Origin of the sequence: Pseudomonas sp. MWU12-2345, from assembly GCF_023242385.1 — a bacterium.
GTDB classification, from domain to species: domain Bacteria; phylum Pseudomonadota; class Gammaproteobacteria; order Pseudomonadales; family Pseudomonadaceae; genus Aquipseudomonas; species Aquipseudomonas gingeri_D.
The window spans coordinates 1,375,127-1,432,390 of the sequence record NZ_JALLJA010000001.1; the positions used below are offsets into that span (position 1 = coordinate 1,375,127).

At 63.3% G+C, this 57,264-nt stretch carries 49 protein-coding genes and 1 pseudogene (2 of these 50 only partly in view); 16 read left to right on the top strand and 34 right to left on the bottom strand.

Annotated features, from left to right (window positions below; all coding sequences use genetic code 11):
* The 5 genes from M5C71_RS05775 to M5C71_RS05795 all read right to left on the bottom strand — a co-directional run.
* Positions 1-283: the 5' portion of a MaoC/PaaZ C-terminal domain-containing protein gene (locus tag M5C71_RS05775; RefSeq protein WP_248767490.1), read on the bottom strand. Its footprint begins 611 nt before the window's first position; the window shows 283 of its 894 coding nt (coding positions 1-283); it begins with the start codon at positions 281-283; its stop codon lies off the left edge, out of view.
* A gap of 3 nt (positions 284-286) precedes the next feature.
* Complete coding sequence (locus M5C71_RS05780; protein WP_248767425.1) at positions 287-1,639, bottom strand: 3-oxoacyl-ACP reductase; 1,353 nt, start codon at positions 1,637-1,639, stop codon at positions 287-289.
* 33 nt (positions 1,640-1,672) lie between these two features.
* Entirely contained in the window at positions 1,673-4,198 is a 2,526-nt protein-coding gene (locus M5C71_RS05785; RefSeq protein WP_248767426.1) for an acyl-CoA dehydrogenase, read from the bottom strand.
* 259 nt (positions 4,199-4,457) lie between these two features.
* On the bottom strand, positions 4,458-5,477 hold the full coding sequence (locus M5C71_RS05790) for a branched-chain amino acid aminotransferase (protein ID WP_152739597.1): 1,020 nt from the start codon (positions 5,475-5,477) through the stop codon (positions 4,458-4,460).
* Positions 5,478-5,644: 167 nt separating this feature from the next.
* Positions 5,645-6,712 carry a sensor domain-containing diguanylate cyclase gene (locus tag M5C71_RS05795; RefSeq protein WP_248767427.1) on the bottom strand — a complete coding sequence of 356 codons (1,068 nt, stop codon included), beginning with the start codon at positions 6,710-6,712 and terminating at the stop codon, positions 5,645-5,647.
* A 302-nt stretch (positions 6,713-7,014) separates the two neighbouring features.
* On the opposite strand from M5C71_RS05795, the gene M5C71_RS05800 reads away from it, so the two are divergent.
* Both M5C71_RS05800 and M5C71_RS05805 read left to right on the top strand, forming a co-directional pair.
* Positions 7,015-7,356 (top strand): FKBP-type peptidyl-prolyl cis-trans isomerase, encoded by a 342-nt coding sequence (locus M5C71_RS05800; RefSeq protein WP_152739549.1) that lies wholly within the window; start codon positions 7,015-7,017, stop codon positions 7,354-7,356.
* Between the two features lie 92 nt (positions 7,357-7,448).
* Complete coding sequence (locus M5C71_RS05805) at positions 7,449-8,288, top strand: NAD-dependent protein deacetylase (RefSeq protein ID WP_152739550.1); 840 nt, start codon at positions 7,449-7,451, stop codon at positions 8,286-8,288.
* Here M5C71_RS05805 and M5C71_RS05810 read toward each other — a convergent pair whose 3' ends face one another.
* Positions 8,289-8,876 carry a hydrolase gene (locus M5C71_RS05810; RefSeq protein WP_177098828.1) on the bottom strand — a complete coding sequence of 196 codons (588 nt, stop codon included), beginning with the start codon at positions 8,874-8,876 and terminating at the stop codon, positions 8,289-8,291. It lies immediately after the preceding gene.
* Positions 8,877-8,979: 103 nt separating this feature from the next.
* Between M5C71_RS05810 and M5C71_RS05815 the strand changes: the two genes are divergently transcribed.
* Positions 8,980-9,594 carry a TetR/AcrR family transcriptional regulator gene (locus M5C71_RS05815; RefSeq protein ID WP_177098829.1) on the top strand — a complete coding sequence of 205 codons (615 nt, stop codon included), beginning with the start codon at positions 8,980-8,982 and terminating at the stop codon, positions 9,592-9,594.
* Positions 9,595-9,658: 64 nt separating this feature from the next.
* Here M5C71_RS05815 and M5C71_RS05820 read toward each other — a convergent pair whose 3' ends face one another.
* Positions 9,659-10,360: a glutathione S-transferase N-terminal domain-containing protein gene (locus M5C71_RS05820; RefSeq protein WP_248747403.1), complete on the bottom strand. Its 702-nt coding sequence runs from the start codon at positions 10,358-10,360 to the stop codon at positions 9,659-9,661.
* A gap of 159 nt (positions 10,361-10,519) precedes the next feature.
* Between M5C71_RS05820 and M5C71_RS05825 the strand changes: the two genes are divergently transcribed.
* The gene (locus tag M5C71_RS05825) at positions 10,520-10,744 is read left to right on the top strand and encodes a YgdI/YgdR family lipoprotein (protein WP_103497220.1); all 225 of its coding nucleotides are present in this window, start codon (positions 10,520-10,522) and stop codon (positions 10,742-10,744) included.
* A 10-nt stretch (positions 10,745-10,754) separates the two neighbouring features.
* Here the strand turns inward: M5C71_RS05825 and M5C71_RS05830 are convergent, their stop codons facing one another.
* Genes M5C71_RS05830 through lexA form a run of 4 tightly spaced genes read right to left on the bottom strand, consistent with a single transcriptional unit; the run spans position 10,755 to position 16,507 of the window.
* Positions 10,755-13,835, bottom strand: coding sequence for an error-prone DNA polymerase (locus M5C71_RS05830; RefSeq protein ID WP_248767428.1), 3,081 nt, complete (start codon positions 13,833-13,835; stop codon positions 10,755-10,757).
* Positions 13,832-15,250 (bottom strand): DNA polymerase Y family protein, encoded by a 1,419-nt coding sequence (locus tag M5C71_RS05835; RefSeq protein ID WP_248767429.1) that lies wholly within the window; start codon positions 15,248-15,250, stop codon positions 13,832-13,834. Before M5C71_RS05835 ends, M5C71_RS05830 begins: the two co-directional genes overlap by 4 nt.
* A gap of 7 nt (positions 15,251-15,257) precedes the next feature.
* The gene (gene imuA, locus M5C71_RS05840) at positions 15,258-15,890 is read right to left on the bottom strand and encodes a translesion DNA synthesis-associated protein ImuA (protein WP_177098832.1); all 633 of its coding nucleotides are present in this window, start codon (positions 15,888-15,890) and stop codon (positions 15,258-15,260) included.
* Positions 15,887-16,507, bottom strand: coding sequence for a transcriptional repressor LexA (gene lexA / locus M5C71_RS05845; RefSeq protein ID WP_103497216.1), 621 nt, complete (start codon positions 16,505-16,507; stop codon positions 15,887-15,889). Before lexA ends, imuA begins: the two co-directional genes overlap by 4 nt.
* Before the next feature lie 346 nt (positions 16,508-16,853).
* On the opposite strand from lexA, the gene M5C71_RS05850 reads away from it, so the two are divergent.
* Entirely contained in the window at positions 16,854-17,111 is a 258-nt protein-coding gene (locus M5C71_RS05850; RefSeq protein WP_177098833.1) for an Os1348 family NHLP clan protein, read from the top strand.
* A gap of 203 nt (positions 17,112-17,314) precedes the next feature.
* Positions 17,315-18,463 (top strand): HEXXH motif-containing putative peptide modification protein, encoded by a 1,149-nt coding sequence (locus tag M5C71_RS05855; RefSeq protein WP_248767430.1) that lies wholly within the window; start codon positions 17,315-17,317, stop codon positions 18,461-18,463.
* A 20-nt stretch (positions 18,464-18,483) separates the two neighbouring features.
* On the opposite strand, the gene M5C71_RS05860 is transcribed toward M5C71_RS05855, so the two are convergent.
* Positions 18,484-19,500 (bottom strand): succinylglutamate desuccinylase/aspartoacylase family protein, encoded by a 1,017-nt coding sequence (locus M5C71_RS05860; RefSeq protein WP_248767431.1) that lies wholly within the window; start codon positions 19,498-19,500, stop codon positions 18,484-18,486.
* 115 nt (positions 19,501-19,615) lie between these two features.
* On the opposite strand from M5C71_RS05860, the pseudogene M5C71_RS05865 reads away from it, so the two are divergent.
* A pseudogene (locus M5C71_RS05865) lies at positions 19,616-20,155 on the top strand (TetR family transcriptional regulator C-terminal domain-containing protein); the annotation flags it as partial.
* Here the strand turns inward: M5C71_RS05865 and M5C71_RS05870 are convergent.
* The 7 genes from M5C71_RS05870 to M5C71_RS05905 all read right to left on the bottom strand — a co-directional run bounded on the left by M5C71_RS05870 (position 20,111) and on the right by M5C71_RS05905 (position 28,913).
* Complete coding sequence (locus tag M5C71_RS05870; protein WP_103497211.1) at positions 20,111-21,118, bottom strand: DMT family transporter; 1,008 nt, start codon at positions 21,116-21,118, stop codon at positions 20,111-20,113. The pseudogene M5C71_RS05865 and the gene M5C71_RS05870 overlap by 45 nt on opposite strands.
* Positions 21,118-21,816 carry an ABC transporter permease subunit gene (locus tag M5C71_RS05875; RefSeq protein ID WP_103497232.1) on the bottom strand — a complete coding sequence of 233 codons (699 nt, stop codon included), beginning with the start codon at positions 21,814-21,816 and terminating at the stop codon, positions 21,118-21,120. Before M5C71_RS05875 ends, M5C71_RS05870 begins: the two co-directional genes overlap by 1 nt.
* 5 nt (positions 21,817-21,821) lie before the next feature.
* Positions 21,822-22,526, bottom strand: a complete 705-nt coding sequence (locus M5C71_RS05880; RefSeq protein WP_103497210.1) for an ABC transporter permease subunit — start codon at positions 22,524-22,526, stop codon at positions 21,822-21,824.
* Between the two features lie 173 nt (positions 22,527-22,699).
* Positions 22,700-23,482 (bottom strand): transporter substrate-binding domain-containing protein, encoded by a 783-nt coding sequence (locus M5C71_RS05885; protein ID WP_103497209.1) that lies wholly within the window; start codon positions 23,480-23,482, stop codon positions 22,700-22,702.
* Between the two features lie 27 nt (positions 23,483-23,509).
* Positions 23,510-25,513 carry an aminotransferase class I/II-fold pyridoxal phosphate-dependent enzyme gene (locus M5C71_RS33640; RefSeq protein WP_283093915.1) on the bottom strand — a complete coding sequence of 668 codons (2,004 nt, stop codon included), beginning with the start codon at positions 25,511-25,513 and terminating at the stop codon, positions 23,510-23,512.
* Between the two features lie 152 nt (positions 25,514-25,665).
* Entirely contained in the window at positions 25,666-27,084 is a 1,419-nt protein-coding gene (locus tag M5C71_RS05900; protein WP_248767432.1) for an aldehyde dehydrogenase family protein, read from the bottom strand.
* A 197-nt stretch (positions 27,085-27,281) separates the two neighbouring features.
* Positions 27,282-28,913, bottom strand: a complete 1,632-nt coding sequence (locus M5C71_RS05905; RefSeq protein ID WP_248767433.1) for a 5-guanidino-2-oxopentanoate decarboxylase — start codon at positions 28,911-28,913, stop codon at positions 27,282-27,284.
* A 275-nt stretch (positions 28,914-29,188) separates the two neighbouring features.
* Between M5C71_RS05905 and M5C71_RS05910 the strand changes: the two genes are divergently transcribed.
* Positions 29,189-34,801, top strand: coding sequence for a membrane-targeted effector domain-containing toxin (locus M5C71_RS05910; RefSeq protein ID WP_248767434.1), 5,613 nt, complete (start codon positions 29,189-29,191; stop codon positions 34,799-34,801).
* A gap of 1 nt (position 34,802) precedes the next feature.
* Here M5C71_RS05910 and M5C71_RS05915 read toward each other — a convergent pair whose 3' ends face one another.
* The 10 genes from M5C71_RS05915 to M5C71_RS05960 form a co-directional block, all read right to left on the bottom strand.
* Positions 34,803-35,522, bottom strand: a complete 720-nt coding sequence (locus M5C71_RS05915) for a response regulator transcription factor (RefSeq protein WP_349294009.1) — start codon at positions 35,520-35,522, stop codon at positions 34,803-34,805.
* Between the two features lie 120 nt (positions 35,523-35,642).
* Positions 35,643-36,275 carry a TetR family transcriptional regulator C-terminal domain-containing protein gene (locus M5C71_RS05920; RefSeq protein WP_100943607.1) on the bottom strand — a complete coding sequence of 211 codons (633 nt, stop codon included), beginning with the start codon at positions 36,273-36,275 and terminating at the stop codon, positions 35,643-35,645.
* A gap of 39 nt (positions 36,276-36,314) precedes the next feature.
* On the bottom strand, positions 36,315-37,016 hold the full coding sequence (locus tag M5C71_RS05925) for an NAD(P)H-dependent oxidoreductase (RefSeq protein ID WP_248767436.1): 702 nt from the start codon (positions 37,014-37,016) through the stop codon (positions 36,315-36,317).
* 132 nt (positions 37,017-37,148) lie between these two features.
* Entirely contained in the window at positions 37,149-38,807 is a 1,659-nt protein-coding gene (locus M5C71_RS05930; protein ID WP_248767437.1) for an ABC transporter ATP-binding protein, read from the bottom strand.
* The gene (locus tag M5C71_RS05935) at positions 38,801-39,631 is read right to left on the bottom strand and encodes an ABC transporter permease (protein ID WP_103498733.1); all 831 of its coding nucleotides are present in this window, start codon (positions 39,629-39,631) and stop codon (positions 38,801-38,803) included. The genes M5C71_RS05930 and M5C71_RS05935 overlap by 7 nt, the downstream gene beginning before the upstream one ends.
* 3 nt (positions 39,632-39,634) lie before the next feature.
* Positions 39,635-40,594, bottom strand: a complete 960-nt coding sequence (locus M5C71_RS05940; RefSeq protein ID WP_103498734.1) for an ABC transporter permease — start codon at positions 40,592-40,594, stop codon at positions 39,635-39,637.
* Between the two features lie 13 nt (positions 40,595-40,607).
* Complete coding sequence (locus tag M5C71_RS05945; protein ID WP_248767438.1) at positions 40,608-42,209, bottom strand: ABC transporter substrate-binding protein; 1,602 nt, start codon at positions 42,207-42,209, stop codon at positions 40,608-40,610.
* Positions 42,210-42,259: 50 nt separating this feature from the next.
* On the bottom strand, positions 42,260-44,347 hold the full coding sequence (locus tag M5C71_RS05950; RefSeq protein ID WP_248767439.1) for an acetate--CoA ligase family protein: 2,088 nt from the start codon (positions 44,345-44,347) through the stop codon (positions 42,260-42,262).
* An 18-nt stretch (positions 44,348-44,365) separates the two neighbouring features.
* Positions 44,366-45,526 carry an acyl-CoA dehydrogenase family protein gene (locus tag M5C71_RS05955; protein ID WP_103498737.1) on the bottom strand — a complete coding sequence of 387 codons (1,161 nt, stop codon included), beginning with the start codon at positions 45,524-45,526 and terminating at the stop codon, positions 44,366-44,368.
* Positions 45,527-45,544: 18 nt separating this feature from the next.
* On the bottom strand, positions 45,545-46,336 hold the full coding sequence (locus M5C71_RS05960) for an enoyl-CoA hydratase-related protein (protein ID WP_103498738.1): 792 nt from the start codon (positions 46,334-46,336) through the stop codon (positions 45,545-45,547).
* A 312-nt stretch (positions 46,337-46,648) separates the two neighbouring features.
* Between M5C71_RS05960 and M5C71_RS05965 the strand changes: the two genes are divergently transcribed.
* Together M5C71_RS05965 and M5C71_RS05970 are read left to right on the top strand one after the other, a co-directional pair.
* Positions 46,649-47,845 (top strand): MFS transporter, encoded by a 1,197-nt coding sequence (locus tag M5C71_RS05965; RefSeq protein ID WP_248767440.1) that lies wholly within the window; start codon positions 46,649-46,651, stop codon positions 47,843-47,845.
* Positions 47,846-48,033: 188 nt separating this feature from the next.
* Positions 48,034-48,630 (top strand): NUDIX domain-containing protein, encoded by a 597-nt coding sequence (locus tag M5C71_RS05970; protein ID WP_152739576.1) that lies wholly within the window; start codon positions 48,034-48,036, stop codon positions 48,628-48,630.
* Positions 48,631-48,637: 7 nt separating this feature from the next.
* Here M5C71_RS05970 and nadE read toward each other — a convergent pair whose 3' ends face one another.
* The 3 genes from nadE to M5C71_RS05985 are packed head-to-tail and all read right to left on the bottom strand — an operon-like array spanning position 48,638 to position 51,353.
* The gene (gene nadE / locus M5C71_RS05975) at positions 48,638-49,465 is read right to left on the bottom strand and encodes an ammonia-dependent NAD(+) synthetase (protein ID WP_103498741.1); all 828 of its coding nucleotides are present in this window, start codon (positions 49,463-49,465) and stop codon (positions 48,638-48,640) included.
* 1 nt (position 49,466) lies between these two features.
* Entirely contained in the window at positions 49,467-50,696 is a 1,230-nt protein-coding gene (pncB, locus tag M5C71_RS05980) for a nicotinate phosphoribosyltransferase (protein WP_248767441.1), read from the bottom strand.
* 3 nt (positions 50,697-50,699) lie between these two features.
* Complete coding sequence (locus M5C71_RS05985; protein WP_248767442.1) at positions 50,700-51,353, bottom strand: isochorismatase family protein; 654 nt, start codon at positions 51,351-51,353, stop codon at positions 50,700-50,702.
* Between the two features lie 168 nt (positions 51,354-51,521).
* On the opposite strand from M5C71_RS05985, the gene M5C71_RS05990 reads away from it, so the two are divergent.
* From M5C71_RS05990 to M5C71_RS06000, 3 genes are read left to right on the top strand one after another with little or no spacing between them, the layout of a single operon-like run.
* Positions 51,522-52,067 carry an adenylyltransferase/cytidyltransferase family protein gene (locus M5C71_RS05990; RefSeq protein WP_103498744.1) on the top strand — a complete coding sequence of 182 codons (546 nt, stop codon included), beginning with the start codon at positions 51,522-51,524 and terminating at the stop codon, positions 52,065-52,067.
* A gap of 1 nt (position 52,068) precedes the next feature.
* Positions 52,069-52,785 carry an NUDIX hydrolase gene (locus M5C71_RS05995; RefSeq protein WP_103498745.1) on the top strand — a complete coding sequence of 239 codons (717 nt, stop codon included), beginning with the start codon at positions 52,069-52,071 and terminating at the stop codon, positions 52,783-52,785.
* Between the two features lie 8 nt (positions 52,786-52,793).
* A complete protein-coding gene (locus M5C71_RS06000) occupies positions 52,794-53,297 on the top strand; it encodes an NUDIX hydrolase (RefSeq protein ID WP_248767443.1) in 504 nt (167 codons plus the stop codon).
* Here the strand turns inward: M5C71_RS06000 and M5C71_RS06005 are convergent.
* The gene (locus M5C71_RS06005) at positions 53,292-54,134 is read right to left on the bottom strand and encodes a PhzF family phenazine biosynthesis protein (protein ID WP_248767444.1); all 843 of its coding nucleotides are present in this window, start codon (positions 54,132-54,134) and stop codon (positions 53,292-53,294) included. The genes M5C71_RS06000 and M5C71_RS06005 overlap by 6 nt on opposite strands.
* Positions 54,135-54,358: 224 nt before the next feature.
* Between M5C71_RS06005 and M5C71_RS06010 the strand changes: the two genes are divergently transcribed.
* Positions 54,359-54,739 (top strand): hypothetical protein, encoded by a 381-nt coding sequence (locus tag M5C71_RS06010; protein WP_248767445.1) that lies wholly within the window; start codon positions 54,359-54,361, stop codon positions 54,737-54,739.
* Positions 54,740-54,811: 72 nt separating this feature from the next.
* Here the strand turns inward: M5C71_RS06010 and hemB are convergent, their stop codons facing one another.
* Positions 54,812-55,786, bottom strand: a complete 975-nt coding sequence (gene hemB, locus M5C71_RS06015; protein WP_103499260.1) for a porphobilinogen synthase — start codon at positions 55,784-55,786, stop codon at positions 54,812-54,814.
* A 697-nt stretch (positions 55,787-56,483) separates the two neighbouring features.
* On the opposite strand from hemB, the gene M5C71_RS06020 reads away from it, so the two are divergent.
* Both M5C71_RS06020 and M5C71_RS06025 read left to right on the top strand, forming a co-directional pair.
* Entirely contained in the window at positions 56,484-56,795 is a 312-nt protein-coding gene (locus tag M5C71_RS06020; protein ID WP_248767446.1) for a hypothetical protein, read from the top strand.
* A gap of 210 nt (positions 56,796-57,005) precedes the next feature.
* Positions 57,006-57,264, top strand: the 5' portion of a protein-coding gene (locus tag M5C71_RS06025; RefSeq protein ID WP_248767447.1) for a fumarylacetoacetate hydrolase family protein. 437 nt of this gene lie beyond the right edge of the window; 259 of the gene's 696 nt are visible here — the first part of the coding sequence; it begins with the start codon at positions 57,006-57,008; its stop codon lies off the right edge, out of view.

The window sequence follows — 57,264 nt, forward strand, 5'->3', positions numbered from 1 at the left end:
GCCAGGGAAAGGCCGGACTGGTCAGCAACAGCAGGTGCAGAGGCAAGGCCAGGTTATGGGGAAACGACAGCGGCACCCCGTGCTCGGGACGAAAACCGCAGGCCCGGGCGTAACGGACGATGTCCGCCTCCAACAGCTCCACCGCCGGCCGCACCAGTTGCTCGTCGGGCAAGCGTGGTAGGCCTTCGAGCTTGGGCTTGCGCAAGCTACGCAGGCCGAGCCAGAGCAAACGGACGCCGGAAGGCGGCGGGTCGATAAGACGAATGGAGGAATCGGCTTTCATCATTCAGGCCCCCAGCAGGCTTTGCCCGCAGACGCGGACCACCTGTCCATTGATCCCGCCGGAAGCCGGATGCACCAGCCAGGCAATGGCCTGGGCGACGTCCTCGGGCTGTCCGCCCTGAGAGAGTGAGTTCATCCGTCGCCCCGCTTCACGGATCAGCAACGGAATCTTCGCGGTCATCTGCGTCTCGATAAACCCCGGTGCCACCGCGTTGACCGTGACCTGCTGGCGCGCCGCCAACGGTGCCAGGCCTTGCACCAGGCCGATCACACCAGCCTTGGACGTGGCGTAGTTGCTTTGCCCCAGGTTGCCGGCGATACCGGAAATCGACGACACCCCGATAATACGCCCGCCGGGATTGATCGCCTGGCCCTCCAGTAAAGCCGTGCTCAACCGCAACGGTGCCTCCAGGTTCACCGCCAGGACCTTGCGCCAGGCGGCTTCGGTCATTTTCGCCAGGGTCTTGTCCTGGGTGATGCCGGCGTTGTGCACGACGATATCGAACGCACCTTGCTCGCCGGCGAATGCCAGCAGTTGTTCGGCCGCCTGGGGCGCGGTGATGTCCAGGGCCAGCGCGGTGCCCCCGAGGGAGGCCGCCACCCCCTGCAACTCGGCTTCCACGGCAGGGATATCCAGGCAGACGACCTGGGCGCCCTCACCCGCCAACACCTGGGCGATAGACAGGCCGATACCGCGACACGCCCCGGTGACCAGGGCACGGCGCCCGGTCAGCGGTTTGTCCCAGAGGATATCCCTGGGCACGTCCACCGGTTCGGCGATCCGCACCACCTGGCCAGAGACAAAGGCGGAACGCCGGGACAGGAAGAAACGCAGGCTGCTGTCCATTTCCGCTTCGGCCCCCGGCTCGACATACAGCAGTTGCGCGGTGATCGCTCGCCGCAGCTCCTTGCCCAGGGAGCGCACGAAGCCCTCCAGGGCCCGCTGCGCCACCGTCTGGCCGAGCGACGTGCAGTGTTCCGGCGGCGTGCCGAGGACCAGCACCCGGCCGTGGGCACTCAGGCGCCGGACATTGGCGTGGAAGAAGCGGTACAACTCGTCCAGCTGCTGCACATCAGCCAGGCCGCTGGCATCGAACACCAGCCCCCGGACCTTGACCGTCGACGGCGCATCGAGGCTCGCGGGGAGCGCCGCCACAGTCTCGGTGGCCGCAAAGTTCCGTTGCAGCTCGCCCAACAAGCGGCCCTGGGGCCCGGCGGCCAGCACCACCGGATTGAGCAGGTTGCCCGCTTGCCCTGGGCGATAACGTTGCAACGGCAGCGGTTGCGGCAGGCCCAGGGTCCGGGCCAGCCAGTGGCCCCAGGGGGTATTGACGAATGAAAGGTAACCGTCAGCCATGAATAGATTCCGATAAAAACCCGAGAAACATCATTAAACCGGGTTGCCCGCGGCCACCCGACGCTTGCCCAGGCTCTTGTCCGCCTGATCGATATGCGCCTGGCGCCGCTGCAACGCCTCCAACAGACCAAAGTCCTGGGGAAAATCATCCACCTGGATTGCATGGTCGGCATATTCAACATAGCGCCCGAGCAGCTCACCCTCCTCGCCGCTGATCAGTTGCGCGGCCAGGGCCTGGGTCCGCCAGGGCGCAAATGCCTCGCGGGAAATCGGCAACGGCGCGAGCAGCCCTTGGCGCACGGCCGGTTTCAGGCGTGCTTCGATCAGATCCACCTGGGGCTGCAGCCGGAATGCCAGTTCACCGTAGGCCAGCTTGTCGATATCCGGCTGCGGCATATAGGAGTCGGCCAACAGCCGGTCGCGGCTCTCGCCGGGGGTTTGCACCAGCTCGGCGACTTCCGCCAGCAACCGGTCGGAAGGTTTGCGCAGGACAATGCCGAACGGAAACGCCAGGCCGCGAATCACTCGGCTGGCGGCTTTCGAAGGATAGTTGTCGAGGGTTTCACTCAAGGCTTCATGGGCCCGCCACAGGGCATCCTGGGCCGCCCAGTGCACCAGGGGCAGGTCCGCCCGGGGCCGGCCATCGTCCTCGAAGCGCTTGAGGACGCAGGACAGGATGTACAGTTGCGAGAGAATATCGCCGAGCCGCCCGGTGATGCTTTCCTTGCGTTTCAGCGCCCCGCCCAGCACGCCCATGGAAATATCCGAAACCAGCGCCAGCACCACCGACAGGCGTTCGATCTGCCGGTAGTAAGGGGCCAGGGCCGGATCGGTTTTCACCGGGGCCTTGAGCAACCGCCCCGCCGTCAACCCGTGCACCGCGGCCCGGACGGTGTTGGCCAGGACAAAGCCGATATGCCCGAACATCGCCCTGTCGAAAGCTTCCAGCCCTTCAGGCCCCTGGCGCCGCGCCGCCTCCATTTCACGCAACACGTAGGGATGGCAGCGAATCAGCCCCTGGCCGTAGATGATCAGGCAGCGAGTCATGATATTCGCGCCCTCCACCGTGATGGCAATCGGGCTTTGCTGGTAGGCCCGGGCCAGGAAATTGTTCGGCCCCATGCAGATGCCCTTGCCGGCGGCGATGTCCATGCCGTCGTTGACAATGGCCCGGGCCCGCTCGGTCACGTGGTACTTGGCGATAGCGGAGATCACCGAGGGTTTCTCGCCGGCATCCAGGGCCGCCACCGACACCTTGCGCACCGCATCACAGGCATACAGATGCCCGGCCATGCGCGCCAGTGGCGCCTGCACGCCTTCGAACTTGCCGATGGGCAGGCCGAACTGTTTACGCATCGCGGCATAGGCCGTGGTCCCGCGCACGGCGACCTTGCCCAGGCCGACATTCGCCGAGGGCAACGAAATCGCCCGGCCGGCGGCCAGGCACTCCATCAGCATGCGCCAGCCATTGCCGACCTGCTCACGACCGCCGATCACCCACTCCAGCGGAATAAAGACATCCTTGCCCTGGGTCGGCCCGTTCTGGAACACCGCGTTGAGCGGCCAGTGCCGGCGACCGTGCTGTACCCCCGGATGGGACGTGGGGATCAGCGCGCAGGTAATCCCCAGACTGCCCGGACTGCCCAGCAGGCCATCCGGGTCTTCGGCGCGGAACGCCAGGCCGAGCACCGTGGCAATCGGCCCCAGGGTGATATAGCGCTTGTCCCAGGTCACGCTGAAACCCAGCACTTCCTGGCCTTCGAAAGTGCCCTTGCAGACCACCCCGAGATCGGGAATCGCCCCGGCGTCGGAACCGGCGTAGGGACTGGTGAGGGCGAAACAGGGAATGTCCTCGCCCCGGGCCAGGCGCGGCAGATAGTACTGGCGCTGGGCCTCGGTGCCGTAATGCAGGAGCAGTTCGGCCGGGCCCAGGGAATTGGGCACCATCACCGAGATCGCCGCCGCCGAGCAGCGGGTCGAGAGCTTCATCACCACCTGGGAGTGCGCGTAGTGGGAGAAGCCTTTGCCGCCGTATTGGCGGGGAATGATCATGCCGAGAAAGCCGGCCTCCCTGGTGTACTGCCAGGCCTGGGGCGACAGGTCCTGCCAGACCTGGGTGGTTTCCCAGTCGTTGGCCATGTCGCAGAGGGTTTCCACCTCGTTGTCGAGGAAGGCTTGCTCCTGCGCGCTCAAACGTGCCGGCGCGGCGCCCAGCAGGCGCTGCCAACGGGGTTTGCCGCTGAACAGCTCTGCGTCCCACCAGACGGTCCCGGACTCGATCGCCGCGCGTTCGGTGTCGGACATGGCCGGCATGATCTGGCGGAACAGGACCAGGGCCCGGCGCGAGAGCAAGGCCCGGCGCAAGGGCCTGACCGCCAGCACCATGGCCGGGACCAGGAGCAACAGAGCACCGATGGCGGTGCCCAGTGGCCCGACCACGCCGAACAGATAACCACCGGCCAGCCAGACCAGCACGCCCGCCAACCACAAGCGCGCGGACGCCTGCCGATACCCCAGGGCCAAGGCCCCCGCCACAGCCAGCAACAACCAGAAAGTCATGAGCACACCTCTTTGAACAGTCAGGGGAAACCACGGGCACCGATCGTAAATGGCACCTTGGGCCAGTCATCGCCACGACGACCCATTGGCTCTACCTTACAAAGAATAGGCATTATTTAAAATTATTTTTTAAAATAAATATTTAATCATTCTGAATGAACAGGGCACGGTGGCAAGACGACACATACAAAAAAAAGCCCGACCTGATTGCTCAGGTCGGGCTCTTCAGAAGACTGCCCGGATCAGGCCGCCATACGCATCAGACCTTGACGATCCAACCCGCCGGGGCTTCGACGTCACCGGTCTGCACGCCGGTCAGTTCGTTGTACAGGCGCTGGGTCACCGGACCGACTTCAGTCTCGCTGTGGAACACGTGCAGCTTGCCGTTGTACTCGATGCCACCGATCGGCGTGATCACCGCGGCGGTACCGCAGGCACCGGCTTCCTTGAAGTCGGCGATCTTGTCGATCAGCACATCGCCTTCGATGACCTTCAGGCCCAGGCGCGATTCGGCCAGTTCGATCAGCGACAGACGGGTGATACCCGGCAAGACCGAAGGCGACTTCGGCGTGACGAACTCGTTGTTGCGGGTGATGCCGAAGAAGTTGGCCGAACCGACTTCCTCGATCTTCGAGTGGGTCAGCGGGTCCAGGTAGATGCTGTCGGCGAAGCCGCGCTTCTTGGCCTCGGCGCCCGGCATCAGGCTGGCGGCATAGTTGCCACCGACCTTGGCCGCGCCGGTGCCTTGCGGAGCGGCACGGTCATAGCTGGAGATCACGAAGTTGTGCGGCTTCATGCCGCCCTTGAAGTAGGCGCCGACCGGAATGCAGAAGATCGAGAAGATGAACTCGGGCGCGGTACGCACGCCGATGTTGTCGCCCACGCCGATCACGAACGGGCGCAGGTACAGCGCGCCGCCGGTGCCGTAAGGCGGGATGAAACGTTCGTTGGCGCGGACCACCTGCTTGCAGGCTTCGATAAACACATCGGTCGGTACGTGCGGCATCAGCAGGCGCGAGCAGCTGCGTTGCATGCGCGCGGCGTTCTGGTCAGGACGGAACAGGTTGATCGAACCGTCCTTGCAACGGTAAGCCTTCATGCCTTCGAAGCACTGCTGGCCGTAGTGCAGCGCGGTCGAACCTTCGCTGATATGCAGGACGTTGTCTTCGGTCAGCGCACCCTTGTCCCACTCACCGTTACGGTAGTACGACAGGTAGCGCTTGTCGGTCTTGACGTAATCGAAACCCAGCTTGTCCCAGTTAATGCTTTCCTGACCCATGGCACCCTCAATCATCTGATAACCGCCTGAATCGCTCAGGCTTATGACATTTTTTTCGCAGGCAACCACAATACTCTATTCAGACAGGAAATCGCAGCCTGGACGACGTGCATGTCCCACATGCGTTTATGCCCGGTCCTTCCACGCCGCACGCCGGCGGGAGACCTTCAGTCGGCATGCACGGCCTGGCGTCCGAAGCGGTATTGGTTGTTGCCGCTGCGCTTGGCTTCGTACATCGCCAGGTCGGCGGTATGGATCAGCGTATCCATGCTCGGCGCATGATCCGGGAATACCCCCACCCCCAGGCTGCAGCCGATCTGCACCGGTTGAGCGCCGAGAGTAATCGGCATCGATAACTCGACGAGGATTTTCTCGCACAGCAGGTGAACCTCCTCCAACCTGCCGTTGCCCTGCTGGGCCAGCCCTTCGAGGACCAACACGAACTCATCGCCACCGATGCGCGCCACCGTATCCGAGGTCCGCATCAGGTTTTTCAGGCGGGTTGCCGTGGTGACCAGGATCCGATCACCGGCCGCATGCCCGTGTACATCGTTGATGTCCTTGAAACCGTTGAGGTCGAGGAACACCAGGATCACCCGGGAGGCCTGGGTACGGGCACGTTCCAGAGCCCTGGACAAACGCTCCTCCAGCACCAGCCGATTGGGCAGCCCGGTCAGTGCGTCGTGGTGGGCCAGGGTATGCAACTGGCTGGCCCAGGCCTTTTCCTCGGTGATATCACGCACCACCCCCATCATCTTGATCGCCGAGTCATGGATGTTCTTCACCACATTGCCGGTCTCGCGCAACCAGTGGACGCTGCCGTCCGGCCAGATCACCCGGTATTCCTCGTCGTGGTTCTCGCCGGTCTCGATGCAACGCGCCTCCCCGGCCCGCACCCTGGCCCGGTCTTCGGGGTGCACGCTGGCGCAGAACAGTTCGTAGGACGGGATCACCTCGCCCACCTTGTAGCCGAACATGCCGTAGATGGCCTCCGACCAGTAGAGCTTCTCGGTATCGACGTCCCAGTCCCAGGTGCCGATGCGGGCAAAGTACTGGCTGCGCTTGAAACGTTCGACATCGTCGGCGGCTTCGACCCGTCGGTGACATTCGTTCACCTGCTGCAACAGTGCCCGGCATTCGGCCAGTTCCCGACGAGCCTTGCGCTCACGACGAAACAGCACCGCGATCAAGGCGATCACGGGCACGACGACAACGACCTCAAGCCATGGGGTCATGATTGAAAACCAAGGGATTTGAACATGGACACACGACGACTAAATGGCCAGTGGCTATCTTAATCCACACTGAACGTGCGCCCATGTTTTTTTAGTGGGCCGCCGTTTCGGCCATCAACAACTGATGAACGCCGAAACCGGCCATGACTCCGGCCGCCGCTCAAACGCACCGCCTCAAGCACCGTGCTACCCCAACGCTCCTGCAGGCCGGGAATTGCCGACAACTCATTGCTAAATCAGCCTTATTCTGAGAAAACGCCTGCCAGACAGGGCCCCTGCGCCAATTAACGGGAGAGGAACCAATGAATAACGAATTACAGATCACCGACGTCCGCCCAGGCGACGGCAAGGCCGTGGTCAAGGGCGCGCTGATCACCACGCATTATCGCGGTACGCTCGAAGATGGCAGCGAGTTCGACTCGTCCCACAGCCGTGGCAAGCCGTTCCAGTGCGTGATCGGCACAGGACGAGTGATAAAGGGCTGGGATATCGGCCTGATGGGCATGAAAGTCGGCGGCAAACGCCGATTGTTCGTGCCGGCGCACCTGGCCTACGGAGAACGCGGCATGGGCTCACTCGTCGCACCAGGTGCCGACCTGACCTTTGAAATCGAGTTGCTGGAAGTGCTGACACGGGACGATTGAGCACACCTGCGTCTATCCTTGAGCTTCGATCACGACGACATGCACGGCCCCATCACCGCCGTGTCAGCCGCTCGATAACCGGAGATGTCCCCATGCCCGATCCGCAAGTCAGCGCGGCCCTGGAAACGCTCTTGCCACTGATGGCCGAGCAGCCCTTTCTGGTGCTCACCGGCGCCGGTATCAGCACCTCTTCCGGCATCCCGGATTACCGCGACAGCGACGGCGTGCGCAGGGGTAAACCGCCGATGATGATTCAGGAATTCCTCGGCTCGCCCCAGGCCCGGCGCCGCTACTGGGCCAGGGCCATGCTCGGCTGGCCGCGGGTGCGCATGGCCCGGCCGAACGCCGCCCACCGGGCGCTGGCCAGCCTGCAGGCGCAACACCGCCTCAGCGGCCTGATCACCCAGAACGTCGATACCCTGCATGAGCAGGCCGGCAGTCACGATGTCATCGAGCTGCATGGCAGCCTGCACAAGGTCCTGTGCCTGGATTGCGGCGCTCGCCTGGAGCGTGACGCCGTCCAGCTTATGCTGGAGGCGCAGAACCCCTATCTCACGGGGATCGAGGCGGTCCAGGCGCCCGACGGCGACACCCTGCTGGACGCCGCCTTCGAGTCGCGCTTCCAAGTACCCCACTGCCCGCAGTGCGATGGCGATCGCTTGAAACCCGACGTAGTGTTCTTCGGCGAAAACGTCGCCCCGCTCACCGCTGCCAGGGCCCTGGCCAGCGCCGAGCAGGCGGCGGGGTTGCTGGTGATCGGCTCGTCGCTGATGGCCTACTCGGCCTTTCGCCTGTGCAAGCTGATGGCCGAGCGCGGCAAGCCACTGATCGCCATCAACCTGGGCAAGACCCGCGCCGATGAGTTGCTGAACTTCAAGTTCGAAGCCTCGTGCGAACAGTTGCTGCCGCTGCTGGCCGAGCGCCTGGGCTGATCAGCAACGGATGGGCAACGCCTCGATCAGCGCCTGGGTCGAACGGACCCGGGCAATGCGCGGCATGACCTTCTCCATGGAGAAACGATGGGTGTCTTCGCCGAGGCCCGCGCAGGCGTCTTCGGCCACCACCACGGCGTAGTTGTGGTGCCAGGCATCCCGAGCGGTGGATTCGACCCCGGAGTTACTGGCGATACCACAGACAATCACAGTGGTAATCCCGCGACGACGCAATTGCAGATCCAGTTCGGTGCCGTAGAAGGCACTCCAGTTATGCTTGGTGATCTGCACCGGGGCGTTCAAGGCAGCGATCACAGGGGTCAGCAGCGCCCAGTCTTCCGGCAGGCCGCCCGGCGGCACGGCCATCGGCATATCCACCGGCTGGTTGAGCTTGTCGGCGTAGTCGCTGGCGAAACCCACACGCACCGCAACCACCAAACCACCCGCCTGGGTCAGGTGTTTACCGAGCCGCGCGGCCCGTTCGGCGACCGCCTCCGAGGTATGGGGGGCAACCGGCATGGCCATGATCCCCTGCTGCAGGTCGATGATCACAAGGGCACAGGTACGAGGATCGAGGGTAAGCGACATGATGATCTCCTGATCGACGGACGTCGACTTGCGCAACCAGGCAAGCGCGAACGGCGAAGCTGCGGTTAGAATATGAGGATAGCCTCACAATCAGGATATGAGGATGCCCTCACAAACTTCAAGTAAAAAAAATGTCAGCATCCACACGCCGCGCCTGGAACGCGGCAAGCAGCGCGTGGCCGAGCTGATGGCCGCCGCTGCCCGGGTCTTTGCCGAACAAGGTTATGACGCGGCGACCATGACCGAAGTGGCCGCCCTGGCCCAGGCGTCGATTGGTTCGCTGTACCAGTACTTTCCCACCAAGGCGCTGCTGGCCCAGGCCCTGCACAGCGCGCAACTGGAGATGCTCCGAGGCCGGCTCGAAAGCCTGGCGCCACAGGCACCCAACCTGAGCCCACGACAGATAGCCGAGCGGATACTGGAGGAGTTGTCGCTGTTTCTGGAGGAGAATCCGGCGTTTATCGCCCTGGCTGAGCGGCGCGATATCGACAAGAAAGCCAAGGCCGCCACGCGCTCAGGCTTGCTGTCGCTGCTGACCGGGCTGCTGGCCCAGGCACAACCGCCGCTGCCGGCCGAGCGCCATGCACTGACGGCGGTGATGCTGCTGGAACTGATGAAAATCGCCGTATCGCTCAAGGCCCGTGAGCCCGCCGAGATCGCCGAAGACGTCCTCCAGACGTTCAAGAGCATGTTGGGCCAGCATCTGGACTCACTGTAGAAACTGCCGAAGGCCCTTCGGCAGTTCCCCTGTGCTCCCTGGGTGACAGTGCCGCGCGATCTTTTTATGCCGACGGAATGGTCAGGCCCTTGATCACCGCCGGGCGCGCCACGAACTGCTCCAGGGCGCGGAGCACATGGGGGAAGTCCTGGATGCCCACCAGGTCGCCGGCCTCGTAGAAACCGATCAGGTTGCGAATCCACGGGAAGGTGGCGATATCGGCGATGCTGTAGTCGTCGCCCATGATCCAGCGGCGGCTTTCCAGGCGCTGGTCCAGCACCCCCAGCAGGCGCTTGCTCTCGGCCACGTAACGGTCGCGCGGGCGCTTGTCCTCGTAGTCCTTGCCGGCGAATTTATTGAAGAAACCGAGCTGGCCGAACATCGGTCCGATACCGCCCATCTGAAACATCACCCACTGGATGGTTTCATAGCGCCGCGTCAGGTCCTTGGACATGAAGCGCCCGGTTTTCTCGGCGAGGTAGATCAGGATCGCCCCGGACTCGAACAACGGCAGCGGCTGGCCGTCGGGACCGTTGGGGTCGATGATGGCCGGGATCTTGTTGTTGGGGTTCAACGCCATGAATTCCGGCGTCAGCTGGTCATTGGTGGCGAAACTGACCAGGTGCGCTTCATAGGGCAGGCCCAGCTCTTCGAGCAGGATCGAAACCTTGACGCCGTTGGGCGTAGGCAACGAATAGAGCTGGAGGCGGTCTGGATGTTGTGCAGGCCATTTATGCGTGATGGTGAACTCGGAAAGATCAGTCATGGAAAGCTTCCAGCAAGCGGTAGGGAATGCGGCAACGGGTCAGGACCTTCCACCCGTCCGGGCGCTGATTATAGGCACAGCCGGTGGCCGTGCCTGTAGCGCCGGGCATGAGATTTTTCTGCGCCATGGACCGTCAATCACTGAAACAGAGAGGGCATCATGTATCTGAAAATTCTCAGTCTGCCATTGCTGGCAGCAACATTCCTGAGCGTGGCGGGCTGTTCGACGCCTACGGTGGTGACCTTGCAGAACGGCACCGAGTACATCACCAGGGATACACCCCAAACCCACTCCGCCGATGGTTTCTATGAGTTCAAGGATATTTCCGGCAAAGAGGTGCGGGTCAAGGCGTCCGATGTGGCGACGGTCAAACCGAAGGATTGATATCCAGACCTCAGCGAAAATCCCGGCTGCGCACGGTGATATCCGCCAGCAGTGAACCCAGGTCGCCCAGGCGTCCGGCAATCACATGCCGGACGTCGCCCTCGGATTCCAGGCGCCCGTCGACTTTCAGCAACTGCGCGCCCACCAGCACTTGCCGTTGCCGCTCGGCCAGGTCGCGCCAGACCACCACATTGACGTTGCCGAATTCGTCCTCCAGGGTGACAAAGGTCACCCCGCTGGCCGTGCCCGGTCGCTGGCGTCCGGTGACCAGGCCGACAATGCTCACCGGCCGCCCGTGTTCGACCTCCAGCAGTTCCCGCGAACTGCGACAGCGCATGGCTTGCAATTGCCCGCGCAACAACGCCAGCGGATGCGGCCCCAAGGTCGTGCCGAGACTGGCGTAATCCGCTTGCAGGTCCTCGCCGACACTCGGGCGCGGCAAGGCCACCGGGGTTTCGGTTTGCCTCGACAACCCGGCAAACAGCCCAAGCTGCGCCTCGACCCCAGCCACTTCCCAGCGCGCCTGATAACGGTCGCCCGCCAACCCCTGCAAGGCACCGGCATCGGCCAGCAGTTCCTGAGCCCGGGTATCCAGTCGCGCCCGCTCACCCAGGTCGGCGATATCCTCGAAGCCCCCTGCCTTGCGTGCCACCTCGATCCGCCGCGCGTCCTCCTCGCGAAACCCGCGAATCATACGTAAACCCAGGCGCAACGCCGGCTGCAGGCCATCGGCAGGCTCCAGGCTGCACTCCCAATCGCTGGCCCGCACATCCACCGGACGGATCTGCAACTGATGCCGCCGGGCATCCTGGAGGATCTGATCCGGGCTGTAGAAGCCCATCGGCCAGCTGTTGATCAGCGCACAAGCGAACGCCGCCGGCTCATGGCACTTCAACCAGCAACTGGCGTAGGTCAGCAAGGCAAAGCTGGCGGCATGGGACTCGGGGAAACCGTAGCTGCCAAAACCCTTGATCTGCTCGAAAATCTGCGCGGCAAATTCCGGCGCATAACCGTTCTTCGCCATGCCCTCGGCCAGTCGCAGACGGTGCGGCTCAAGCCCGCCATGGCGTTTCCAGGCGGCCATGGAGCGGCGCAACTGATCGGCCTCGCCCGGGGTGTAGTCCGCCGCCACCACCGCGATCTGCATGACCTGTTCCTGAAACAGCGGCACCCCCAGGGTGCGTTTCAGGACCTCTTCCAGCTCCGGCGACGGGTAGGTCGCAAGCTCCTCCTTGTTTCGCCGGCGCAGGTACGGGTGCACCATGCCGCCCTGGATCGGCCCCGGCCGGACAATCGCCACCTCGATCACCAGGTCGTAGAAATTCTTCGGTTTGAGCCGTGGCAGCATCGACATCTGCGCCCGCGACTCGATCTGGAACACGCCGATGGTGTCGGCCCGGCCGATCATTTCATAGGTCGGCTTATCGTCCGGCGGCAGGCTCGCCAGGGTCCAGCGCGGCCCGCCGCGATACTGCTGCACCAGGTCGAAACAGCGACGCAGCGCGCTGAGCATGCCCAGGGCCAGGACATCGACCTTGAGCAGACCGACCTTGTCCAGGTCGTCCTTGTCCCACTGGATAATCGTCCGTTCGGCCATGGCGGCGTTTTCCACCGGGACCAGGGTCTCCAGCGGTTGCTCGGAAATCACGAAACCGCCTGGATGCTGGGACAGGTGCCGGGGAAAGCCGATCAGTTGCTGGGTCAGCCCCAGGACCCGGCGCAGCACCGGGCTGTCGGGATCGAAACCGTTTTCGCGCAGGCGTTCCGCTGCCGGCGGCTCATCGCTCCAGTGGCCGCAGGCGTCGGCCAGGGCATTGATCTGGTCCGGCGGCAGGCCCAGCGCCTTGGCCACATCGCGCACCGCCCCCGCGCCGTGATAGGTGCTGACCACCGCCGTCAACGCCGCGCGGTTTCGGCCATAACGCCGAAATACGTATTGCAGTACCTCTTCGCGGCGATCGTGCTCGAAGTCGACATCGATATCCGGTGGTTCGTTGCGCTCGCGGGAGAGGAAGCGCTCGAACAGCATGTTGGTGCGATCCGGGTTCAACTCGGTGATCCCCAGGGCATAACACACCACCGAGTTCGCCGCCGAACCGCGCCCCTGGCAGAGAATGCCCTGCCTGCGGGCGAAGTCGACGATATCCTGCACCGTCAGGAAATAACTGTCGTAGTCCAGCTCGGCGATCAGTGTCAGCTCTTTTTCGATCAGGTCGCGAACCCGGGTATTGATCCCTTCCGGCCAACGTCGACGGATGCCCTCCTCCGTCAGATGCCGCAGCCAGGATGTCGGGGTCTGCCCTTCCGGCACCAGCTCACGGGGGTACTGGTAGCGCAGTTGGCCGAGGTCGAAGGTGCAACGCCGGGCAATGACCTGGGTTTCGGCCAGCAAGGACGTCGGATAAATCTCGCGCAAGGCCTCAAGGCTGCGCAGATGTCGCTCGCCATTGGCATGCAACTGCTGCCCGGCATCGGCCACCCGGGTGTGCAGGCGAATGGCGGTCATGGTGTCCTGCAGGGCACGGCGGGCCCGCACATGCATATGCACATCGCCGCTGGCCACGGCGCGAATCGCCAGTTCGTCGGCCAGGGCCAGCAAGCGCGCCAAACGTCGATCATCATCCTGGCCGCAATGCAGTTCCACCGCCAGCCATAGCCGTTCGGGAAAACGCTCGCGCAACCAGCGGCCATCGACGTCGCTAATGCTCTGTTCAGGCAGCCACAACGCCAGTAGCCCAGGCAGCGCCTGCTCGAAGTCCGCCCGCAGCACTTGATAACAACCCTTGTCCGAACGACGCCGGGCCTGGGTGATCAATCGGCAAAGGGCCTGGTAACCCAGCAGGTCTTCCACCAGCAACACTACCCGAGGTCCATTCTCGATCCGCATTTCACTGCCGATGATCAGCGGCAGACCGCTGTCCTGCGCGGCCTGCCAGGCCCGGACAATCCCGGCCAGGGTGCATTCATCGGTGATCGCCAGGGCTTGATAGCCCTGCTCCTTGGCCCGTTCGAACAACTCCCGGGCACTGGAAGCCCCGCGCTGGAAACTGAAGTTCGACAGGCAATGCAGCTCGGCGTATTCGCCACTCATGCGAACCAGCCCTGCAACAGCAAGGGGCCACTTTCCCCCACCGTGCGATAGGCCCAGGCGTGGCGACCGGCACGGGTCTCGATCAGGTAATAATCGCGGCGCACATCCGCGCCGTCCCACCAGCCCGACTCGATCCGCTCCGGCCCCAGCAGGACCCGCGCCGCCTGTTCGGGCAATGGCAACGGCGTTTTGAGCAGCCAGCCGGGGCGCAATGGTCCGGCGGCCGCCAGTGGCTCGGCGGTGCTTGCCGGCAGCGGCTGCCAGGCGCATTCGGGGCGGTGATCGGCCTGGAAACGCAGGCCCTGAACAGCGTCATCACCCAACCGGGCGCGCAGGCGCTCGCGCAGTTGCTCCCAGGGCAGAGACTGTTGCGGGCGTTCGTCGAAGAGTTCGCAATGCTGCGGGACAAAGGCCGGCAGGTCCTCGGCCTCCAGGCGAAAACCACGCACCGCCGCCTCGACCTGGACCTGCTCCAGTCGCCCACGGGCCAGTTCGAAGAGCATCGAAGGGTCACGCTCGGCACTCAGCAGGCCGACCTTGATCCGCGTGTCCGCGACCCCGGCATGTTCCAGGATCAATTCGAAGCGCTGCACACCGCTGTCACGCCCACAGAGAAACGCCGACAGATCCCCGGTCAGGCGACGCAAGGGAAACAGCAAGGCCTGATTCGAGGTCACGTCGAAATTCAACTCGATCCGCGCCACGAAGCGATCCGGCGGCAGGTAGAACGCCAGGGCCAGCGGCCGCTCGCCGAGCAAGGTGTCGAGGTGTTTGAGCAACGACGCCTCGAAGCGCCGCGCCAGGCTATGCCGGGGCAAGGCCAGCACTTGCGCCAGGGTCCGCAGTCCCATGCGCGACAAAGCCGTGGCCGCCTCTTTTTCCAACCCGACCCGGTCGATCGGCATCTGCCCCAGGGCCTGGCGCAAGGACCCGTTGTCCGCCAGGGCCAGACCATCGTAGGCATTGGCCAGGACCCGGGCCGCCGCCGGATTGGGCGCGACCACGATCCGGTGACGAAAGCCCAGGCCGGTCAGTTCTTCACGCAAGCGCGCTTCCAATTGCGGCCAGGGTCCGAACAGGCCCAGGCTGGATTCGATCTCGAACAGCAAGGCCCGCGGATACCGCAGGCTGACCTGGGAACTGAAGCGATAGGCCCAGGCGGCGAGAAACTGCTGCCACTGTTCGATTTCGGCGGGATCGTATTCGGCGCTGGCAAAGGCCTTGGTCAAGGCATGGGCGGCGGTCAGCGATTGACCGGGACACAGGCCCAAGGCCCGCGCCGACGCATTCACCGCCTGCACCACCCGGCGTTGCGGCGAACCCGTCAACAGTGCCAGCGGCGCGTCAGGCTCAGGGGTTCGCCGCAGCACCCCGTCCAGTGCCAATTGCGGAAAAACAATACAGACCCAACGCATACCCGCCTCAATGCCCGGTGCTGAAGGCAATCGGCGCCGAATGGGCCAACCCGCCCCGGCACTTGAGCACCCGCAATTGCGCGGGCCGGCCCTCGACGGCAATCCGCAGGGCCGCCGGCGACGGGTTGATCGCCTCCTCCAGCGAGCGATAGGCGAAGGCCAGGGTCTGGCCGGTTTCCGCCGCCACCTGCAAACGCCGCAGAGCCCGGTCATCCGCCTGTTGCGGCCAGCACAGGACCGCGCCGCAACTGCCGGAACGCAGGCATTGTTCGGCGGCCCACAAGGCATCCCGCGGCGGCGCCTGGATCACCGACAACTGCCGCAGGTCCACCCCCGCGTTCAACCACGCCTGGGGATAGGGCACATGGGGCGGTGCCACCAGGACAATGCGCTCGCCCCGAGCCGACAGCCGCGCCAGGGTCGGCCAGACCAGTTGCAACTCACCGACACCCTCCCCGGCAATCAGGATTTCCGTCAACGCTGCCGGCGGCCAGCCACCGCCGGGCAAAGCGGCGTCGAGGGTCGCGTGGCCGCTGGGCTGGCGATCGGACTGCGGCTCAGCCAGCGGCGCGCCCGCCCGGCCTCTCCACACCCGCCGCTCGTCGAGCAGCGTATCCAGGGCCACCACCGCGCCCCTCATGCCGGCCGTACCAGACCGCAGAACACGCCTTCGATGGACAACTCCTGGTGCTCGGGATCGACAACGATAGGCTCATAGGCCGGGTTGCGCGGCAACAGGCGGATGCCCGCGGCCGTCCGTTCGAAGCGCTTGATGGTGACCTCGCCTTCCAGCCGGGCCACGACGATCTGGCCGTTGCGCACCTCGCCCGTGCGGCGTACCGCCACCAGGTCACCGTCAAGAATGCCATCGCCGATCATCGAGTCGCCCTGCACCTGCAGCAGGTAATCCGGCGCCCGGGAAAACAGGGCGGGGTCGAGCAGCAGGCGGCGATGCTCCTGGGCATCGACATCGATCGGCCGGCCCGCCGCGACCCGGCCCAGCAGCGGGATATCCAGCAACGCGGCCCGGGGCGCCTGATCGAGCAGGCGGATGCCTCGCGCCTGATGGGCGTTGACCTCGATAAAACCGCCCTCGGCCAAAGCCACCACGTGCTTGCGTGCCACGCTGCGGGAGGCGAAACCAAAGGCCTCGGCGATCTCGGCAAGGCTCGGGGGCTGGCCGTTACGCACGATGCGCTCGCGGATAAAGGTCAGGATGGCGGTACGGCGGGGAGTTAAAGTCGTCATGGAGTACATTTGTACTCCTGTGGGATTTCCCTGACAAGAGCCATCAGTCGAGACACGGGCTTACCCATACCCGCTTCGTGAAAGCCAATGGCCAGGTCCGAATATCGGAATAGGTTTCCACTTTTTATATAAGAATAAAGCTACAGAACTATCTCACCCATAAAATATTGAAGCTTCTTTCTTACAACCATAACCAACAACTCTTCGAATCCACCCTATTCAGACTCCATAAAATCAATAAGCACATATTGAAAAATGAAATCATCTTGCTATATTCACTCGGGCATCCTCCATTGAAAACAGCCCCCCTGGCCTGCTCATCTATAAAAGTTTCAACCGTTATCCGGAGACCGACATGCCCCATTCCAACATCCACTCTCAGGAACGTCTCGCCATTATGTTGAACAGAGCAATAAGCGATGAATCATTCGCCGCGCAGTTGCATATCAATCCAGGCAACGCCGGTAAAGACCTGGATATGCCCCTGCGGATCGACGAAGTGGTGGCGCTCAAGGGCCTGGACCTTGCGCAATTGGTGGCGGCCTCGAAAGCCCTGCACAGCCCGCTCACGGCTCGCGCCAGTTTCGACCAGCAACAGGTTCGAACCGATTAAGCCCGCGCCAGCGTCCGAGACATATCGCCGATATAAATATCATGAAGCGTTTGTCAGGCCTTATTAAATAAATTTTCAACGAACGGCTATTAATGTTCGCCTCCCCGAGCACTGCCGACACTTTACATTCTGACGCCTCTCTTTCCTGAAGGAGGGTTATTGCGCGCCCGTCATCTATCGAGTGATATCCCGAGGACACCGACATGACCACCCGATTGCAATCCCAGCTCGACGAACTGTTCCAATACAACACGTTCTTGCCCGATGCCACCCCGGACCGTTTTCACCGTTTGCTCGATCGACTCAGCCAACAGCGCTACAGCACCTTCGCCGCACTCTATGCCGAATGCTTCCAGCGTTTCGAGGGCAATCCCAGGCTCGATCCGTTTTTCTCCAGTGCGGTGCACCTGATCCTGCTGCCGGTCACCCAGCGCCGCCTGATCATCAACGATCCGGTGTTCCAGATCTGGATGGCCCTGGCGTTTCAACATGCCAACGCGGTACTGACCGAACAGGCGGACAACACCGCTTCCTTGCAGGATATGCTCCTGGAGTTGCCGGCAGTGCTGCAACGCATCACCCAGACGGCGGTCGATCACAAGTACTCGAACCACCCGCCGATCCGGCGCTTCAACGTCGACCCGCTGATCGCCGCCACGACACCGCCCAGCTATGAGTTCCCCGAAGACGAAAGCACCCGCAAACACCTGGAGCGCAGTGGTTACTCCCTGCACTTTTTTCGCGACGTGGTCAGCGTTGCCCTGTCGCGTATCGCCAATACCTGGCCGGCCTGCTACGAGCAGTTCCGGCACCTGGTCAAGCTGATCTGCTACCTGCCCGACAGCACCTTCCGCAGCTGTTCGGCGGCGCGCTACACCGGCGTTATCCTGCTTTCGGCCAAGGACCACTCGATTCTGGAAATCGAAGAATCGCTGGTCCATGAAACCACCCACCAACTGTTGTACAGCCTGGTCGAGGTCTGCCCGATCATCGATGAGCAACGCGCCGGGGAACGCCTGTTCAGCCTGCCCTGGTCCGACCTGCAGCGCGATCTCCATGGTTATGTCCATGCCTTCTTCGCCGCGCTTGCCCAGGTCAAATACCTGGAGCGCGTGCGCCAGCGCCCGGCCTCGGAAATGCAACGGGCCGAAGAGCGGATGCTCGACATCCTGCGTGGCCTGATCAAGGCCCTGCCGGAACTTGAGGCCTGTGACGAGTTCACGCCCCGGGGCCGGACCTTCATGGACAATCTTGCCCTGGAGGTGCACGCCCTGCGCAGTCGCCATGCCGGCCTGCTGAGCCAGTCGAGCGCAACGACGGGCAACAAGCCGGCCATGGGCATGGCCGTGTAGAAAACAGGGTTGCCGGCGGGCTAGTTGGGATCGAGCAATCCGCCCGTCCAGTTGTACGACACCCGGCTGCCAGTGAATTTCGCCGCCACCGAACCTTGCGCGATCAGGCGGTCACGGTGGCGGGTGACCATCCGCCCGGCCTGGGCCGCCTGCAGGATCACCTCGGAAGCGGCGTCCCCGGGGCGCCCGACGATCCGGGCAAAACGCTGCCCTTCCTCGACGAAGTCACCCAGTTCCTTTTCAAAGACCAGCACCCCTGGCCGTGGCGCCAGGATTGTCTCCATATGCCCCATCTCCACCGCCTGCACCGGCCAATCCAGCAGCGGCGGTGCCTCGTCGATCACCCCGACAGCACACAGCCAGGCATACAGGCCATCAGCATCCTGCCCGGCCAGGTGATCGCTGACATCGCCCTGTCCGCGCAACTCCAGGGTCGCGGCAAAACGTTGCGCGGTATCGCCGTCGCGCAGCCAGGGAGCGATAAGGGTTTCCTCGAAGGAACCGTCGTCGCCGTCATCCCAGATGATCGCCAGGTCCATCTTCAGCGCCGCCGCCAATGCCTGGCCCTTGGGCCAGAACGCACGGTGGATATAGACATAGGGCAACGCTTCGTCGTCGGTGTGCAGGTCGAGCACCAGGTCCGCCGTGGCCGCCAGTTCCACCAGGCATTTTTGCCAGTGCTGGACATTGGTCGCCGGCCGCACCAGCGCCTGCGACTGGTCGAATGAGCGATTGAAGTTCTGCCCGGTGCCCTCATGAAAGCGCCCGAGAATCCGTCCATGGCGAAACTGCCCGATACCCAGCGGGTTGGCCTGGGGCACCACGGTCACGCGGCCCTTGAGGCGGCCCTCGGACTCGGCTTGTTGAAGGCGTGGCATCAGCAGGTGCAGCACCAGCATGCCGGCGATCTCATCGGCATGCACCCCGGCCTGCAAATGCACCTTCGGCCCCTCGCCGCGGCCCTCGAAGCGCCAGGCGCCGACCCGCAGCTCCTCACCGTTATTGCCCCGGATGCTGAACGAAATATCCCGCGCCATAACCTTGCCCTCTTCTCATAAACGTTGAAAATCAATCCATCGTCAGCCTCGACAGTGGAAATTGAACGTACGTTCAACTAAGCTCGCCAACCTGGCCTCGAACCCAAGGATTCCTGTGAGCACCGACACCCGAAAATTTCGCCGCGCCGAACCTGACGAGCGTCGCGACCTCTTGATCGCCGCCGCCCTGCGCTGCCTGGCCCGGGACGGCCATGCCGGCATTTCCGTCCGGCGTATCGCCACCGAGGCCGGCGTCTCCGTCGGCCTGCTCAACCACCATTTCGGCAGCATCGATGCACTGATCGCCGACACCTACCACAAGCTCGCCAGCGAACTGACCAGCACCCTGCTCGAAGAGGTCCGCCAGGCCGGCAGCGCCGCGGACAAGCTCGAAGCCTTCCTGGTCGGGTCCTTCTCGCCACGGATCATGGACCCGCAATTGCTCGGGGTCTGGGTGGTGTTCTGGAGCCTGATCCGCCACTCCGAACACGTCAGCCAGTCCCATGAAAAAAGCTACCGCGCCTACCTCGACCTGATCCGCCAACTGCTCGACGACCTGGCCAGCACCGAAGGTTTCACGATCCATGACAGCCGCCTGGCCGCCATCGGCCTATCGGCGATGCTCGACGGACTCTGGCTCGAGTGGTGCCTCAACCCCGAGACCTTCAGTCCCGCCAACGGGCTGCATATCTGCCGCTGCTGGGTAAAGGGGTTGCGTCACGGAGCATTCGGCGCCGACGACGTCCTGTGAGGCGTGGCGGCCGAAGACCATCGCCAGGGTGCCGCTGAGGGCAATCAGCCCGGCACCGATAATCAGCGACAGGTCCATCAGCGTGCCCCAGATCAGGCTCGAGAGCAGGAATGCCCAGATCAGCCCGGTGTACTCGAACGGCGCCAGCAGGGTCGCGGTGGCCCGCTGGAAACTGGCGAACAACAGGAACTGGCCGATCCCGCCCACCAGCCCCGCGCCGAGCATCCCCAGCCAGGCCGGGGTCGATGGTGGTGTATGGGTCCAGGGCAGCGCCAGGGCCATGCAGATGACAAACACCACGTTGGTGATCAGCATCTGTTCCAGCACCGAGGTCTGCTCATCCACCTGCCGTAGCTGGATGTAGGTAAAGGCCCAGCACAGCGCCGCCAGCAGCGTCAGCACGATGGGCCAGGGGTCGGTCATATTGCTCGGGCGACAGGCGATCATCACACCGACAAAACCGATGATCAGGGTGAACCATTGCCAGCCCGTGGCGCGCTCCTTGAGGATCAGCGCCGCCAGCACCGTGACCATGATCGGCGCGGAGAAATACAGGGTGGTCATCTCCGCCAGGGTCAGGTCCCGCGCCGCCGTGTAATACAGCAGCCAGGCGACGATCGAGAGCAACCCGCGCACCACCAGCAGGCGTCGGCTCGGCGACTGCCAGGCACTGCGCACCAGACGCAGGCGCCCGGCCAGCAGGCAGGCCGCGACCACCACCAGGCCGCGCCAGAACAGCACGGTAATGACCGAATAATCCGCCACCAGCCACTTGATGGCCGCATCCTGCAAGGCCAGGAAGGCATAGCCCAGCGTGCACAGGCCGATGCCCTGCAACGAACGGTCGACCCGTGGCGTATGGTTCATCACACCGACCTGCGCATCGGCGTTCCGCGCCGTTCGGCGAAGGCAAACAGCGCCTCGATCAGAAAGGTCAGGCAGACATAGACCCCGGCCACCAGCAGCAACGGCTGGTAGACCTGCAATGTCTGCGCCCGGACCACGTTGGCCGCCCCCAGCAGGTCGATCACCGCAATGGTCGAAGCCAGCGCCGTGGACTTGAGCAGCATCACCGTCTCCCCGGCCAGGGTCGGCAGCAACAAGCGCATGGCCCGCGGCAGGCGCACCCGCAACAACGACTGGCGCGGGGTCATGCCGAAGGCCGAAGCCGCTTCCATCTCGCCCTTGGGCACCGCCAGCAACCCGCCACGAATCACCTCGCCGACATAGGCGCCCACCGACAGCACCAGGGCGAACACGATGTACCAGTAGCCGTCCCGCAGGTAAGGCCAGAGAAAGCTGCCGCGCATCAACGGAAACTGCGCGAACAGACTGCCCAGCCCGTAGTAGAAGATGTAGATCTGGATCAGCAGCGGCGTCCCGCGCAGCACGCTGGTGTAGAACAGGCTGGCCTTGGCGACCAGGCGGTTTTTCGACATCCGGGCCAGGGCCACCAGCACCGCCAGCCCGAAGCCCAGCACGCTGGAAATCAGCAACAGGCTGATGGTCGTTTGCAGTCCACGGCCCAACAACGCCGCGTATTCGAGTGTCCACTCTGGAATCATTTCATTCACTCAGCCAAAGGCATCCAGCGACGGATCCGTCGCTCAAGCCGTCCCGACAGGTAGTTGGACACCAGCGTCACCGCGTAATACAGCGCGGCAGCCGTGAGGTAGAACAACAGGTAGTGGCGCGTCGATCCCGCGCCCTGCTTGGCGGTGTACAACAGCTCGTTGGTGCCGACCACGCTGATCAACGCACTGTCCTTGATCAGGTTGATCCACAGGTTGGCCATCCCGGCCATGGCGTAGGGCGCCATGATCGGCAAGGTGACCCGGCGGAACAGACCGAAACCGCTCAAGCCGAAGGCCTTCGCCGCTTCGATCTGACCGAAGGGAATCGCCTGGATCGCCGCGCGGAAAATCTCCGAGGCATAGGCACCCTGGACCAGTCCCAGCACCAGGATCGCCGCCAGCGGGCCGCTGACATTCAGCGCGTCATAGCCGAGCCGGGCCATCAGCGAGTTGAGCAGCATGGAACCGACGTAGTACAGCAAGAGGATCAGCAACAACTCCGGAACCGCCCGGAACAACGTGGTGTAGCCGCGCATCAGCGCCGCGATCGGTTTCGGCGCGCCCAGCTTGAGGCAGGCCACCACCAAACCGATGAACAGCCCGACCGCAAAGGCCCCGGCCGATATCTGCAGGGTCATCCAGAGCCCCTTCAACAGCGCACTGCCCCATCCCTGTTCGCTGAAATCGATCAATTCGAACATCGCTAGCTCTCCAACCTCAGTCTGTAGGAGCAGGGCTTGCCCGCGAAAGGGCCCTTGAGGGCGCCAAAAGCTTCGCGGGCAAGCCCTGCTCCTACAGGTTCTGCGTTTCCCATGGGACAGGTTCTGCGTTTCCCATGGGCTGTGTGTTCAGGCCGGGCCGAACAGCATCACCGTCAGAACGCAGGTTTCACACTGGTACCAAAATAGTGCTGGGAGAGATCGTCGTAGTCCTTGCTCGCCAGCAAGGTCTTGATCGCCTTGTCGAGACGCGCCTTGAGGTCGGTGTCTTCCTTGCGCAGACCGGCGCCCACGCCCTTGCCGAAGATCGGGTCATAGGGCACCGCGCCCAGGTAGGCCAGGTCCTTGGCATCCGGAGTCTGGACGAAGGCCGTCATGGCCGTGCCGTCCGCCATCATCAGGTCGATACGCCCGGCAATCAGGTCGGCGTTGGCCGAATCCTGGGTGTCGTAGTACTTCACGTCGGCGACCTTCTCGTAGTAGGCCTTCAGGTAGCTGGCACTCACGGTGGAGTTCTGCACGCCGATGATCTTGCCCTTGAGGTCATCCGGGTACTTCTTCACCGAAGCGCCCTTGGGCCCGACAATCGCGATCACCGAATCGTAGTAGGCCTTGCTGAAGGCGATCTGCTTTTCCCGCTCCTCGGTCACCGACATGGAGGAGAAGATCACGTCGATCTTCTTCGCCAGCAGCGAGGGGATGATCCCGTCCCAGGCCACTTCCTTGATCTCACACTCGGCTTTCATTTCACTGCACAGCTTGTGGATCAGGTCGACTTCAAAACCCTTCCACTCACCGTTGGCCTGCTTCTCGGTGTACGGCGGATAGGGTTCGGCCGCGACCGCGAAGCGGATAGGCGCGGCCTGCGCCGCACTCATGCCGGCCAGCAGGACACAGGCCACGCCCGTCAACCAGTTTGCCAAACGTCGATTTCCCATGATGTTGTCCCGTCTTTTTATGTTGCGTTAGCGAGTCTGATGAGCGTTGACGAATTGTCGGCAACGCTCGCTGCGTGGGTGTACGAACACTTCATCCGGCGAACCGGTTTCCTCGATCAGCCCTTGATGCAGAAAGGCCACTTTGGAAGAGACATCGCGTGCGAAGGCCATCTCATGGGTCACCAGGATCATGGTCCGGCCTTCTTCGGCGAGGGAGCGGATCACCCGCAGCACTTCCCCGACCAGTTCCGGGTCGAGTGCCGAGGTGGGTTCATCGAACAGCATGACCTTGGGCCGCATGGCCAGGGCCCGGGCGATGGCCACCCGTTGTTGCTGTCCCCCGGAGAGAAACGCCGGGTACTCGTTGCGCTTGGCCGCGAGGCCCACACGCTCAAGCAAGGCTTCGGCCCGTTCAATGGCCTCGGCCCGACTCTCACGCAGGACCTGGGTCGGCGCTTCGATGAGGTTTTCCAGCACCGTGCGATGGGGCCAGAGATTGAAGTTCTGGAACACCATGCCCAGGCTGGAGCGGATGCGTACCAGTTGCTTGGCGTCGGCCACCAACGGCGCGCCGGGGCGGTCGAAGTTCAGGTGGATGCTTTCGCCGTCCACCAGGATACGGCCCTGGTCCGGCACTTCGAGCATATTGATACAGCGCAGCAAGGTACTCTTGCCCGAGCCGCTGGCGCCGATCAGCGAGATCACCTCGCCCTCGCGGGCCGTCAGGGACACGCCCTTGAGCACCTCGATATTGCCGAAGCGTTTGTGCAGGCGGTCGACCTCGATCATGGTCCTGGTCGCGACAGGTTGCGCAAGGCTTTCAACCTTCACGCCATTGATCACTGGCCGCGGGGGCTCGCCCTTGAGCACCCGGACAAACTCGCGGATACGCTGGCAGGCCAGGGCCAGGCGTTCTTCACCGAGGGTGAAGGAGATCCGCACAAAACCTTGCGCCGGCTCACCGAAAGCCGCCGCATCGAGTACCGAGACCCCGGCTTCGCGAAACAGCCGCCAGGCGAATTCCAGGGAGGTCAGGCCGGTCTCGCGCACGTCCACCAGCACGAACATGCCGGCATCGGGCTTGAGTACGGTAATGCCCGGGCAATCGGACAAACCCGCCACCACCAGATCACGGCGGCGGCGATAGATCTCGCTCATCCCCCGGGTCACTTCGTCATGGGCCAGTACCGCCTTGAGCGCGGCCTCCATGACAAATCCCGGCAGGCCGTAGAGCATGCTCAACACCAGGTTTTCGGCATGGGCGACCAGCACCGGGTCGGCGATGATCCAGCCGATCCGCCAGCCGGTCATGGCGTGGGACTTGGACAGGCTGCCGACGGTCACGCAGCGCTCGGCCATGCCCGGCAGCGCCGCCAGGCTGACATGCTCGCGCTCGAATGCCAGGCTTTCGTACACCTCGTCGACCACCACCCAGAGATCATGGGCGATGGCCAGGTCGGCGATGCCTTGCAGCTCTTCGCGGCTGAGTACCACGCCGGTGGGGTTGTTCGGATTGGAGAAAAAGATCGCCCGGGTGCGTGGCGTGATGGCCTTGGCCAGCCGCGCGGCATCGAGGCGAAAACCCGAGTCGGCATCGCACGGCACCCGCACCAGGGTCGCGCCGGAAGCCTTGAGGGTCGCCTCGTAGGTCACGTACATCGGGTCCAGGGCAATCACCTCGTCACCGGCGCTGAGCAGGCACAGCGAGGTGATGAACAAGGCGTTCTGCGCGCCGGCCACGGTGATGACGTTTTCAGCTTGCAGCGGGCGCTCCAGGCGCTGGCTGTAGCGCGCGGCGATGGCTTCGCGCAGGGCCAGGCGACCGGCGATTTCGGTGTAGTGGGTGTCGCCTTCGCGAAGGGCCTGGATGGCCGCCTCGGTAATGAAATCGGGGGTGGGAAAGTCCGGGTCGCCGACGCTGAGGATGATCACATCCTCGCCACGGCGCTGGGCTTCGAACGCCGCGTGATGAATGTCCCAGGCGGCCACACCGTCACCCGAGATCCGCTCAACAAAAGGTGAAAACCGCATGCCAGTGCCTCGTTCGAATTTGAAGAAACGCAAGCCCGCAACCCGCCGGGATGGAGCCAACATAGACGAAGCTGAACAGTCGTTCAATAGGAAAATCGGTCCGCTTCGTGTTCAGCGTAAACAGGTCGTTTTCACGACAGTCGCGCCGTTTTTCAGCACTGGATCGCTTTGGTTTCGATGAACTCCTCCAGCCCTTCCTCACCCCATTCGCGACCGTTGCCCGATTGCTTGTAGCCGCCGAATGGCGCGCGGTAGTTGAAGGCCGCGCCATTGACGAAGCACTGGCCGGCGCGCAACCCGCGCGCCAGTTCCAGGGCCCGGGCCGGGGTGCCGGCCCAGACCGCGCTGGACAGGCCGAAGGGCGATTCATTGGCCAGGCGTATGGCCTGTTCCTCGTCCTCGTAGGGCATCAGGCAGAGTACCGGGCCGAAGATTTCTTCCTGGGCGATACGCATACTGTTATCGACATCGGCAAACAGCGTGGGCCGCACGTAGAAACCGCGTTCCAATCCATCCGGCAAGGCATCGCCGCCACTCAACAGCCGGGCGCCCTCCTGCTGGCCGATACGGATGTAATCGAGCACGGTGCGGCGCTGGGACGCCGAACACATGGGCCCGAGAAAGCTCCGTGGGTCCAGGGGATCGCCGACCTTGAGGCTTTCGCTTTCGGCCCGCGCCAGTTCCAGCGCCTCGGCGTAGCGACTGCGGGGAATCAACATGCGGGTCAAGGCGGTGCAGGTCTGCCCGGAGTTGATCATCACGTCCTGCACGCCATGGCGCACGGCGGCGCCGAGGTCGGCATCGGCGGTGATCAGAAAGGGCGACTTGCCCCCCAGCTCCAGGCACACCCGCTTGACCGTCGGCGCGGCGGCCATCGATACCCGCACACCGGCGGCGGTCGAGCCGGTGAACGAGACCATGTCCACGTCCGGGTGCCGGGCCAGGGCTTCGCCGACCTTGGCGCCGGGGCCGCTGACCAGATTGAAGACCCCGCCCGGCAGGCCGATGGCGTCAATCATTTCAGCCAGCAGGAACGCATGCAGCGGGGTTTCCTGGCTCGGCTTGACCACCACCGTGCAGCCTGCCGCAAGAGCCGGCGCGAGCTTGCCGATCAATTGATGCAGCGGGTAATTCCACGGGTTGATAAAGGCGCAGACGCCCACCGCCTCGCGGATCACCAGGGAGTTGCCGACTTCCCGTTGTTGCTCCATCAGCGCGGCTATTTCGGCGTAGCTGAGCAGGCCTTCCAGCGGGCCGTCGACCTGGACCGACTGGCACCATTGCACCGGCATGCCCAGTTCGGCGGTGATCAGCGCGGCCATTTCGCCGGCGCGGGCCTTGAGTTGCCGGCCCAGGGCGCGGATATAGCCGGCACGTTCACTGGCCGGGGTCCGCGACCAGTTGGGAAAGGCACGGCGTGCAGCGGTGACGGCGCGTTCGACGTCACGTTCATCGCCGAGGGGGACTTGTCCGGTGACGGTTTCGGTGGCCGGGTTGATGACTTCGGCGACGCTGCTGCCATGGGGGACGACCCAGTCGCCGTTGATATAAAGATGGGTGTAGGTGGTCATTGTTATTGTTTTCCATCATCAGGGAAGGACGAGGTTTTCCGGTGGAGTTTCGACGGACTTGAGGGCCTCTTCGCGGCGGTGCGGCGATCCGACAAGCCCTGCTCCTACAGGTTTCGGTCGTACACATGATCCGGGACCGACTCCGAACTGTAGGAGCAGGGCTTGCCCGCGAAGACATCAGCCCAGACAAAACAGCTTCAACGGGCGCAGGCGTGCTTCAGCTCAACCAGGGTCACCCCGGCATGGCCAAACCCCGTCCGCAGATCGCGCTCCAGCTCATCCAGGCTCTGCGGTTCACACACACGGCAACCAAACGCCCGGGCCAGCAGGGCAAAATCCGGGTTACGCGGCAACACCCCCACCGGCTCGATATCCAGGCTGAGCATGTCATCGCGGATCTGCCCGAGGGCATCGTTGTTCCACAGCAGCACCACCAGCGGGCTGTCCAACTCCTCGACAGCCGTCGCCAGTTCCTGAACCGTATAGAGAAAACCGCCGTCCCCCACCAGCACCAGGCCGGGACGCTGCGGCGCACCAAACTTGGCACCGATCCCCGCCGGCAATCCATAACCCAGGGTGCCGTAGCCGGTGGGATGCAACCAACTGCGCGGCGCCCAGCTGGCAAAGGCGTAATTGCCCGTATAAGCCAACTGGGTCATATCGCTGCTGATAACGGTGTCAGCCGGCATCGCCGCCGCAATACGGTCGAGAATCCGCTGATGGATTATCTGTAACGGACCGTGGCCAGCGCGCAAAGCCACCCGCAATGCCGCCACTGCCTTGACCGACTTATGGGAGTCCCGGGCCTGCACCGGCAGACGTTCCAGTAAATCAGCGAGGGTCTGCTGTGCATCCCCCCGCAACGCCACGGCGCAGGGATAGAAGTCGTTGAATTTGCGCGAGTCGATATCGACCCGGATCACCTCGCCGCTCAACGGCAGGCGTTCACGCCAATAATCGGTATCGGCCATTTCGGTACCCACCGCGAGTACCACATCGGCTTGCGCGATCAGTGCCCAACCGGGCTCGACGCACAGGCTGGAACCTGCATTCAACGGCGCATCCGGCGCCAGCAAACCTTTACCGGCAACACTGGTGAACAGAGGCGCGGCCAGGCGCTCGCTCAAGGCCCGCAACTCGGCCCCGGCGGCCAGCGCACCGCCCCCGGCGATAATCATCGGGCGCTTGGCCTGTTGCAGCCGTCGGGCAGCCTCTTCCAGGGCCTGCACACTCGGCAACCCACGTCCGGGACGACGCACTACCTCGTCACTCCAGTCACGACTGATCGGCCCGGCCAGCACATCCAGCGGCACCGAAATATGCACAGGCCGCGGCCGCTCGCTGTCGAACACGGCAAAGGCCCGGGCGATCAGTTCCGGCAGGTCGTCGGTGCTCAGGGCCACCGCCGAAAACGCGGTGATGGGCGCGGTGATCGCCCGCTGGTCCTGGGTCTCGTGCAGGCAACCCCAACCCTTGCCCAGGCTGGCGGTGTGGTTGACGCTGGAAATCACCAGCAGCGCAATCGAGTCGGCATAGGCCTGGCCGATGGCGGTCGCGGCGTTGGTCACGCCAGGGCCGGTGATGATAAAGCAGACGCCGGGCTTGCCACTGACCCGGGCATAACCGTCGGCCATGAAACCGGCGCCCTGCTCATGGCGGGTCAGCACATGACGGATGCCGCTGCCGGGCAGGCCGCGATACAGCTCCAGGGTATGCACGCCGGGAATACCGAACACCGTGTCGACACCATAATGGGCCAGCAGGCGCACCAGGGCCTGGCCGCCGGTGAGCGTGGTGGAAGAAGCTTGCAGGGTCGATTGGGAGCTCATGCTAGCCCTCGTCTTGTTGTTGTGGAGTGATAGGGGACCGCCCGACGATATTAAACACTTGTTCAATAGCGTGACAATCCTTTTGAGGCACTCGAAAAAAAGCCACACGATCAACCCAACTTATTGTTTTTAAAAACAATAAATCCATATCTAGTGTCTCTCGACGCAGACCTGTTACATCTTTGAACATCCTCGCCGTCAGCATTAATTACCACCTCATGCCTTCGGCTTGCGCGTTGAATGATGATCATCACGCAACGACAAGGATGCTCAGCATGACCCCTCCGATCACTTCGGCCGATCCCCCCGCAAGCGCCCCCGCCTCGGTTTCACTGGAACAGGCCATCAGGCATTTCCTCAGCGACCTGCCCGCCGAGACCGCCCGCCGCATTCGCCTGGTCAGCGGTATCGACAGCCCCGCCTTGCGCGCCGTCTACGCCGAATCCCGACAGGTGCCGGCGCTGCTGCTCGACGCCCGCCTGCGCTTCGAGCTGGAGCAGGAGATACAGGACTTCATCGATGGGCTGAGCCATGACGCCGCCCCAGCATCCGGGGTGAAGCCCCTGTACTGGCAGTTGCAACTGCTCGGCCTGGAGCTGATCTGGCCAACGACGAGTGTGCTGCAGATATACGATCCCGCCGGGGATTCGACACCCGCAGAGTACGGCCCTGACCTGTCGTCCGGCCTGCCGAGGGTGCGGGTCAGCCGGGCGCAGGTGCTCGATGGCACACTGTGGAGCAGCGTTCTGCAAACCATGAGCACGGCACAGAAGTCCGAATGGCTGGGCACACGATGCTTAACCCTCGATGCCCAGTTGTGGGAGCTCAAGCGCAGGGCTGTCCGTCTACTGTCCTCTCGCCGAAAGGACCTGTTCGACAACCTCCTGGCCTTCAGGCAGCAATCCCGTGATCCGCTGGTGAATCTGCTGCGTACCCGAATCCCCCTGCTCTCCCGGGCGGCGGCCCATGAACTGCTCGCCAACTCGACCGAGCATGAGCTGCAGTCGATGCAACTGTCCGAGGGCGAACTGAGCGAGCGTCAACTGCTCGACGCCCACTGGTATCTACAGGAGGAACGCCTGAGCCAGGCCTATGAAGGGCTCTTTCTGCAAAGCCGGCAGCACAACGACGATACTCAGCGGCTGATGCTCTACACCCTGGCCACCTTGCCGAACTGGTCGTCGAGCGGTGTGCGCCTGGAACTGCGCGAGCAGACGCCGGACGGCACCTTGCTGGCCAGCATCGGTGACCTGCAGGCCCAACAGGTCCACACCCTCCTGCGCCGTCATGGCCGCTTCACCCTGAATGCCCTGCAAGAACCACAGCCCGACCTGCCCGCGGTCCTGGCGACCCTGCCCGACAGCCTGCGCAACCCGCTCGGTCTGACGGACCGCGAGGCCATCCTGCGCCTGCTGCGCCAACACCCTCCTCTTTCACGCACCCATCTACGCGCCTTGCTGGAGCTTTCCCCCATGGAACCATCGCAACGTCTTTCCAACGGCAACGGCTACCTGAAGGACTCCCCCACCGGCTTCGCCGCCCCCGACCAACTGGCCCAGAGCCAGCGGGAAGCCTTCGATGCCCTGGCCGCCACCAATGAGCGGACCCTGTTGCTGGCGCGCCAACAGCCTAATTTCCGCTGGTTCGCCGCCCTGCTCCTGGCCCGGCAACTGGCGCGCGACTTCCCCCAGGCGGCCTCGAAGGATCCCGATGCGATCTTCCTCAACACCTATGAGGAAACCCTGTACTGGCCCCTGTCGGACAGCGGTGAACGCGGAGAGCAGGTACGCTATCGCGGTGTCAGGCAGTCACACACGCTGACGGAGGTCTTTACCCAGTACCTGGCCGGCAATGACCAGACGTTCGACCCGGCCACGAGCGGCTTCTACGCCAGCGCCAGCGCCGCCTACGACGAAGAACAACTGAGCGGCCTGGACCTCGGACGCTTGAAAAAAACCCTCGAGGATGCGGGCCTTGGCTTCGACACGGGCTTCAGCGAAAACGTCGACAGTTTCTGGGCCAGCGCCGCGACGCTGCTGCGGGAAAACCTGCAGACCCAGATCCGCCTGGAAGCGCAGTTGCGCGAACTGGATCAGAACCTGGATAAAAGCAACCGGCAGGACCTGGAACGGGTGCTGGACCACCCGACCCATAAGCAACGCCTGAAACATTTCCCCCTGGGCGGACCGGTGCATGTCTATCGGATCGCCCTGCAACCGCAAGGCCTGATTCTGCAAGGCTGCCTGGTCATCACCCGCAGTCCCGACGAGGACACTTACAAACTACCGGCATTGCTCTATCAGATCGGCCGTGGCCTGGAGCAGTTCGCGTCGTTGCAGGCACTGAAGAAGAACCTGACCCAGCGCCTCGATGACGATATCGAACGTGAATCGCTGCTCGATCTGCTGCCGCAGCGCCAGCGCACCTGGCGTCCCGCGAGCGCTGCCGAGCGCGGCGCACTGTTCAACTACCAGCTCGAAGAAGGCGATCCCTTCCAACTCCTGGTGGACGGACTGCTCGCCAAGCAGAAAGAGGACTTCACCGACACCTGGCGTTTCGCCAGAGGTGCTCCGGGCCTGTACAGCGACGTCAACGAGTTCGCCCGGCAAGTGGACGGTTCCATCAGCCTGGTCAGATTGCTGGATATCGTCCCGGTCCTCAGGCGACGCAATCGCGACCTGATGTTCAGCGACCTGTTGAGCCGAATCAACAGCATCAGCCCGGACGAACAGGCCCAGCTCGCCACCTTGTGGCGACCGACCCTGGAAGACAACCCGGTGCCCGCTTCGCTCAGCGACCTGCCGGCCCTCAAGGCCTACGCGGCCGGTCTGCTCAAGACCCATCTGCAACAGCACTATCCCCAGGTCCTGGCCGCCCCTGACAACATCGTCGTGCATGTCACTCGCATCACCCACCACCTGAGCCCGGCCTGGCAAAGCCAGCCGCCGATCGATCGGCTACGCCCTCCCCGCACGCTGTCGTTGACGGCCCTGGCACTGGAAAACATCAAGGGCGTGCGCCTGGGCGAAACGGTCAGTTTCAAGGCCCAGATCAACAACCCGAACGGGTCCACACTCAGCCTGTCGGACAAGCAGGTACAGGCTATCGTCAGTGCCGTGGACGCGCCTGGCCAGTACAAGACGTTGCTCGAACAGAAACTGCTCGGCCCGGGCCAGGCGGCGTTGCGCGCGACCTGGCTCGAAGGGCAACGGGCACGGATGAAGCTGCAGGCCTATGTCGCACGTCTGAGCGGAGATTTTCTCGATCCCAAGGACAGCGCCCTGGAGCGTGGCTACCGGCGTATCGAACACCTGCTCAAATACCCGTCGGCACAGCGCCGCCCGCTGCTGGACGGCTACAAGGTCCAGGCCAACTACCTGATGCTCGGCGGCACGGAGCAGGCACACAACGGCATGAGCATCGACGAGGTACTGGTCATCAGCACCGATGCCCCCGCTGGCAGCCTGCTGCTCTACACGCCGCAAGGCCCCGATGGCAAAGCCTGGCGCGAGCTGGCGGATGCCGCGGCAATCAAGGCCTTGCTGCGCCAGCAAGACTGGAAGGACTACTGCATCGCCCGGGCCGCCCGCAACGAACAGTGGGATCCGGCCCGGTTGTTCACGCGGCAATTCCCGCTGGTCCGTTACCTTCCCATCGAAGGCGACCTGTTCAGCACGCTGTACGAGGCCAGGGCCAAGCATCTGATCCACAGCGTGGAATACTTCGCGGCCAGCAACCAACGGGTGGGCCGTGACACCCTCTGGTACTGGATCAATGTGGGATCGCGCTTCGCCCTGGAGTTCGTCCTCGGCGGCGCCTCCTTGCATCTCAGCCTGCCGGTCTACCTGTTGCGTGGCCTGTACGGCCTGGCCAACTTCGGCCAGGCACTGGCCCTGGGTCATCATCAGGAAGCCGAGGAGGCGCTGATCCAGACGCTCCTTGATGCCGTGGCGCCCTTCCCGCTGCAACTGATCAAACCCGCGTTGCGGCAGATACGGCCGCTTCCCGGCGAGAAGGTTTCCCGCCTGGTCAAGACCAGCCGGGTCAGCCTGGACGGCAGCCGGCAATCGCTGCTGACCGCGGAGCCTTCGACGGCGTCATCCCTCAGGTCCCTGGCCGCGGACCTCAAGGACTATGAAATCCGTACACCGCCGGAACTGAACTATATGCGTGACGGACTGTTCGTCGACCGCACGGCACGCATGGACCAGTACGTGAAACTGGAGGGCAAGTGGTACCGCACCGGCTCCCGGGACGGCAAGCGCTACGTGCTCAAGGAACACCAATGGGCGGAAGACATCGAGCTCATAAAGGTTGGCAGCCATTGGCAGGCCTTGCCCAGGAATCGCCTGTTGGGCGGCGCACCCGAGAAGGTCGGTGCCGCACGTTATGAAATCCCGGCCACCTACCGGAACACGCTCGAGGAGCTGATTCGCACCACCAGCAGAGCCCTTGATCCCGCTTGGGTCTCTCCGGCTCCTTCCGCACTGGAGCGCCAGGCCGCCCCTCACGTGTACTCACTCTCAAAACGGATGCTTGAAGACGCCCGAAGTTTCTTCGTCGAAAACCCGCCCCCCGTGGCCAAGACACTGGCGCCCGACCTTCTGGACGCCGCGCTGGCGACACAACTGTTCGAACGTGGCTACCGGAACGGGAACGGTATTGTCCTCGGCGCAGCCTACCAGTCAAGGAGCGGCCGCCAGCTCCTGATCGACAACATGCAGTCGCTCGCCACGGAACACCAGGTCAAGACCCTGTACCTGGAAAACCTCCTGACGGACTTCGATCAGGTTCACCTCAACAACTTCCATCGTAGCGGCGTCATGTCCCAACGCCTGAGGGACACCCTGAGACGGCAAGATATCGAACATCACATCGACCCGAACGGCCCCCATTCCTTGCGTGAACTGATTAACAGCGCACATGCCAACGGCATTCGCGTCCAGGCGATCGACTGCGCCGCCAGTTACCGCCAGGGCCTGCGCAACTACAGCCCGGATCGGGCCAGGGCCCTGAAGTACTATGCCCGCCAAGTGATCAATGCGGACCAACTGCAGCAAGGCCCGCATCGCTGGATTGCCCTGAGCCAGGATTCACATGCCAGCGGCGTAAACGGCGAGACGGGCCTGGCCGACCTGTTGGGGGCGGCCAACCTGCGGACCGTCGATGTCGGCGGACAACCCTTGCCGTTGCGCGTCCTGCGTGATCCGGGAGAGTTCACCCAGGGCCAATATGCACGTGATATTCAGTTCGTCCAAGCCGATGCGAAGCTGGAAGTGAACGTGGCGCCCCAAGCGTTGCCACAAATCAGCAAACCTCACAGGGGGCTGCTGGTCAAGCAAGGGGATTTCCTGATCGAACAAAGCGGCGATCAGTACACACTCGTCTACCGGCCGGTCGATCCCCTGCACCCTGGCCGCCAGTTGATCACGACGGAACAGCCGGTGACACGGAGTCGGCCTGCCGGCAGCTCACACGATGTATTTCATCTCGAGGCCCCTATAAACCTCAACATCCGAGGAATCAAATACAGAAGCATCGACGACCTGATATGGGGACTCAGGCAAGGCAATATGAGGCAGGTGGTCGAGCTCAACAGCGTCACCTACCTGCGCCAGCCCAGGCTCGACACCCATCCGCAGCTCAGTCGCGCGGGTATGTTCACGGTCGAAACTTCCCCGCAAGGACCTGTACTGATCAATCGCTCCAAGGATCGATCCCTGGTCACGACGGTCATCCGAACCGACAGGGGCACCGGCAAGTTCTATATCGTTCATCCGCGCTGGGGATTCAACGAGGCGCGGCTGTTCGCCAGCATCGACGAACTGACCCAGGCACTGGTCCATGAGGTGGGGCTGACGCGTCTGGTCGAATCCACCAGTGTCTGATTCAAGCAGCCCTTGAGGTCCGGGCGGTAAACAGGTAGCCCGCCCCATGGATGGTCATGATCAGTTCCGGCGCGGCCGGGTTGTCATGGAGCTTGCGCCGCAGGCGCCCGACCAGGACATCGATGGAGCGGTCGCTGGGTAGCCATTCACGGTTGCGCAGTTGCTCCATCAACTGGTCGCGGCTCAGTGTGTGACCGCTGTTGCGCATAAACACGTTGAGCAACTGGAACTCGCCGTGGCTGAGCAGGGTTTCACGGCCGTCGCAGGCTTTCAGGCGACGGCGGTCGGCGTCCAGGGTCCAGTCGGCGAAATGCTCGAGGCGCGGGCTGGGCAGCGTTGGCGTGGCCGGTTGCAGGTGACACACCCGACGCGTCAGGTTGCGGGCGCGGGAAACCAGCTCGCGGGGATTCAGGGGCGTATTCAGGTAGTCGTCGGCACCACATTCCAGGGCGGTGATCCGCTCGGCATCGTCGTCGCGCCCACCGATCAGGATGATCCCGACCTCCGAGCGCCCACGCCATCGGCGAGTCAGGTGCAGGCTGTCCGAGCCCGGCAACTGCGCATCGAGCAAGACCAGCGACACCGGGAAGCGGCTCAGACAGGCCTCGGCCTGCTCAGCGGACTCGACGCAATGGACTTCATACCCATCCTGGGTCAGACACGCCTCCAGCTGTTCACGGATCAGCGGATCGTCCTCGACGATCAGCACGCGCGGCATCACCTTCATTACCTGGCTCCTGTTCGTGCCGCGAGCGGCCGATTCTTGGAATTATGCGAAGCGGTAGGATTTTGCGATGCACTGTAGCGATTACTGAACAGTTGATCAACAAGCCATGAAAGCCTAGGAGATGAAACGTCGGTAGCCGCCCATTTGCAGGCCATCGACCCAGGCTTCGCAGATCTGTACGCCCTGGGCCGGGGTGAAGGTGCTGGGGTTGAGGCCGCACTCAAGCCACAAGCCATCGAGCAAGGCACTCAGGCCGATGGCCGCCAGGCCGCTGTCGAAACCGCTCCAGCCCTCCTCTTCGGCCAACAGGGTCAGGGCCTTGCCCATGATGGTGCGGTACTCGCCATAGGAATGATCGTGGGCGCGGTTGATCGCCTCGGCGGTTTTCACCGCGCCCCAGAACGCCAGCCAGGCTTCGAGCAGTTCGGGGTCGAGCATGCCTTCGGAAAACGACGCTTCGAAAAACGCCGACAGGTGCCGGCGGGCGCCGCTGCCGGCCTTCGCCACCGACTCGCGCAACAGGCTCATGACCTGCCCGGTGATATGCAGGTAGGCGTCGGCCACCAGTTCGTCCTTGCCGCTGTAGTGATGGCTGATCAAGCCCACCGACACCCCGGCCTCGGCGCAGATCTTGCGGATCGAGGTGCCGACAAAGCCGTACTTCTTCAGACAGCGCAAGGTCGCGGCGACCAGATTGGCCTTGCGCAACTCAGGGTCCATACGCAGAAAACGCGTTTCCTCGGCCATAGTGCTCCTGCCCTCTTCAACGTCGATGGCTGACTGCGGTCAGCGGATGGGATACAGCGCCTCGTCGAACTGTGACAAGCGCGGAAAGACCAGGGGACGGTCCTGTTCAAGATTTTCCAGGCGCTCATGGTAACCGACCAGGAATTGCCCGCGGGCCTCGGCACTGATATAGGGCACGTGCCAGGCCACGAAGGGGGGCAGCACCTCGAGACCGACATAGGCCAGGGTGCCGCGCAGCAAGGGACGCAGCATATCTTCCAGCGGGCCGTGGATCGCACCGTCGCCGAACATGTGCTCACGGCCGCCGAGGGTGACGGTGACCAGCGCCTTCTTGCCCGCCAGGCCGCCCTGGTCGTAGAAGCGCTTGCCGCCGTAGCAGACGCCGGAGACCAGCACGCGGTCGATCCAGCCCTTGAGAATGGCCGGCACGGAGAACCAGTAGATCGGGAAGTTGAGGATCAGCAGGTCGGCCCAGAGCAGTTTGTCGAGTTCTTCCTGGATGTCCGGTGCCAGGCTTTGGGTCTTGACGCCGAGGCGTTGTTCCAGGGCGTAGACCAGGTAGTCGGGGTTGTCCCGGGCGGAAAAGTCCTCGGCGCTGGCCACCGGGTTCCAGCGCATGGCGTAGAGGTCGGATACCTGGACGCTGTGGCCTTGGGCTTGCAGGGTCTCGACGGCCTGGTCACGTAGTGCGGCAGTGAAGGATTGTGGTTCGGGGTGGGCGTGGATGATCAGTACGTTCATGGATATTCCTGACGGTCGAAAAATGCTCACTTATCTTGAAAACACCACAACCTTGTAGGAGCCGGCTTGCTGGCGATGGCGGCCGATCAGGCGCTGCAAGCCTCACGGGCCCCATCGCCAGCAAGCCGGCTCCTACAGGGGTTGTGCTTCAAATGGAGCGGCGATGGTGGCCCTCTGCAGCAGGATCCGGTCCAGCCAATCCGGGTCCATCTCCGGCTCCGAGGAAAACAGCAGGCCGGTGTAGTCGCGGTGTGGCGGCGTGAAGATCACGTCCCGCGAGCCGGCGTCGACCACCTTCCCGCGCTGCATCACCACCACCTCATCGGCAATCGCCCGCACCGTCGCCACATCGTGGGTGATAAACAGGTAGGACACGCCCAACTGCCGCTGCACCCGATCCAGCAACTTGAGGATGCCCTCGGCCACCAATTGGTCCAACGCCGAAGTCACCTCATCGCAAATGATCACCTGCGGCTCCGCCGCCAGGGCCCGGGCGATACAGACCCGCTGCTTCTGCCCGCCGGACAGCTCCGACGGCAGCCGCTCCATGAACTTTCCCGGGTCGAGCTCGATCATCTCCAGCAACTCGGCCACCCGCTGGCGCAGGGCCTTGCCCTTGAGCCCCAGGTAGAACGCCAGCGGCCGGCCGATAATGTCGACGATGCGCTGGCGCGGATTGAGGGCCGTGTCGGGGATCTGGTAGATCATCTGGATACTGCGCAATTGCGCCTTGCTACGGTGGCGATAATCAGCCGGCAACACTTCAGCGTCGAACAACACCTGCCCGCTGCTCGGTTGCAACAGGCCGGTAATCAGCCGTGCCGTGGTGCTCTTGCCGCTGCCCGACTCACCGATCACCGCCAGGGTCTGGCCCCGATAGAGACGCATCGAGACATCGTGCAGCACCGGCTGCTGGCTGTAGCTGGCCGAGGCATTGCGCACTTCGAGCAACGGCCCGCCCTGCTCTGGCCGGCCCTTGGGGTCGGTGCGGAAACAACGCACCGCCCACAGCGACTTGGTGTAGTCCTCGGTCGGTGCCTGGAGCATCTGCCGGGTCGCCGCCTCCTCCACCAACTTGCCATGGCGCAGCACCATGATCCGGTCGGCCATCTGCGAGACCACCGCCAGGTCGTGAGTGATGTAGATCGCCGCCATGCCGAAGCGCTTCACTGCATCGCGAATCGCCGCCAGCACTTCGATCTGGGTGGTGACGTCAAGGGCCGTGGTCGGCTCGTCGAAGATGATCAGGTCCGGCTGGCAGGCCATGGCCATGGCGGTCATCGCCCGTTGCAACTGGCCGCCGGAGACCTGGTGCGGATAACGCCGGCCGATGCTTTCCGGGTTTGGCAGACGCAACACCCGGTAGAGTTCCACCGCCTGGGCCTCGGCCTCGGCGCGCTTCATCCCGCCATTGATCACGGCCGTTTCCACATGCTGGTCGATCAGCCGCTGCGCCGGGTTGAACGAGGCCGCCGCGCTCTGCGCCACATAGGCGATGCGCAGGCCGCGCAGTTTGCGCAAGGCCTCGGCGGAACACTGGCGCAGGTCCTGTCCGTCGAAATGAATCGAGCCGCCGGTGATCCGGCAACCGTCGCGGGTGTAGCCCATGGCGGCCAGGCCCAGGGTCGACTTACCCGCACCGGATTCACCGATCAGGCCCAGCACTTCGCCCCGGGCCAGACTCAGGTCGATGCCCTGCACCAATGGATGCCAGGCATCGTCGTAGTGCCCTTCGATATGCAGGTCGCGGATCTGCAACAAACTCGGGTTCGCTTCGTTCATGCTCAACATTCCTTCAGCCCGCTGGAGCGATAGAGCATCCAGTCGACGACAAAATTGACCCCTACCGTGAGCAACGCCACCGCCAGTGCCGGGAGCAAGGGCGTGAGGTCGCCGAAGGTGATCAGCACCGCGTTGTCGCGCACCATGCTGCCCCAGTCGGCGGTCGGCGGCTGGATGCCCAGGCCGAGAAACGACAGCGCACTGATAAACAGGAAGACGAAGCAGAACCGCAGGCCGAACTCGGCGATCAGTGGCGCCGCGGCGTTGGGCAGGATCTCCCGGGTCACCAGCCAGAGCGTGCCCTCGCCTCGCAGCCGGGCCGCCTCGACAAAGTCCTGGACCACCACGTTCATCGCCACCGCCCGCGCCAGGCGGAATACCCGGGTCGAATCCAGCAGCGCAATCACCAGCACCAGCGAGGTCGCGGTGGTGCCCACCACGCTGAGGATCAGCAAGGCGAAGATCAGTTGCGGAATCGCCATAAGGATATCCACCAGCCGCGACAGGCCCATGTCGACCCAACCGCCCTTGAGCGCCGCGATCAGGCCGGCCAGGCCGCCCACCAGGAACGCCAGCGCGGTGGTGAGAAAAGCAATGCCCACGGTATTGCGCGCGCCATAGAGCAGGCGGCTGAGCATGTCGCGCCCGAGGTTGTCGGTGCCCAGCGGGAACTGCGCGCCCCAGGCGGCGAAGCCATCGCCGACCACCTGGGTTTCTCCATAAGGCGCCAGGTGCGGGGCCAATAGCGCCACCGCGACATACAGGACAATCACGCAGAACCCGAATTTCGCACTCCAGGGCGCGTGGATCAGCTCTTTAAACACGGATTTCATGGGCTACCCCTTCGGATGCATCAGGCGTGGGTTGCTGGCGATGGACAGCACGTCGGCCAGGGTGTTGAGCACGATATAGGTCGCGGCGAAGATCAGGCTGCAGGCCTGGACCACCGGGATATCGCGCTTGGCCACCGAGTCCACCAGCAACTGCCCCAGCCCCGGATAGACGAACACCACTTCGACCACCACCACGCCCACCACCAGGTACGCCAGGTTCAGCGCGACCACGTTGACGATGGGGGCCAGGGCATTGGGCAAGGCATGGCGAAAGATGATCCGGCCCTGGCTGATACCCTTGAGCCGGGCCATTTCGATATAGGGGCTGGCCAGCAGGTTGATCAGCGCGGCGCGGGTCATGCGCATCATCTGCGCGACCACCACCAGGCTCAGGGTCGCTACCGGTAGCACCGAGCGCTCCAGGAGCATGCCGAAGGAGGCATCCGGCGGCAGGTTCGACAGGCTCGGCAACCAGCCCAGCTTGACCGAGAACAGCAGGATCAGCAGGTAGGCGACGAAGAACTCGGGGAACGACACCGCACTCAGGGCCACGCTATTGAGCAGCCGGTCGAACCACGAATTGCGGTACAACGCGGCGAGCATCCCCAACAACAAAGCCAGGGGCACCGACACCAGCGCCGCCAGGCCGGCGAGGCACAGGGTGTTGCCCAGGCGACCACCCACCAGCTCGGCGATGGGCCGCTGGTTGGCCAGCGAAGTGCCCAGGTCGCCCCGCAGGAGATGCCCGACCCAGTGCACGAAACGCCAGAATGGCGGTTGGTCCAGGCCCAGTTGGGTGCGGAACGCCGCCAGGGTCTCAGGGGTTGCCGACTGCCCGAGCATGGCCTGGGCGATATCCCCCGGCAGCAACCCCACCGCCAGGAAGATGATCACCGACACCGCGAACAACGACAGCAGCCCCAGCGCCAGGCGCTGGGAGAGCAGTTTCAGAATACTGTTCATACGCGCCCCCGGCTCAGGCCTGCCACCAGCGCTCGATCAACCGCAGGCCGTCCAGTTCGCCATAGGGTGCGGTGAGCCCGCCGTGGGCTACACGGGTCGAGCGCGCCGCCACGGAGCTGGCGAACAACGGGATGATCGCGCCGCAATCGTCGCGGCAGATCGCCTGCATTTCGTTGTACATCTCGCGCCGCAACGGGTCGTTGAGTTCGCCCCGGGCCTGGTTGAGCAGGACGTTGAAGCGCGGATTGTCCCAATGGGATTCGTTCCAGGCCGCGCCCTTGGCGTAACCGATGCTGAACATGCGGTCGGCGGTCAGGCTGCTGTACCAGAACGAGGTGGTGAATGGCTGTTTGTTCCAGACATTGGAGAAGAATCCGTCCGCCGGCTCGCGTACCACATCGATATCGATGCCGCCCGCCCTGGCCTGTTCCTTGAACAGCACCGACGCGTCCACCGCCCCGGAATACGCCGCATCGCTGGCTTGCAGACGGACCTTGAGCGAATCCACCCCGGCCTTGCGCAGGTAGAACCTAGCCTGGTCGGGGTCGTATTTGCGCTGTGGCAGTTGGGTATTGAGGAAGCGGCTGCCGGGCTGGATCGGATGGTCGTTGCCCACCGCGCCATAGCCCTTGAGCACCGAGGAGAGCAGCACTTCACGGTCGATACCGTGTTTCATCGCCATACGGATATCGTTGTTCTTGAACGCATCGCTGTCGCAGAGCATCGGGAAGGTATACTGCTGGGCGCCCTTGGTTTCCTCGATGACCATGTTCGGGTTGCGCTTGAGCAGGCCGACGGTCTTCAGGTCGACCTTGTTGATCACATCGACCTGCCCGGTGATCAGCGCGTTGACCCGCGCCGCGCCGTCGGAGATGGCCAGTAGTTCCGCCGCGTCGAAATGCGCGCGACCGGTTTTCCAATAGCCGGGGTTGCGCTCCAGGGCCATGCGCACGCCGGGCTCGAAGGACTTGAGGCGATAACCGCTGGTGCCGACGCCGGCGCGCCAGTCGGCCAGGCCGTCCTTGGCGGGCATGATCACCAGGTGATAGTCGGCGACCACATAGGGGAAGTCGGCATTGCCCGAATGCAGTTCGAAGGCCACGCTGTCGTTGCCGGCGGCACGTACCGCGACCACTTCACCGAGCACGGTCTTGGCCGCGGAGGTGGACTTCTCACCGAGGTGATGCTGGATCGAGGCGATCACATCTTCGACGGCAAGAGGCTTGCCGTTGTGGAATTGCACCCCTTGGCGCAGTTTGAAGGTCCAGATCCTGGCATCCGGCGAGGACTCCCAGCTTTCGGCCAGCTCCGGGATGGCGGAACCGTCCACGGCGATTTCCACCAGGGTGTTGTAGATCGCCGAGAAGCCGACGAAGGTGAAGGTGTCGCTCCAGGAACCGGGATCATAGGAGTCGGAGGTGCTGCCGCCGGCCAGCCCCAGGCGCAGGGTGCCGCCAGGTTTTGGCGTGGCGTCGGCGGCCCAGGCGCTGAGCGGGAAGCCCATGGAAACGGCAGCGCCGGCCAGCCCGGCCACAGCGCCGAGCTTGAGGAAGTCGCGGCGCTCCAGTGAAAGGCCGTGGGAAAACTGAGGAATCTTGTTGTTATTATCGCTCATCGAATTGCCCCTGTTACGTTGCGGGAAAGGGTTCGTTTGCTGATGCGGTATTAGGCCAAACGGATCAACGCATCCACCGCCACCGTGCCCTCGGCGTTGACCAGCAGCGGATTCACATCCAGTTCCAGCAATGGCCCGGCGTTCTCGCAGGCGTAATCCGCCACCGCGCGAATCGCCTTGACCAGAGCCGGCATATCCACCGCGGGGCCACCGCGAAAACCGGTCAGCAGCGGTGCGCAACGCAAGCCCAGCAACGCCTGGTGAATGGCCTGGTCGGTGGTCGGCAGCAGCAGGCTGCAGCTGTCCTTGAGCAACTCCACCAGAATCCCCCCGGCGCCGATCACCAGCGCCAGGCCGAAACCGGCTTCGCGCTTGACGCCGACGATCAGTTCCGCCAACGGTGGCGCGGCCATGCGCTCCAGCAACACCTGATTGAAAGCGAGCTCCGGCGCATGTCGGGCCAGGTTGCCGCGCATGGTCTCGAGCGCCGCCTGCAACGCCACCTCGTCCTTGAGGTTAAGGGCGACACCACCGGCCTCGGTCTTGTGCGGCAAATCGGCACTGACCACCTTGAGCACCAGCGGGTAACCCAGGCTGCGGGCCTCGACCAACGCCTGCTCCGGCCGACACAACCGACCCTCGGGCAACGGCAGGCCGAAGGGCCGCAAGGCTTGCTTGGACTGCCACTCATCCAGCAGCCGTCCGCTACCCAGCACAGCATCCGGGCATACCGGCAACAACGCCGCCTCACCGCCATACAACAAGGCCTCGCGCCGCTGGCGGTAATGGGCGATCCGGCCCCAGGCCGCCAGCCCGTCTTCCACCCCTTGCAACGCCGGTACGCCGTGGGCGTGCAGACGTTCGCGGGCATGGGCCGGCAATAACTCGGGAAAGGCCGAGGCAACGAAACCGCTCTTGCCATGCCGCTCCAGGCACTCGCAATACAGCTCCAGCAGGAGATCGCATTCCTTGCGCTCGCCGGTAAACTGCGCCGGATAATCGAGCACCAGCAAGGCGGCATCGGACGGGGTACGCAAGGCCGTTTCGAGCATCTTTGCCAGGGCGTCACGGTCGCCCCAGATCGCCGTGGTGAAATCCAGCGGATTGACCAGGTTGGCGTAGCTGGGCAACACCTGCGCCAGTTCGCCGCGCTGGCCTTCGTCCAGGGCGGACAAGGTCAGGCCATTACGCTCGGCGTAGTCGGCGATCAGCCCCGCATCACCGCCGGAGCAGGCCAGCCCGGTCAGGCTCGGACCCGCCGGCAAATGACCGCAGGCCGCCGCCTTGAGGGTTTCGACAAAACTCACCGGGCCACTGACCCGAATCACCCCGAGACGCGCGAACAGGCTGTCGTACAGCGCATCGGAACCGGCCAGGGAGCTGGTGTGACTGAGGGCCAGCTCGGCACCGATCTGCGACACCCCGGTTTTCAGGGCGATCACCGGAATACCTTTCTCCAGCGCCTTGTACGCCGCCCGGGCAAAACCCTGGACATTCTTCAACCCTTCCAGGTGCAGGCCGATGGCGGTGACCCGTGGCTCGTCGAGCAGCACGTCCATCAATTCGGCCACGCCCAACTGCGCCTGATTGCCCACCGAAGCCATATAGGCCAGGGGCAAGGAGCGGTCGCTCATGGACAGGTTGTAGGCGAAGTTGCCGCTCTGGGTCAGCACCGCCACGCCCTTCTCCACCGCCTTGCCGCCGTGGGCCACCGGCCACAGGGCAACATTGTGCAGATAGTCGAGCAAGCCATAACAGTTGGGCCCGAGCAGCGCCATCTCGCCCGCCGCCTGCAGCAATTGTTCCTGCAGGGCCTGCCCCGCTTCGCCGGTTTCGGCAAAGCCGGAGGCATAGCAGATCGCCCCGCCCGCGCCCTTGGCCGCCAGCTCGGCGACACAGGCCAGGGTCAGTTCGCGGTTGGTGGCGATAAACACCGCGTCCGGTCCACAGGGCAACTGCGCAACCGACGCCACGCAGGGAATCCCGTCGAGTTCGGCATGCTGCGGATTGACCAACCACATCTGGCCCGGGAAACCGCCGTCGGCACAGCGCTTGAACGCCCGCGCCATGCTGCGCCCACCCACGAAGGCCAGGTGACGCGGCGCAAGCAGGCGCTTGAGGTTGTCTCTGATGGACATAGTGCTCTCCTGGTCCGATCAGCGCAGCAGCGGCCGCAGCAGTTCGCGAGAAATGATATGGCGCTGGATTTCCGAGGTGCCTTCCCAGATCCGCTCGATCCGCGCATTGCGCCAGATCCGCTCCACCGGCCCTTCGTCCATCAGGCCCATGCCGCCAAAAATCTGCACCGCTTCGTCGGCGGCGCGGCCCAGTACTTCGCTGGCGAACAGCTTGGCCATACCGGCCTCACCGTCGGTCATGGTGCCCTGGTCCATTTTCCAGGCGGTGTGCAGGGTCATCAGTTCGGCGGCGCGGATTTCCGTGGCCATGTCCGCCAGCTTGAAAGAGATGCCCTGGTAGGTACCAATGGCCTGGCCGAATTGCTTGCGATCGGCCGACCATTGCAACGCCACATCCAACGCCCGCTGGGCCTGGCCGACACAGTTGGCCGCGACCATCACCCGCCCGGCGGTCAGCCAGGCATTGGCGACGTCCCAGCCCTTGCCGATCTCGCCCAGCACCTTGGCCGCCGGGACTCGGCAGTCGTCGAAGAAGATTTCGCTGGTGTGATAACCGCGGTTGCTGACGCATCTCGGGCCACGGCGGATGGTCATGCCGGGAGTGTCGCGATCCACCAGGAACGAGGTCACGGCGTTGCGCTGGCGGCCATTGTGTTCGTAGGTGTCGGTCACCGCGAAGACGATGGCGAAGTCCGCGTGCCCGGCATGGCTGATGAAATGCTTGCTGCCATTGAGGACGAAATCATCGCCATCGCGCACCGCACGGGTCTTGATCGCATTGGCATCGGAGCCGGCGCCGGGCTCGGTCAGGGCGAAACAGTCGACCTTTTCACCGCGCACACAGGGCAACAAGTAGTCCTCGATCTGCACCCCGGTGCAGGCCATCAGGATCTTCGACGGGCGCGCGACAAACACATGCAGCGCCCAGGACACTTTTGACAGCTCACGCTCGATCAGCGCCTGGGACAGGTAGTCGAGGCCACCGCCACCGACTTCTTCCGGCATGTTGAAGGCATAGAAGCCAGCCGCGATGGCCTTGGCGCGAATCTGTGCGGCCAGTTCCGGCGACACCGCGTCGGCGCGGTCAACGGCTTCCTCATGGGGCAGCAGTTCTTTCTCGACAAAGCTGCGAACGGCGTCCACCAGCATGTCCTGCTCTTGGGTCAGTTGGAAATTCATGGGGTACCTGCTGTTCGGTTACTGGCCGATAAAATGAGGGGCGCGTTTTTCCACCGCGGCCTGGAGTGCCTCGGCACCATCGCGGCTGCGACCGCAGAGCAGGCCGGCGGCCTGTTCGGCCTGGAGCTGTTCGGCCAGGCTGCGCTGGGCGCCGTCGCGGATCAGCACTTTGCTCTGGGCAAAGGCGAAGGTCGGGCCTGACGCCAGTCGGGCGGCCAGCTCGGTGGCGGCGGATGCCAGCTGCTCATCGGCGCAGACTTCGCTTACCAGGCCGGTGGCCAGGGCGCGGTCGGCGCCCCAGAGTTCGTCGAGGAACAACAGGCGCTTGGCCTGCTCGCTACCGATCAGGCGTGGCAAGTGCCAACTGGCCCCGGCGTCCGGCGAATAAGCCATGCTGGTATAGCCGGCCTTGAAGCGCGCCGATTGCGCGGCCAGGCGGAAATCGCAGCACAGGGTCAGGTCCATCCCGGCCCCCACCGACGTGCCGTTGATGGCGGCGATGGTCGGTTTGGCGAAGTTGTACAGGCGATTCATCAGGAGGTGGGCAGTTTCGGTCCAGCCATAGCTTTCGAGGATTCCACGGCGTTCGGCATCAGCCCATTCCGCCAGGTCCGCGCCGGCGCAGAAGCTGCGGCCGCTGCCGGTCAGCACCAGCACCCGCACCGCTGGGTCGGCTTCGAAGCGTTCCAGCAGGTCGATCAGTGCCTTGAGGGTGGGAATGTCCAGCGCATTGCGTTGCTCGGGACGGTTGAGGGTGATCCGGGCGATGCCGGCCTCGACCGCGTGAAGCAGTGTCGGGTGGGAGGTCATGAAGGGCCCTCGTCTTATTGTTTTTGAGCGTGAGGTGAAGCGTTGCGGTCGATACTAAACAAGTGTTCAGTAACATCGCAATCTCTTGGGAAAATCCGCAGATGCGCGGACTTAAAGGGCAAGTCATTGATTAAAAATGGGATTTATAAAATCGAAGGCAAGACCGCGAGCAAGTTGTTACATCTTCGAACAACTCCCATTGATAGCCGTCGAATAATCAACATGGCTGATATCGACTATGCCTGTGACCCTCTTACACCGCCGCCCGCCAATGTCTAGACTCGCTTTCCGTCCGTTCCAGAGCCTTCGCCGATGAATAACCACCCCGCCCCCGTGATGACCCGAGCCCTGGTGATGTTGTTCGCCTTCTGCTGTGGCGCCATTGTGGCCAACATCTACTACGCCCAGCCGATCATCGAGCTCATCGCTCCGGACCTCGGTATTTCCGCCCACAGCGCCAGCCTGATCGTGTCCCTGACCCAGATCGGCTACGCCCTGGGCCTGTTTTTCCTGGTGCCGCTGGGTGATCTGCTGGAAAACCGCAAGCTGATGATCGGCACCGCGCTGATCGCGGTGATCAGCCTGGTGGCCGCCGGCCTGGCCCGCCAGCCCGGGGTGTTCCTGGTGGTGTCGCTGCTGATCGGCTTCAGTTCGGTATCGGTGCAGATCCTGATTCCCCTGGCCGCGCACCTGGCCCCTGAAGAATCACGCGGGCGCGTGGTGGGCGGGATCATGGGCGGCCTGCTGCTGGGTATCCTGCTGGCGCGGCCGCTGTCCAGCGTGATCGCCGACCACTCCGGCTGGCGCACGGTGTTTATCGCCGCCGCCGTGCTGATGCTGTTCATCATGCTGGTGATCCTCACCACCATGCCCAAGCGCCAGCCCAACCACAGCGCCACCTACGGGCAACTGCTGGGGTCGCTGGGGAAACTCTTTCGCGACCAACCGGTGCTGCGTCAGCGCGCCTGGTACCAGGGCCTGATGTTCGCCACCTTCAGCCTGTTCTGGACCGCCGTGCCCCTGGAGCTGTCGCGGGTCCATGGCTTGTCGCAGTCGCAGATCGCCTTGTTTGCCCTGGTCGGAGCGATGGGGGCCATCGCCGCGCCGATGGCGGGTCGGCTGGCGGATGCCGGGCATACACACCGGGCGTCCTGGCTGGCGATGTTGCTGGCAACCCTGAGCTTTGCCCCGGCGCTGATTCATCCGGCCTATAGCGTGATCGGCCTGGCGGTGACCGGCGTGTTGCTGGACTTCGCGGTGCAGATGAACATGGTGCTCGGGCAGCGTTCCGTCTACGCCCTTGATGCAGCCAGCCGCGGTCGCCTGAATGCCTTGTACATGACCAGCATTTTCATCGGCGGCGCTACCGGCTCGGCCCTGGCCAGCGTGTTGTATGAGCAAGGCGGCTGGCTGGCGATCATGGCGCTGGGCAGCGCGATGCCGCTGGTGGCGCTGTTGAGTTTCCTGATGGTCGCGAGCCGTCGGAAGCGTCAGCCGGCGCTGGCATAGAATCTCTAGCGATCTCAGGGGCCTCTTCGCGGGCAAGCCCTGCTCCTACAGTACTGCGTCGTCCACAGATTTTGTGTACGACACAAACCTGTAGGAGCAGGGCTTGCCCGCGAAGAGGGCCTGACAGACACCACAGAATCCCGACACCCTTGTATGATCTGCGCTTTGCACACCACAGGGCGTGGATCATGACCGCAACGAAAGACCGGGTTCGCATCATCGACAGCACCGTCCTCTCGGACGACTGGTACCTGCTGAAGAAAACCACCTTCGATTTCCTGCGCAGCGACGGCACCTGGCAGCGGCAAAGTCGCGAGACCTACGACCGCGGCAATGGCGCGACCATCCTGCTGTTCAACCGCGAAAAACAGACCGTGGTGCTGACCCGGCAATTCCGCTTCCCGGTATTCGTCAACGGCCACGACGGCATGCTGGTGGAAGCCGCCGCCGGCCTGCTGGAAAACGCTTCACCCGAAGACCGCATCCGCGCCGAAGCCGAGGAAGAAACCGGCTACCGCGTACAGAACGTGGAAAAAATCTTCGAAGCCTTCATGAGCCCGGGCTCGGTGACCGAGAAACTGCATTTCTTCCTCGGCGAATACGACGGCGACAGCAAGGTCAGCCACGGTGGCGGCCTGGAAGCCGAGGGCGAGGACCTGGAAGTGCTGGAGTTGTCCCTGGACGACGCACTGCAAGCCGTCCGGCGTGGGGAAATCGTCGATGCCAAGACCATCATGCTGTTGCAGTATGTGGCCTTGAACAAGACCCTCGACACCCCGCGCTGACCCCGGCTCACACCGGCGAGTACGGCAAAGCCCGCTTGTGCGCGGTCCTGGCGTAGGCGGCTTCGATGATCGCGCTGGCCCGCGCCGACACCGGCAGCCCCAGCAAGTAGGCGTCGATCTCGGCATAGGTGCAACCATAGGCGAGCTCGTCCGGCCTGCCCGGCACCAACTCCTCAAGGTCGGCTGTCGGCTCCTTGTACACCAGTGGCTCGGGAGCCCCCAGGGCCAAGGCCAGCCGCCGCACCTGGCCCTTGGTCAAACCGGACAAGGGCGCCAGGTCGCAGGCCCCGTCACCGAACTTGGTGAAAAAACCCATCAGCGCCTCCGCGGCGTGATCGGTGCCGACCACCAGCCCGTTGACGAAGTTGGCGAGGGCATACTGGGTCATCATCCGCGCCCGGGCCTTGACATTGCCTTTGACGAAATCCACCTGTGCCGGCGTCGCGTCCTGGTCCTCGATTTCAAGACTGCCCATCAACCCGTCCACACAAGCCGAGATATTCGCGGTGCTGATCTGGTCCGGCCGGATAAAGGCCAGGGACGCCTGGGCATCGCTTTCGTCAGCCTGGGTCCGATAAGGCAAACGCATGGCGATAAAGCGCGCCGTCCCCCCCTCCTCCCGCAACTGCTCCACCGCCAACTGACACAGCCGCCCCGCCGTCAGTGAGTCGACGCCGCCGCTGATCCCCAACACCAGCGCCTCGCAACCGGAGCGCTTCAACAGCGCCTTGATGAAGTTGATGCGGCGAGCCAGTTCCGCCGCCTCGTCGCCCGGTACCAACTGCCGGTTCACCCCAAGCACCTTGGCAATACGATCCTGATTCTCGGTTCCCATCTCACACCTCCAGTTTCTGGTTGAGTTCAGTCACGTTGAACACCTGCGCCGCATAACGCAGGAACGAAGGGTCTTCACAAACGTTCTTCACTGGGTCATCGGAGAACTTCACCACCGGTTCGCCGTGGACCCGCACCAGCTTCATCACGATGCTCAGCGGTTCGACCCCATCGACATCGCAGGCCAGGCTGGTGCCCATGCCGAAGCCGAACCGGGCCTTGCCGCGAATGTGGCGAAGGATCGGCAGGCACTTCTCGAAATTCAGCCCATCGGAAAACATCAGGTCCTTGGTCATCGGATCGATCCCCAACTGTGCATAACGCGCCAGCACCTTGTCGGCCCAGACAATCGGATCGCCCGAGTCCTGGCGCAGGCCATCGTAGAGCTTGGCGAAATACAGGTCGAAATCCTTGAGGAAGAAATCGGTGCTGATGCAGTCGGTCAGGGCGATGCCGAGACGTCCGCGGTATTCGCGTACCCAGTTCTCCAGCGCCGCATTCTGGCTTTCCCGCAGACGGCCGAGTTGCTGGTGCACCATCAGCCATTGGTGGGCCATGGTGCCGATCAGCGGAAGGTCGAACTCATAGGCCAGGTGCGCATTGCTGGTACCGACGAACACGCCAGGGAAATCCCGCCGCATGATATCCACCACCTCACGCTGGGCACGGAACGACAGCCGGCGACGGGTCGAGAAGTCCGAGACCCGCAGGTCGGCCAGTTCCTCGCGGCTGAGGTTTTTCTCCAGCCACTCGAACTTCTGGTAGAGCTTGCGGCTGACATCTTCCAACGCCACGTCCGGGTATCTGTCGCGATTGCGCAATTCGCTGACCAGGGCCAGCACCGGCTGTTCGAACATGATGCAGTGCAGCATCGGGCCGCGGACGCGGATGCTCAGCTGATCGTCGATTTCGCTGACATGGATATAGCTCAGGTTGAACCGGAACAACCCGAGGAACTGCTCGAAATCCGGTGTCAGGTATTCGCGAAAACGCCGGTTGAAGAGGAAGCGCAGTTCACCGTCGCGCATTTGCAGGTCGGCGAGCTTTTCCAGCTCCAGGCGCAGCTCGGGGATCAGGTGCGTGAGCCTCTCCCGGGAACGCACGATGAACTGATACTCCACCTCGACGTTGGGGTACTGGTGCAACACCGCCTGCATCATGGTGAAGGTGTAGTAGTCGGTGTCCAGCAGTCCCTGGATGAGGCCGCCTTCGCAGTTGAATGCACTTTCCATGACTTACTCCTTGTGACCCGCCGCACGGGCCAGCTGTTCGCGACTGTTGACCACCTCGACACGCGCCTGTTGCAGGTCGTGGACCGCCTGCTGCGCGCCGTCAGCGCTGAGGGCACGGCAGGCCGGCAGGTAGACGATGACCTTGAAACCCGCCCCCGCCAGCTGCAACGCGGTGGTCTTGACGCAGAAATCCAGGGCCAGGCCACCGACGATCACCTGCCGGACGTGCCGGGCATTCAGGTACTCGATCACGCCGGTGGAGAGTTTGTGCTGGAGGTCGTGGAAGCAGGCGCCATAAGGGTGCAGTGCCGGCTCCACGCCCTTCCAGACAAAATAGTCGTAGTCCTGGGGCGCCGGCAGTTCATCGAGCAGCGTGAAGCCTTCAGTGCCGGGGACGCAGTGGCTGACCCAGGTCAGGTCGGCATGCTCAAGGCCAGTGGGCTTGAGCATCTGCTCGTGGGAGCTCACCACCCAGGGTGCCTGGGGACTGTGGGCGTCCTTGCTGCCGATGCGGATATCGGCCAGCGAGGCCATGAAATTCAGTTCGGCACCGATCAGGTGACCGCCCACCACCGGCAGCTCATCCGGGCAGAGTGGCGTGAAGCCTTTCTGGGCGTCGACATCGAAGGCGGCGGTCTTGATCACTTGAGCATTCATGGCTGTTTCTCCCTTGGCGACGAAGCAAAAGTACACGTCATGTACTTTAAATGCAAGCGCGGCGCCATTGATTTCTATTTTATCCAGTCTGAATTAATCTACTTCACGAGCCAGCCACTTGATACATAAGTACATGACGAGTACCTTTAAGCCAAAGGAGACCCTTCCATGTACGAACTCGCAATCTACGGCGGTGCCTTCAACCCCCCGCACGCCGGTCACGCCCAGGTGATGATCGAAGCCTCCCGTCACGCGCGCTCGCTATGGGTGGTGCCATCCTTCAGGCATCCCCATGGCAAGCACATGGCCGAGTACGAGCGGCGCCTGGACTGGCTGCGAGCGATCGTCGAACAGGTGCGTCCGGCCTGCTCGTCGGCGATTTCGGTGTGCCGGATCGAGCAGCAATTGGCCCGGGAGACCGAGGCGCCCATCTACAGTTATGAACTGCTCTGCGCCCTGGCCGAGATGACCGGACTGCCCACCCGCCAGATCGCCCTGGTGGTCGGGCACGATGTCGCCGCGCAGTTGCCGGACTTCCATCTGGGGGCGCAATTGCTCGAGCGTTTCTCGGTGCTGTGCGTGGAGGAGCAAGCGGGCGTGCGCAGTACACTACTGCGCGAACGGCTGGCGCAGGGCGAAACATTGCCCGCCCACTGGATGGCACCCGGCATGGATCCGGTAGACTACGGGCTCTATGCCGTACACAGGACTTGATATGCCGGACCGTTCCCCCACCGCACCGAGGAAAAGCGACTACCTGCACACCGTCGACTTGTGCGTGCTGTTCTACTGCCGTCACTCCCAAGCCCTGCAGATCCTGCTGCACAAACGTGAAGCCGATCCCTTCGAGGGCCATTGGGCCCTGCCGGGCGTGGTGGTCAACGGCGCGGTGGCCGACCTGACCCTGGACGACGCGGTGGAACGCCTGCGCGCCAGCGACAAGGTCAACCTGCCGCTGGCCTGGATCGAACAGGTGGGCACCGTGGGCGATGCCTTTCGCGACCCACGCTGCTGGTCATCCTCGACCTTCTACCTGGCCATCGTCAGTGAAGAGCCGACCCTGAACGAGCAACAGGCCTGGTTCGCCCTCGACAGCGTCGCCGATGCTTCGGTGCGCCTGCCCTTCGATCACAACGCACTGGCGGCGGCGGCCCAGGAACGGCTGTTGTCCAAATCGCTGTACAGCAGCCTGCCGCTGATGTTCCTCGGTACCGAGTTCAGTGCCCCGGAAGCCACCGCGATCTTTTCCCTGGTACTGGCGCGTCCGGTGCTCAAGACCAGCACCCGGCAACGCTTGCTGAAGATGACCGAAGCCGGCTACCTGCGGGAAACCGGGCGCAAGAAACAGGGTGATGGCGGCCGTCCGCAAGCCACCCTGGAACACCTCAAACCTGACGCGCTCTATCTGTTCGACCGCTGCTTTCTGGAGTAATGCCACGCATGAAGCCCGACACCGAATCCGAATGCCTGCTGCACACGCCCTACTTCGATGTGGTCAAGGAGCGGGGTTATTTCATCATCAAGGAAGCCCAGGCCATCAATGGCGTGGTCGCGGTGCCCGTCCTGCCGGATGGTCGCCTGATGCTGGCGGTGCTGCAACGCCGGGCCATCGGCGCCCAATCGATCGAGTTTCCCCGTGGCGCCATCGACCTCGGTGAAACCGCCTGTGATGCCGCCGCCCGCGAACTGCTGGAAGAAACCGGCTGGCCGGCGCTGAAGGTCACGGAACTGGGCCTGCTGCACAGCAACACCTCACTGATCGCCAGTGCGGTTGCCGTCTGCCGGGTGGACATTGATGGCGAAGCGATGGAAGACACCGATGGCGAGGTCGACAAGGTGCTGTTCGTCACACTGGCCGAACTCAAGGCGATGATTGCCGCCGGCAGGATTACCGACGGACATACCTTGTCGGCGGCGATGATGCTGATCGCCCAACCCTTATAGGTTCAGGCTACCGGTGATGCAGGTCACGGCGGCACCGCCGACCCAGATTTCGTCACCCACCTGCTCCACACTGATCCGCCCGGCACGGCCCATCGCCGTGCCCTGGCTGACCCGATACGACTGCGGTGCCCGCCCCTCTCCCAGCAGCCAACGCGCAATACCGGCGTTCAGACTGCCAGTGGCGGGGTCTTCACACATGCCCTCACCGGCGATAAGAGCACGCACTTCGAACTGACATTCGTCGCCATCCAGTGCTGGGTTCCAGGGCGCCACCAGCCCCACCGCCAGCCCTTTCAATTGGGCATAGTCGGGTTTTACCGCCAGTATCCGTGCCCGATCGGGCAGCATCAGCACCAGCCAATCAACGCCATTGTCGACCCACTGGGCATCGAGCACCTCCTGCGGAGCCAGTCCCAGACCGAGGCGAACCCGCTCACGCAACGCCTCGTCCAGGGGGCCTGCGCGACGCAGCGGCGGCGCGATAAAGGCCAGGTCATCGCCCTCGCGCCGAATCCGTACCAGGCCGATCCCGCACTCCTGGACGATATCCTCGCCCCGGGGCACGCCACCGGCTTCCAACCAGGCATGGCAGGACCCCAGGGTCGGGTGACCGGCGAAAGGCAGCTCCCTGATCGTGGTGAATATTCGTACCCGGTAATCAGCCCGAGGATCCTGGGGCGCCTGCAGGAAGGTGGTTTCGCTGAGATTGGTCCAGGTTGCGAAGGCCTGCATCTGCTCATCGGTCAGTTGGTCGGCGGCGAAGACCACAGCCAGTGGATTGCCCTTGAATGACTCGCGGCTGAAAACATCCAGTTGCTTGAAATCGTGCTGGCTCATGGTCGGGCTCCCTGGTGGAAAAAGGTCGGCGGTCAGTGTTGGGATTTCATCACACAACCCGACTCTTGAACCCACACAGTCAGGCCATTTTCAGCCACTACACCTGCCGGTGCTCCTACATCATTGCCGTCGATGGTCACCATCGACCCAATGAAGTTCTCTTAAAAATCCAGGCGCGTAACCTTGGCTCCATACCCAACACATAACACCCGGAGCACACCACCATGAAACGCCAACTCTTTCTCGGCCTCGCTTTCTCGGTACTGGCAGTCAACGCTTTTGCTGCATCCTCGGCTCAACCCGTGGTCGCACACACTCAACAAGCAGTCGCTGAAGGCGGCTCTGATCGTCTGATCGATCGTCGTGTAGCTGAAGGTGGCTCTGATCGCCTGATCGACCGTCGCGTAGCCGAAGGTGGCTCTGATCGTCTGATCGATCGTCGTGTAGCTGAAGGTGGCTCTGATCGTCTGATCGACCGTCGTGTAGCTGAAGGCGGCTCTGATCGTCTGATCGACCGTCGTGTAGCCGAAGGTGGCTCTGATCGTCTGATCGACCGTCGCGTTGCCGAAGGTGGTTCCGACCGTCTGATCCAGAATCGTGCATGAGTCGCGTTACCGCAGCATCCAGCCAAGAGCCCGGCCTTATCAGCCGGGCTTTTTCTTTGCGCGCTGTCTGGGTCAGATCCCGTCGCGAGCAATGTCCATCGCGAAGTAACTCAGAATAATGTCCGCTCCGGCGCGCTTGATGGCACCCAGGCTTTCGCGAACGATACGGTGCTCGTCAATGGCCCCGGCCTGGGCACCGAACTTGATCATCGCGTACTCGCCACTGACCTGATACGCCGCCAGGGGCAGGCGCGACGCTTCGCGGATATCGCGAATGATGTCGAGGTAGGCACCGGCCGGCTTGACCATCAGCACATCGGCCCCTTCCTGCTCGTCCAACAGCGACTCGCGCACCGCCTCACGCCGGTTCATCGGGTTCATCTGGTAAGCCTTGCGGTCGCCCTTGAGCGCCGTACCGCCCGCTTCGCGGAACGGGCCATAGAGCGCCGAGGCGAACTTGGTCGAATAGGCCATGATCGAGGTGTCGAGAAAACCGGCGGCGTCCAGGGCACTGCGAATGGCCTGGACCTGGCCGTCCATCGCCGCGGACGGCGAGATGAAATCCGCTCCCGCCTGTGCCGCTACCACCGCCTGGCGCCCGAGATTCTTCAGGGTCGCATCGTTGTCGACCGCGTCGCCATGCAGCACGCCGCAATGACCATGGGAGGTGTACTCGCAGAAACAGGTGTCGGACATCACCACCATTTCCGGTGCCGTGTCCTTGCAGATACGCACCATGCGCGCCACCAGGCCCTCTTCGTTCCAGGTGTCGCTACCCGTCGCGTCCAGATGGTGGGAGACACCAAAGGTCATCACCGACTTGATCCCGGCCCGAGCGTAACGCTCGATCTCGCTGGCCAGTTTCTTTTCCGGGATCCGCATTACACCAGGCATGCTGGTGATGGGCACAAAATCGTCGATACCTTCCTCGACGAAGATCGGCAATACCAGGTCATTGAGGCTGAACTCGGTTTCCTGGAACAGGCCGCGCAGGCTTTCATTTCGACGCAGGCGACGCAAACGCGTCGTCGGAAATAGCTGTGACATCGTGTTTCCCGAGGCTGATTCAAAAGAGACGGATTCAGAAGCTACCGAGCTTAGGCCAGTCTCCCGCTGTTTTACACCGGCAGATCAAGAAAGGTCTGTTACGCAGGCTGCAACAGTGCAAGCCCCTTGAATTCATGGACTACGACCGTAAAACCGGTGAAACCAAGACTTACCGGTCACATTTCGTCCATCCGGCCCTTTTACATAGTTGTAAGAAATCGCGATTTTGCAATATGTAGTGCTTAAAAATATTCACTACAAAATGGTTGACGCCTTCTTTCCGCGCTTGCATGATGGACCTGCCTCCCCGATCGGGAGCGCCGCAAAAGCTGTTGTTACAACAGGCTCGACAAGCCGTCGAGCTGTTCCGGATCTGTACTGCCCACAAGGCAGATTGATGAAGCTGACCTGGCGTGATCGTCCCAACGGACGAGAAGCACCGGCCTAACGTCCTCAAAATGCTTGTGGCTGACTTCGTTACTGTCGTCAGCGCCGTTCTAAGGATCGCGCTGTTGCTTCTTATCGTTGAAACGTTGCGTGTAGCAGGGTTTGAACCCCGCTACATAAATCGCGCCCAGGGCCGGCGCCACACTCGACGGACACCATTGTCCGTGTGCGGCACCGCAGCAATTCGCCGTCTTGGCAACGATACACACGTAAACCAGACAGATTAACGAGTGGTCAAAGGGGCTTTAACATGAATCTGAACAATCAAACGACTATCGATCAACTGGCTGGCCTGTTCGCATCGCGCAAAGACAGCCTTGACGACCATATTCTCTGGATCAGCCAGACCGGAGACGTGAAACTCGACCCTCGCTCGCCTTACGCCGACGAGTGCGCCTTCAGCCAGGCCCAGCCCGCGCTGTTCGCCTGCATCAAGATGTACCGCCGGGGCCAGGGCTATGTCGGCAAGAAAGCCGCAGCCGACAAAGACTTCATGGCTCGCGTGCTGCAATCGCTGAAGTCGGAATGGGCCGCTCACCACGCCCTGCCGAAGAGCGCCTGAAGACTCGCTATAACTGAGTAGCGCAAGGCGTCTCACACAAAACCCGGCTATCGCCGGGTTTTGTCTTTCTGGAGGCGCGACTCGACGGCACCCGACTGCCGTGCAAAATCCAGAAGCGTGCTGGATTTGTCCAATTTCCCACCGCCCCACTCCTCCACACTTGAGCCATGGCCACAGCGCCACGGCCCGATTCCAACGAGGAGAAATACCATGAGCGATTATGTGTTCGCCCCCCCAGCCACCCCTTCCCTGGCCGTTGAAGGCGAGTCCGCGCGCTTTCCGATTCGCCGGGTGTTCTGCGTCGGCCGCAACTACTCCGAACATGCCCGGGAAATGGGTCATGACCCGGACCGTGAACCGCCGTTCTTTTTCATGAAACCCGCCGATGCGGTGGTCCCGGCCAGCGGCGTGATCGCCTACCCACCGCTGACCCAGGACCTGCACCATGAGATCGAGCTGGTGGTAGCCA

Excerpts from the sequence above, each read along its gene's own strand:
- M5C71_RS05780 (WP_248767425.1), bottom strand. The coding sequence starts at position 1,639 with ATGGCTGACGGTTACCTTTCATTCGTCAATACCCCCTGGGGCCACTGG.
- M5C71_RS05785 (WP_248767426.1), bottom strand. The coding sequence starts at position 4,198 with ATGACTTTCTGGTTGTTGCTGGCTGTGGCGGGGGCCTTGGCCCTGGGG.
- M5C71_RS05790 (WP_152739597.1), bottom strand. The coding sequence starts at position 5,477 with ATGGGTCAGGAAAGCATTAACTGGGACAAGCTGGGTTTCGATTACGTC.
- M5C71_RS05795 (WP_248767427.1), bottom strand. The coding sequence starts at position 6,712 with ATGACCCCATGGCTTGAGGTCGTTGTCGTCGTGCCCGTGATCGCCTTG.
- M5C71_RS05800 (WP_152739549.1), top strand. The coding sequence starts at position 7,015 with ATGAATAACGAATTACAGATCACCGACGTCCGCCCAGGCGACGGCAAG.
- M5C71_RS05805 (WP_152739550.1), top strand. The coding sequence starts at position 7,449 with ATGCCCGATCCGCAAGTCAGCGCGGCCCTGGAAACGCTCTTGCCACTG.
- M5C71_RS05810 (WP_177098828.1), bottom strand. The coding sequence starts at position 8,876 with ATGTCGCTTACCCTCGATCCTCGTACCTGTGCCCTTGTGATCATCGAC.
- M5C71_RS05815 (WP_177098829.1), top strand. The coding sequence starts at position 8,980 with ATGCCCTCACAAACTTCAAGTAAAAAAAATGTCAGCATCCACACGCCG.
- M5C71_RS05820 (WP_248747403.1), bottom strand. The coding sequence starts at position 10,360 with ATGACTGATCTTTCCGAGTTCACCATCACGCATAAATGGCCTGCACAA.
- M5C71_RS05825 (WP_103497220.1), top strand. The coding sequence starts at position 10,520 with ATGTATCTGAAAATTCTCAGTCTGCCATTGCTGGCAGCAACATTCCTG.
- M5C71_RS05830 (WP_248767428.1), bottom strand. The coding sequence starts at position 13,835 with ATGAGTGGCGAATACGCCGAGCTGCATTGCCTGTCGAACTTCAGTTTC.
- M5C71_RS05835 (WP_248767429.1), bottom strand. The coding sequence starts at position 15,250 with ATGCGTTGGGTCTGTATTGTTTTTCCGCAATTGGCACTGGACGGGGTG.
- imuA (WP_177098832.1), bottom strand. The coding sequence starts at position 15,890 with ATGAGGGGCGCGGTGGTGGCCCTGGATACGCTGCTCGACGAGCGGCGG.
- lexA (WP_103497216.1), bottom strand. The coding sequence starts at position 16,507 with ATGTACTCCATGACGACTTTAACTCCCCGCCGTACCGCCATCCTGACC.
- M5C71_RS05850 (WP_177098833.1), top strand. The coding sequence starts at position 16,854 with ATGCCCCATTCCAACATCCACTCTCAGGAACGTCTCGCCATTATGTTG.
- M5C71_RS05855 (WP_248767430.1), top strand. The coding sequence starts at position 17,315 with ATGACCACCCGATTGCAATCCCAGCTCGACGAACTGTTCCAATACAAC.
- M5C71_RS05860 (WP_248767431.1), bottom strand. The coding sequence starts at position 19,500 with ATGGCGCGGGATATTTCGTTCAGCATCCGGGGCAATAACGGTGAGGAG.
- M5C71_RS05870 (WP_103497211.1), bottom strand. The coding sequence starts at position 21,118 with ATGAACCATACGCCACGGGTCGACCGTTCGTTGCAGGGCATCGGCCTG.
- M5C71_RS05875 (WP_103497232.1), bottom strand. The coding sequence starts at position 21,816 with ATGATTCCAGAGTGGACACTCGAATACGCGGCGTTGTTGGGCCGTGGA.
- M5C71_RS05880 (WP_103497210.1), bottom strand. The coding sequence starts at position 22,526 with ATGTTCGAATTGATCGATTTCAGCGAACAGGGATGGGGCAGTGCGCTG.
- M5C71_RS05885 (WP_103497209.1), bottom strand. The coding sequence starts at position 23,482 with ATGGGAAATCGACGTTTGGCAAACTGGTTGACGGGCGTGGCCTGTGTC.
- M5C71_RS33640 (WP_283093915.1), bottom strand. The coding sequence starts at position 25,513 with ATGCGGTTTTCACCTTTTGTTGAGCGGATCTCGGGTGACGGTGTGGCC.
- M5C71_RS05900 (WP_248767432.1), bottom strand. The coding sequence starts at position 27,084 with ATGACCACCTACACCCATCTTTATATCAACGGCGACTGGGTCGTCCCC.
- M5C71_RS05905 (WP_248767433.1), bottom strand. The coding sequence starts at position 28,913 with ATGAGCTCCCAATCGACCCTGCAAGCTTCTTCCACCACGCTCACCGGC.
- M5C71_RS05910 (WP_248767434.1), top strand. The coding sequence starts at position 29,189 with ATGACCCCTCCGATCACTTCGGCCGATCCCCCCGCAAGCGCCCCCGCC.
- M5C71_RS05920 (WP_100943607.1), bottom strand. The coding sequence starts at position 36,275 with ATGGCCGAGGAAACGCGTTTTCTGCGTATGGACCCTGAGTTGCGCAAG.
- M5C71_RS05925 (WP_248767436.1), bottom strand. The coding sequence starts at position 37,016 with ATGAACGTACTGATCATCCACGCCCACCCCGAACCACAATCCTTCACT.
- M5C71_RS05930 (WP_248767437.1), bottom strand. The coding sequence starts at position 38,807 with ATGTTGAGCATGAACGAAGCGAACCCGAGTTTGTTGCAGATCCGCGAC.
- M5C71_RS05935 (WP_103498733.1), bottom strand. The coding sequence starts at position 39,631 with ATGAAATCCGTGTTTAAAGAGCTGATCCACGCGCCCTGGAGTGCGAAA.
- M5C71_RS05940 (WP_103498734.1), bottom strand. The coding sequence starts at position 40,594 with ATGAACAGTATTCTGAAACTGCTCTCCCAGCGCCTGGCGCTGGGGCTG.
- M5C71_RS05945 (WP_248767438.1), bottom strand. The coding sequence starts at position 42,209 with ATGAGCGATAATAACAACAAGATTCCTCAGTTTTCCCACGGCCTTTCA.
- M5C71_RS05950 (WP_248767439.1), bottom strand. The coding sequence starts at position 44,347 with ATGTCCATCAGAGACAACCTCAAGCGCCTGCTTGCGCCGCGTCACCTG.
- M5C71_RS05955 (WP_103498737.1), bottom strand. The coding sequence starts at position 45,526 with ATGAATTTCCAACTGACCCAAGAGCAGGACATGCTGGTGGACGCCGTT.
- M5C71_RS05960 (WP_103498738.1), bottom strand. The coding sequence starts at position 46,336 with ATGACCTCCCACCCGACACTGCTTCACGCGGTCGAGGCCGGCATCGCC.
- M5C71_RS05965 (WP_248767440.1), top strand. The coding sequence starts at position 46,649 with ATGAATAACCACCCCGCCCCCGTGATGACCCGAGCCCTGGTGATGTTG.
- M5C71_RS05970 (WP_152739576.1), top strand. The coding sequence starts at position 48,034 with ATGACCGCAACGAAAGACCGGGTTCGCATCATCGACAGCACCGTCCTC.
- nadE (WP_103498741.1), bottom strand. The coding sequence starts at position 49,465 with ATGGGAACCGAGAATCAGGATCGTATTGCCAAGGTGCTTGGGGTGAAC.
- pncB (WP_248767441.1), bottom strand. The coding sequence starts at position 50,696 with ATGGAAAGTGCATTCAACTGCGAAGGCGGCCTCATCCAGGGACTGCTG.
- M5C71_RS05985 (WP_248767442.1), bottom strand. The coding sequence starts at position 51,353 with ATGAATGCTCAAGTGATCAAGACCGCCGCCTTCGATGTCGACGCCCAG.
- M5C71_RS05990 (WP_103498744.1), top strand. The coding sequence starts at position 51,522 with ATGTACGAACTCGCAATCTACGGCGGTGCCTTCAACCCCCCGCACGCC.
- M5C71_RS05995 (WP_103498745.1), top strand. The coding sequence starts at position 52,069 with ATGCCGGACCGTTCCCCCACCGCACCGAGGAAAAGCGACTACCTGCAC.
- M5C71_RS06000 (WP_248767443.1), top strand. The coding sequence starts at position 52,794 with ATGAAGCCCGACACCGAATCCGAATGCCTGCTGCACACGCCCTACTTC.
- M5C71_RS06005 (WP_248767444.1), bottom strand. The coding sequence starts at position 54,134 with ATGAGCCAGCACGATTTCAAGCAACTGGATGTTTTCAGCCGCGAGTCA.
- M5C71_RS06010 (WP_248767445.1), top strand. The coding sequence starts at position 54,359 with ATGAAACGCCAACTCTTTCTCGGCCTCGCTTTCTCGGTACTGGCAGTC.
- hemB (WP_103499260.1), bottom strand. The coding sequence starts at position 55,786 with ATGTCACAGCTATTTCCGACGACGCGTTTGCGTCGCCTGCGTCGAAAT.
- M5C71_RS06020 (WP_248767446.1), top strand. The coding sequence starts at position 56,484 with ATGAATCTGAACAATCAAACGACTATCGATCAACTGGCTGGCCTGTTC.